The organism is Stutzerimonas sp. Brlt_14, from assembly GCF_051948915.1.
In the GTDB taxonomy this organism is placed as follows: domain Bacteria; phylum Pseudomonadota; class Gammaproteobacteria; order Pseudomonadales; family Pseudomonadaceae; genus Stutzerimonas; species Stutzerimonas stutzeri.
This window is the reverse complement of record NZ_JAYJLM010000003.1, coordinates 682127-725514: the sequence shown is the minus strand read 5'-3', so window position 1 is coordinate 725514 and position 43388 is coordinate 682127. Positions and strand designations below refer to the sequence as shown.

The 43388-nt window shown below is 62.6% G+C and carries 36 protein-coding genes and 3 pseudogenes (1 of these 39 cut by a window edge); 10 read left to right on the top strand and 29 right to left on the bottom strand.

Going from position 1 to position 43388, the window contains the following annotated elements; translation table 11 throughout:
* Positions 1 to 374: 374 nt before the first annotated feature.
* The 6 genes from VF716_RS10430 to VF716_RS10405 all read right to left on the bottom strand — a co-directional run bounded on the left by VF716_RS10430 (position 375) and on the right by VF716_RS10405 (position 11821).
* Positions 375 to 3476: a type III restriction-modification system endonuclease gene (locus VF716_RS10430; protein ID WP_020306877.1), complete on the bottom strand. Its 3102-nt coding sequence runs from the start codon at positions 3474 to 3476 to the stop codon at positions 375 to 377.
* A 103-nt stretch (positions 3477 to 3579) separates the two neighbouring features.
* Complete coding sequence (locus VF716_RS10425; RefSeq protein WP_020306878.1) at positions 3580 to 5262, bottom strand: RNA-binding domain-containing protein; 1683 nt, start codon at positions 5260 to 5262, stop codon at positions 3580 to 3582.
* A gap of 11 nt (positions 5263 to 5273) precedes the next feature.
* Positions 5274 to 7172, bottom strand: a complete 1899-nt coding sequence (locus tag VF716_RS10420) for a site-specific DNA-methyltransferase (protein WP_440552664.1) — start codon at positions 7170 to 7172, stop codon at positions 5274 to 5276.
* Between the two features lie 10 nt (positions 7173 to 7182).
* On the bottom strand, positions 7183 to 7950 hold the full coding sequence (locus tag VF716_RS10415; RefSeq protein WP_111482092.1) for a DUF4391 domain-containing protein: 768 nt from the start codon (positions 7948 to 7950) through the stop codon (positions 7183 to 7185).
* Between the two features lie 23 nt (positions 7951 to 7973).
* The gene (locus tag VF716_RS10410) at positions 7974 to 8507 is read right to left on the bottom strand and encodes a hypothetical protein (protein WP_111482093.1); all 534 of its coding nucleotides are present in this window, start codon (positions 8505 to 8507) and stop codon (positions 7974 to 7976) included.
* A 32-nt stretch (positions 8508 to 8539) separates the two neighbouring features.
* A complete protein-coding gene (locus VF716_RS10405) occupies positions 8540 to 11821 on the bottom strand; it encodes a helicase-related protein (RefSeq protein WP_440552663.1) in 3282 nt (1093 codons plus the stop codon).
* Positions 11822 to 11993: 172 nt separating this feature from the next.
* Here VF716_RS10405 and VF716_RS10400 point away from each other — a divergent pair.
* The 3 genes and pseudogenes from VF716_RS10400 to VF716_RS10390 form a co-directional block, all read left to right on the top strand.
* Positions 11994 to 12515, top strand: a pseudogene (locus VF716_RS10400) (IS5-like element ISPre1 family transposase); the annotation flags it as partial.
* 604 nt (positions 12516 to 13119) lie between these two features.
* Positions 13120 to 14625, top strand: coding sequence for a group II intron reverse transcriptase/maturase (gene ltrA / locus VF716_RS10395; protein ID WP_011911882.1), 1506 nt, complete (start codon positions 13120 to 13122; stop codon positions 14623 to 14625).
* Between the two features lie 72 nt (positions 14626 to 14697).
* A pseudogene (locus VF716_RS10390) lies at positions 14698 to 15156 on the top strand (IS5-like element ISPst7 family transposase); the annotation flags it as partial.
* Positions 15157 to 15303: 147 nt separating this feature from the next.
* Here VF716_RS10390 and VF716_RS10385 read toward each other — a convergent pair.
* A complete protein-coding gene (locus VF716_RS10385; RefSeq protein ID WP_197861476.1) occupies positions 15304 to 15642 on the bottom strand; it encodes a hypothetical protein in 339 nt (112 codons plus the stop codon).
* Positions 15643 to 15882: 240 nt separating this feature from the next.
* Between VF716_RS10385 and VF716_RS10380 the strand changes: the two genes are divergently transcribed.
* Positions 15883 to 17085 (top strand): ISL3 family transposase, encoded by a 1203-nt coding sequence (locus VF716_RS10380; protein WP_079761896.1) that lies wholly within the window; start codon positions 15883 to 15885, stop codon positions 17083 to 17085.
* Positions 17086 to 17234: 149 nt separating this feature from the next.
* On the opposite strand, the gene VF716_RS10375 is transcribed toward VF716_RS10380, so the two are convergent.
* The 17 genes and pseudogenes from VF716_RS10375 to VF716_RS10295 form a co-directional block, all read right to left on the bottom strand.
* Positions 17235 to 18248, bottom strand: coding sequence for a hypothetical protein (locus tag VF716_RS10375; RefSeq protein ID WP_125912557.1), 1014 nt, complete (start codon positions 18246 to 18248; stop codon positions 17235 to 17237).
* Positions 18249 to 18735: 487 nt separating this feature from the next.
* Positions 18736 to 19974 carry a Zn-dependent hydrolase gene (locus VF716_RS10370; RefSeq protein WP_042921303.1) on the bottom strand — a complete coding sequence of 413 codons (1239 nt, stop codon included), beginning with the start codon at positions 19972 to 19974 and terminating at the stop codon, positions 18736 to 18738.
* Between the two features lie 41 nt (positions 19975 to 20015).
* Positions 20016 to 21188, bottom strand: a complete 1173-nt coding sequence (locus VF716_RS10365) for an amidase (RefSeq protein ID WP_042921304.1) — start codon at positions 21186 to 21188, stop codon at positions 20016 to 20018.
* A 63-nt stretch (positions 21189 to 21251) separates the two neighbouring features.
* Complete coding sequence (locus VF716_RS10360; RefSeq protein ID WP_235989075.1) at positions 21252 to 22289, bottom strand: ABC transporter ATP-binding protein; 1038 nt, start codon at positions 22287 to 22289, stop codon at positions 21252 to 21254.
* Entirely contained in the window at positions 22282 to 23352 is a 1071-nt protein-coding gene (locus VF716_RS10355) for an ABC transporter ATP-binding protein (RefSeq protein ID WP_042921306.1), read from the bottom strand. Before VF716_RS10355 ends, VF716_RS10360 begins: the two co-directional genes overlap by 8 nt.
* Entirely contained in the window at positions 23349 to 24239 is an 891-nt protein-coding gene (locus VF716_RS10350) for an ABC transporter permease (protein ID WP_042921309.1), read from the bottom strand. The genes VF716_RS10355 and VF716_RS10350 overlap by 4 nt, the downstream gene beginning before the upstream one ends.
* A 2-nt stretch (positions 24240 to 24241) precedes the next feature.
* Positions 24242 to 25195, bottom strand: coding sequence for an ABC transporter permease (locus tag VF716_RS10345; protein ID WP_042921310.1), 954 nt, complete (start codon positions 25193 to 25195; stop codon positions 24242 to 24244).
* Between the two features lie 75 nt (positions 25196 to 25270).
* On the bottom strand, positions 25271 to 26944 hold the full coding sequence (locus tag VF716_RS10340; protein ID WP_260465663.1) for an ABC transporter substrate-binding protein: 1674 nt from the start codon (positions 26942 to 26944) through the stop codon (positions 25271 to 25273).
* Between the two features lie 197 nt (positions 26945 to 27141).
* Positions 27142 to 27954, bottom strand: coding sequence for an IclR family transcriptional regulator (locus tag VF716_RS10335; protein WP_042921313.1), 813 nt, complete (start codon positions 27952 to 27954; stop codon positions 27142 to 27144).
* 285 nt (positions 27955 to 28239) lie between these two features.
* Complete coding sequence (locus tag VF716_RS10330; RefSeq protein WP_042921314.1) at positions 28240 to 28455, bottom strand: TOBE domain-containing protein; 216 nt, start codon at positions 28453 to 28455, stop codon at positions 28240 to 28242.
* Positions 28456 to 28561: 106 nt separating this feature from the next.
* Positions 28562 to 29361, bottom strand: a pseudogene (gene ssuB / locus VF716_RS10325) (aliphatic sulfonates ABC transporter ATP-binding protein).
* The gene (gene ssuC, locus VF716_RS10320; protein WP_042921319.1) at positions 29358 to 30152 is read right to left on the bottom strand and encodes an aliphatic sulfonate ABC transporter permease SsuC; all 795 of its coding nucleotides are present in this window, start codon (positions 30150 to 30152) and stop codon (positions 29358 to 29360) included. Before ssuC ends, ssuB begins: the two are co-directional and overlap by 4 nt.
* Before the next feature lie 383 nt (positions 30153 to 30535).
* Positions 30536 to 31684: an FMNH2-dependent alkanesulfonate monooxygenase gene (gene ssuD, locus VF716_RS10315; RefSeq protein WP_440552658.1), complete on the bottom strand. Its 1149-nt coding sequence runs from the start codon at positions 31682 to 31684 to the stop codon at positions 30536 to 30538.
* Between the two features lie 47 nt (positions 31685 to 31731).
* On the bottom strand, positions 31732 to 32697 hold the full coding sequence (locus VF716_RS10310) for a sulfonate ABC transporter substrate-binding protein (protein ID WP_049341250.1): 966 nt from the start codon (positions 32695 to 32697) through the stop codon (positions 31732 to 31734).
* 97 nt (positions 32698 to 32794) lie between these two features.
* Positions 32795 to 33388 (bottom strand): NADPH-dependent FMN reductase, encoded by a 594-nt coding sequence (gene ssuE / locus VF716_RS10305; protein ID WP_440552656.1) that lies wholly within the window; start codon positions 33386 to 33388, stop codon positions 32795 to 32797.
* A gap of 16 nt (positions 33389 to 33404) precedes the next feature.
* Complete coding sequence (locus tag VF716_RS10300) at positions 33405 to 34043, bottom strand: peroxiredoxin (protein ID WP_003284022.1); 639 nt, start codon at positions 34041 to 34043, stop codon at positions 33405 to 33407.
* 47 nt (positions 34044 to 34090) lie between these two features.
* Complete coding sequence (locus VF716_RS10295) at positions 34091 to 34666, bottom strand: RBBP9/YdeN family alpha/beta hydrolase (RefSeq protein WP_011911458.1); 576 nt, start codon at positions 34664 to 34666, stop codon at positions 34091 to 34093.
* 257 nt (positions 34667 to 34923) lie between these two features.
* Here VF716_RS10295 and oscA point away from each other — a divergent pair, with 257 nt between their 5' ends.
* The 6 genes from oscA to VF716_RS10265 all read left to right on the top strand — a co-directional run bounded on the left by oscA (position 34924) and on the right by VF716_RS10265 (position 40280).
* Positions 34924 to 35103 carry a sulfur starvation response protein OscA gene (gene oscA, locus VF716_RS10290; protein WP_011911457.1) on the top strand — a complete coding sequence of 60 codons (180 nt, stop codon included), beginning with the start codon at positions 34924 to 34926 and terminating at the stop codon, positions 35101 to 35103.
* Between the two features lie 270 nt (positions 35104 to 35373).
* Positions 35374 to 36372 carry a sulfate ABC transporter substrate-binding protein gene (locus VF716_RS10285; protein ID WP_221292853.1) on the top strand — a complete coding sequence of 333 codons (999 nt, stop codon included), beginning with the start codon at positions 35374 to 35376 and terminating at the stop codon, positions 36370 to 36372.
* A 137-nt stretch (positions 36373 to 36509) separates the two neighbouring features.
* Positions 36510 to 37325, top strand: a complete 816-nt coding sequence (gene cysT, locus VF716_RS10280) for a sulfate ABC transporter permease subunit CysT (protein ID WP_440552652.1) — start codon at positions 36510 to 36512, stop codon at positions 37323 to 37325.
* A gap of 10 nt (positions 37326 to 37335) precedes the next feature.
* Entirely contained in the window at positions 37336 to 38211 is an 876-nt protein-coding gene (gene cysW / locus VF716_RS10275; protein WP_440552651.1) for a sulfate ABC transporter permease subunit CysW, read from the top strand.
* Positions 38208 to 39194, top strand: coding sequence for a sulfate/molybdate ABC transporter ATP-binding protein (locus VF716_RS10270; RefSeq protein ID WP_125853056.1), 987 nt, complete (start codon positions 38208 to 38210; stop codon positions 39192 to 39194). Before cysW ends, VF716_RS10270 begins: the two co-directional genes overlap by 4 nt.
* Positions 39195 to 39290: 96 nt before the next feature.
* The gene (locus VF716_RS10265; RefSeq protein ID WP_045158082.1) at positions 39291 to 40280 is read left to right on the top strand and encodes a 2-hydroxyacid dehydrogenase; all 990 of its coding nucleotides are present in this window, start codon (positions 39291 to 39293) and stop codon (positions 40278 to 40280) included.
* Here the strand turns inward: VF716_RS10265 and VF716_RS10260 are convergent.
* The 5 genes from VF716_RS10260 to purE all read right to left on the bottom strand — a co-directional run.
* Positions 40270 to 40950, bottom strand: coding sequence for a uracil-DNA glycosylase family protein (locus VF716_RS10260; protein ID WP_440552649.1), 681 nt, complete (start codon positions 40948 to 40950; stop codon positions 40270 to 40272). The genes VF716_RS10265 and VF716_RS10260 overlap by 11 nt on opposite strands.
* Entirely contained in the window at positions 40947 to 41483 is a 537-nt protein-coding gene (locus VF716_RS10255) for a DUF3299 domain-containing protein (RefSeq protein ID WP_045633783.1), read from the bottom strand. Before VF716_RS10255 ends, VF716_RS10260 begins: the two co-directional genes overlap by 4 nt.
* A gap of 53 nt (positions 41484 to 41536) precedes the next feature.
* The gene (locus tag VF716_RS10250; RefSeq protein WP_013981402.1) at positions 41537 to 41788 is read right to left on the bottom strand and encodes a GlsB/YeaQ/YmgE family stress response membrane protein; all 252 of its coding nucleotides are present in this window, start codon (positions 41786 to 41788) and stop codon (positions 41537 to 41539) included.
* Positions 41789 to 41872: 84 nt separating this feature from the next.
* Positions 41873 to 42958 (bottom strand): 5-(carboxyamino)imidazole ribonucleotide synthase, encoded by a 1086-nt coding sequence (locus VF716_RS10245; RefSeq protein ID WP_125853053.1) that lies wholly within the window; start codon positions 42956 to 42958, stop codon positions 41873 to 41875.
* 73 nt (positions 42959 to 43031) lie between these two features.
* On the bottom strand, positions 43032 to 43388 hold the 3' portion of the coding sequence (purE, locus tag VF716_RS10240) for a 5-(carboxyamino)imidazole ribonucleotide mutase (RefSeq protein WP_013981400.1). The gene runs 132 nt beyond the window's last position; the window shows 357 of its 489 coding nt (coding positions 133-489); its start codon lies off the right edge, out of view; it ends in the stop codon at positions 43032 to 43034.

Sequence of the window (43388 nt, the reverse complement as noted above, 5' to 3'; positions counted from 1 at the left end):
ATTACTCAGCTTTCCGCGACATTCCGAACTTCCAGGATCCGCTGGCCAGACTACGGGCGCGTTGCGGTTATTACAGACAGTGCAGGGAACGGAACTCGGCTTGAAAGGCACTTACCGGAGTAATGCTCCGGCTAATCAGGCTCGATAAAGAAGCCAAGTGATGAAGATGCGTGAACATATGCCGAGTGGAGGGGGAGTCGGCAGGAAATTTCCCTTGTGCCGAGTCGCCCCCATGCGGCAACTAGATAATATAGTGCCGAGTGGGGGTAGCAGAGACGGGGAGAATTGCAAAGCAACACCCCCTACCTTTGCCATCTTGGGGCTTAATTGGGGCGCGCGAACCCAAACTGGCCCAAGTCGGGCGGCTCGGACTATCAGCAAACTACAGGCGCCACGATGTCCATCAGCTGTGCGTAATCGGTCACCACGTCGTACCTGACGCGGTCCTGCGTGACACGCTGGCTAATCTCATCGAAGAACCTGCGCGCGCATTCGATCTTGGTCTTTTCGATCTCTCGCAGCTTCAGCGAGGACATGGACCCCTTGGTTTCAGCCACGAAATAAATATGCCGCACGCTACCCTCGCGGAACGAAATTGCCCAGTCCGGGTTGTAATCGCCCACCGGGGTCGGAATCAGGAAGCCGCGCGGGAGTTTGGCGTACACCACCACCTCGCTGCTGGTATCCAGCTCCTGCACAAAACGGCGCTCGATATCGGAGTCAACGATGGCGTAGTCGTAAATATGTTTGCTCAGCTTTGCCGAGGCACGGGAGAAGTCCTGGCCTACCTGGTTGGCAGTGAAGATCGACACGTCGTGCTGCTGATCCAGCTCGTCATACACCAGCCGCTCAATGACCATCGCGGCTTTCTGCTCGATGATCAGTCGCGACGCTTCGGCAATGAAATGCTCCGGGTTCTGGCTGAACTGCTTGAACACCGCAGGCTGAATACCTTGCAGAATCTCAGCTGTGGTCTGGCGGGTCAGCTGTGAAGCCGCGGAAACCTTGCCTAGCAGGTCATAGCGAACCGTCGAATGAATGGAGTCGGCGTACTCGGTCGCCGTTTCTTCCACCTTGAAGCCATCGCCAGCACGCAGTTGCTCATCCGTCAGGCCGCTGTGCTGGATGCCCTTGTGCACCGAGTATTGCAGTGGGGTAACACGCAGCTTGCTGTCGAGCGCAGCGATGCACTTGCGCACCAGCTCGGGCGAGTCGAACTCGACGCGGTACACCGCCCTGCGGTTGATCCGGTTCCAGAGCTCCTGGAACTCCTTCTTGTCGAAATTCGCGTTGCGCGGATTGGTCTTGGGCTTGCGGCCGTCGTCCACCCTGGGCAACTGCCCATCGCTGAACACGCTGTCGATCAGCTCGAAAATATGATCGGCATACGGCTGCAGCTCTGCCGGCAAGGATGCCAGCGTGCCAGCGGCTTTATCCTGGTGGTATGCCTCTGCGATCTGGTCCGTATCGTCGGTGTAGTCATTTTTCGCCAGGTACCGATAGATCTGCTTAGCCATGGCCGGCGTCACTTCGACCGGCCCTTGCTCGGTGCTCAACACCTTGCCGGTGAAGTAGCTTTCGGTAGCCTGGCGAGGCCGTGCCGTGAGGGTTTCGGCGATCTCCTGCTGCAGCCCGGCCACGAAGCTCTGATAGCTTTCGCTGGCAATCACCGTGAGCACGTTAACGTCGTGTACCACGGCCGGATGGTCTACACGGTCGCCATGCTGGTCTACACATAGCCGCAAGCCGCGCCCCACTTCCTGACGGCGGGAGATGCTGTTGTCGCTGTGCTTGAGCATGCACATGACGAAAACGTTCGGATTGTCCCAACCTTCGCGCAACGCGGAATGAGAGAAAATGAAGCGGGTAGGCTCGGCAAACGACAGCAGCCGCTCCTTGTCCTTGAGTATCAGGTCATAGGCGTCTACATCATCCGAATCGACCGCCCTGGCCCCTACGGCCGGGTCTTTCAGGCGGTTGGTTTTCTTGTCGATGGAGAAATAGCCATTGTGGGTGGCCTGCGCGTCGATTCCTGAGAGGTACTGGCGATAAGCATGATTGTCCAGGTCCAGCTCCGACAGGTACTCGTCTTTCAGCTGCTGGTATTCCTCTTCAAAGGTCCGAGCATAATCGCCCTTCTCATCGGCTTGGCTGTAGTCACGGTACTTCACCACCTCATCGATAAAGAACAGGGACAGCACCTTGATGCCCTGGGCGAACAGCTGTTTCTCCCGGTCCAGGTGGGCCTTGATGGTTTCGCGAATCTGAATGCGGCGGATGTCGCGCTCGGACACATCACCATTGGCCTCACCGGCCTTCAGCACCAGGCCGTTGGTGAACTCCACGGTATCGCTATTGGCGTCGATCTGGCTGATGACAAAACCGTCGCGGTACTGGTCCAGCTCGCCGGATAGCACAAACAAATCATCGCGAAATGCCAGGCGGCGCAGCTGGCGTTTGATCTCTCCAGACTTCAGTTTCACCTCAAGCTCGATGCGCGCCACTGGCGCCTTGCTGGAGATGTCGATGCCCTCCAGGTACAGATAACTATTGGTGCCGGCCTGCCCGCGCGTCTGGATACCACGCACGGCGATCTTCTTTACGAGCTTCTGGTTGTAGGCATCCAGTGCGTCGAGGCGGTGAATACGGTTGTGCAGCGTACGGTGGGTGGCCGAGTAGCGCAGAATCATTAGCGGCTTGAACTTGGGCAAAGCCTCCATGGTGGCGGCACCTTCCATCTTCTGCGGCTCATCCAGAATCAGGATCGGACGGTTGGCGGCGATCACGTCGATGGGCTTGCGCGACTGGAAGTCATCCAGCTCGTCGTAGATGCGGCGATTGTCAGCACCACGGGCATTGAATGCCTGGATGTTCATCACCATCACGTTGATGCCGGCATCTGAGGAGTAGCTCTCCAGCTCATGCAGCCGCTTAGAGTTGTAGGTAAAAAACCGAGCCTTCTTGCCGTAGCCTTCAGTGAAATGGTCGGCGGTGATCTGCAGCGACTTCTGCACACCTTCGCGGATGGCAATCGACGGCACCATGATGATGAACTTCGACCAACCGTAGCGCTTGTTCAGTTCGAAAATCGTCTTGATGTAGCAGTAAGTTTTTCCGGTGCCGGTCTCCATTTCTACATCGAGGTGGATCCGCGAAGCCGCCAGTGCCTCCTTCTTGTAGGTCGCCTTGACCGGCACGCGGGCACCCTTGGCATCGAACGTGGTGAACTCGACTAGAGTCTGGGATACCGGCAGGTTCTGCCGACGCTGAACCTTCTGGATGTTCTCCAGCAACTGCATGTCGCTCAAGACAAGGTCGACGTTCTTGAAGCCATCCTCGAAAGCGTTCGCCTGGCTTTGCTGGCCAGGATCAATGCGATAGGTCAAGCCATTGCTCAGTGGCTGGCCGGCAAAGCAGTCCACCACGGACTCGACAGCATGGGTCTGGTAGGGCTGTACTTTGAATTTGAGTTTCATCTCACCACTGACCTTCTCTGCAAGCTCTCTGCAGGCTGCAGCCTACAAATAACTGTAACCTATTGATTTTTAATGGCTTTACCAAGATCTCTTTGCAGGCTCTCTATTTTTCTCTTTTGAAGCTCTCTGCAATTTTCCAGCAAGATGCGGTATCTGAACCCGTGTTCACAATGACCCCGCGGCGCCTCAGCTTCGTCAGCAACGTGCTGATCTTGTTGTATTTTTGCTGCGGGTCCAGCGCATCACTAAGCTTGTCGAGCAGGAGCTGGTTGATCTCTGCACGGCTGGCTTGCTCGAAGCGCTCCAGATAATCTGTAAGCAGCTTGGCGTAGAACTCGTCGTCTTGGGCGCGGGTACGGATGTAGTCCGCCTTACTGGCAGTGACTTTGGCAACGCTTGCGGAGACATGGAAGTTAGGCTTGCGGCCTTCAATCAGCCCGGCGCGCTTGAGGCGCGAAACCGCATCGTCCGGAATCGCCAGCTTCTTCTGGACTCGATCGAGGGCGAGCACGTCCTCCAGCGGCAGGTCTGTTTTTTGGATCAACAGACGGCTATAAGCCGGGTCCACCACCTGACCATGGATGGTCAGCCGCACCATCTGCGGTTCACTCAGGTCGTAATCCGGCATGGGAAAGAAGCGCCGGGCCTGGCGGGCGTGCATGTCATGGATGCCGTAGCCCATGGTGTCGATCATGTTCAGCTCAGCCATCGCCTGGGCCAGGAAAGGATTACGGTAGCGCCGTGGCGTGCGGGTGCCAGCAATGTAGTCGGCAGGCTGTCCCTCGAAAAAGCCACCTTCATTCTCCAACACCAAACGATCAGGAAACTCCGTCACCACGATTCGGCCATTGCGGCTGTAATCCTGGTGGGCAATGCAGTTGTGCAGAGCTTCGAGGACAATCTTCTGGTCGTACTTGGCCAGTTCCACCGCCAGCAATTGGTCATCCGGCAATAGGCGCACCTGAATGTTGCGAATCCTGCGATACAAGTCGCTGCTGGCGAGCAGGAACGGCGGGTCAAAATGCTCGTAGGCCCGCTCCGGCCCCTCCAGCCTCCAGGTCATTTGCGCGGGGTGGGGCGACAAAAGATGGGCGGCCTCCAGCTTGCCAAGCAACAGCAAGGTCGTCCGCGTGATCTGCCCGTCACGCGTCAACTTGGCGCGGTCGAGGAAAGTAGTAACCGGCCAGCCCATCACCTCGTCCAGGTCGAACCGGTTGGCGTATTTCTTGGCAAAGGATTCGCGAGCCGTATTCAGGGCAACGCTGTCCAGGTGGGATAACTTCGCGCCCGGCACCAACTGGGCCGACCAATCGGCGGCGCCCACCTGAGCGCGGATCTCGTCGAGCTTATCGAGCCCCAGGTGGGTCAGGCTCTCCCCGGAGCGGGCGTAATAATGCCCCTTCCAGGCAATCGGCAAGCCAAGCGGTGCTGCGGGGATCTCGAAAAGCAGTACCCGACCCTCGTCCAGCTTCAACTCATGGATTTCACGCAGGGTGACGCTCGGCTCCGTAGAGTCGGAAACTTCCATCTTCAGGTTGTGCAAACGCTCGGGCTGCGGGCGGTAGTCAGTACCTCCATCCGCCACCCAACGGGTGCGGTTGTCCACACCGAACACCAGCCAGGCACGGTCCTGATTACGCAGGTTCGCCTCGTTGGCCAGGGCAGAGAAGTAGCGGCCGATCTTGTCGCTGGAATAGTCATTACCAGCGCGCTTGAACTCCACCACCTCACCTTCCCAGCGCTCGACCAGTGACTCCAGCAACGCCTGCAAAGCCTGATGATCCATTACGGCCTCCGTCAAAGCGTCCTGACTTCAGTGCTCGGCGACAGCTGGCGGAAGATCTGTTCGACGTTGATCTTCAGCGCATCGGAAGCAAAGCCGTTGTCACGGAATACCACGCGCAGCGGTTCGGCCTTGGCCAGTTCCTTGACCAGCTCCTCGCTGATGCCTTGGTCGAAGCAGGCGACCAGCGCATTGTCGTCGACGAAGAACACCGTCTTGCCGTGCAGGGTTTCGCGGCGGATCGGCAGGGTCAGGTCCACGCCCCAGTCCACCAGCACCTGGAACAGCAGGTCTTCTGCGGTACGGTCAGGCTTGACGTTGTCCACCGACTCGAACAGGTCGGCCTGCGACAGCTGATCCGGGCGGTAGTAGACGTCCTTCATATTGGAGGTATCGACCTTGAGGACGCGGAAGCCAACGTCGCGGTTCCAACTGGGATGACTGTCACCACCCAGGACTTTTTGCCCTGCACGACGAATACGCTCCCTGCACACGTCTGCAATGCTCTGAAATCCTTCTCGATATGCATCAGAATTTTCATCCAGCGCTTCTGGCAGCTGGATCACTACATAGCGTCTTTTAGCACCGTCCTCTGCGTTTGCTTCCATGACAGCATGCGCCGTTGTGCCCGACCCAGCGAAGAAATCCATCACAATGAAATCATCTTCGGGAGGGCAGAGTTTCACTATTGTTTTAAGCAAACGAACGGGCTTGGGGCTATCAAAGAAGGCCTTATCTTCAAAAAGCTTCTTGAGCTCTTGTCGGCCTTCTTGATTGTGACCTACGTCGCTATGCAACCAGATAGTGTTTGGGCGCAGTCCATCTTGCACTTCGCTCAAAAATGTTTTTAAACGAGGAGTACCATCGCCGCTCTTCCCAAACCAGATTCTATTGTCAGCTGCGAGTTGAGCAAACTTATCTTCGCTAACCCCCCAGTAACGCCCGTCCGGTGGCAAGCATTTCCTCCCGCTAGGCGTAATAATTTCATATTTCAATTTTTCCGTGCCTGACTTTGCGGAAAGAACTACGGACGTCCAATGCCCTCGTGTGTCATTGTCTGGATTCCCATATCCTGCAGGCAGATCCTCACCTCTTGGCAGCAGCTGCAGCTCCCAAGACTTCATGCCGTTGCCATTTCGTTTTGAGTTTTTTGCATAACACAGTATGTGATCATGCATGGTCGAGAAGTAGGCGGCATCATTTGCACGAGAGAACTTCTTTTGCCAGATCAAATTGGCTATAAAGTTGTTTTCACCAAAGACTTCGTCGCATACTTGCTTCAGGCCATGAACTTCCCCATCGTCAATTGTAATAAATATGACCCCGTCATCACGCAAGAGATTACGTGCGAGCCTAAGGCGCGGGTACATCATCGACAGCCAATCCGAATGGAAGCGGCCATTTGTATCCGGGTTAGCCAATAGACGACTTCCTGTCGCGTCGCGTTGATTGGATCTTATGAGGTAATCATCGTAGCTTTCTACGAAATCATCGTCGTAAACGAAGTCGTTGCCTGTATTGTAGGGAGGGTCGATAAAAATCATTCCTACCTTCCCCAGATAGGACTCTTGAACAAGCTTCAGCGCCTCAAGATTGTCCCCCTCTATGAATAAGTTTTGGGTCGTTTCAAAGTCAGAGCTTTTACTTATGCACGGTCTCAACGCTTTCGCAATCGGTGCATTGGCAGTAGCTAGCGCCTCACGCTTACCTGGCCAATCCAATCGATACCTCTCCTGTGGGCCTTCCACGATCTGACCACTCAGCTCCTGTCTGAGCTGATCGAAGTCCACCGCCAGACGCAGCTTGCCGGTCTTTTCGTCGCGCGCCTCGGTCACGCAGCCGGGAAACAGCTCGCGAATCTTCGCGATGTTCTCCTGGCTCAGGTCGGGGCTGTGCATCTTCAGTTTGTCCATCGGGTCTCTCTCAATGTTGTGCGGCAGCGGCCTGCTGGCGGGTCAGCCGCTCCAATTCCTGTCTGGCATCGCGCAGCTCGGCATTGATGGCTACGCGCTTGTTGAACTGTTTTTCGCGGCCAAGGCGCGCCTTGATCCGCTCGATCTCCTTGCTCTGGGCGGCGATGCGCTCGGCCAGAGCAATACGCTGCTCCAGGCTGAGGCTGACCGAGCCAGCAGCGACCTGCACTGTGGTTGAGTACGGGGCAGGCGCTTCTCCGGTGGAGACAGACACGGACTCCGGTTGGCTCTGGCCTGCCACCAATGGGCTCAGTAGTTGCTCGTAGAGAGCGGCCATGTCCAGCACAATGGGCAGTGGCTGGCGGGGCGAGTCTTCCGGCAGCCACTTGCTCTCGAAGTAGTTGCCCACCCCCCAGTGGCTGCTATTGGCTTCGCTCGGTCGCTTCCAGGCCGCGGCCAGCTTGACCCGGCCACCGTAGGTCAGCTCGAAGAGCAACGGAAACGGAATGGCCTTGTCGATGGCACGCAGCACGGCATGATCCAGCCCTGCGCTGCGCAGCTCGATGTGGAACACCTGAATCTCGCTGACCGTGCGGGTCGCCGGCAGATTGAGGGTCTCGGGAGCCAGCTTGTAGGCCCAGCGGATCTGCTCGACCTGGCTGACGAAGGTGTCACGCAGGGCGCTGTCCGGCTTGGCGCGCTCGTAGATCTTCGACTTGGGTATCACCCGGTCGAACCTGGCCTTTTCCGGGAATTTGAACAGTTGTCCGCAGCTCATGAGGCTCATGCCGACGAACAGGCCTAGAGGGCCTTCTTGTTGAACAGCTTCCAATGCCCTTCCTCATTGCGCTTGAGGGTGTAGCGCACCTTCAGGCTTGGACAGCAGCGGCCATCGTTCTCGGCATAGTCCCGACCATCGATGACGATCACATCCCCGGTGTTGGCCACGACGGCATCGTAACCCGTGCTGGAGTAGAACTCGAACTCGGTAACCGGCGAAGACTTGTGTGGGTCTACATAGAAGGTGTTGCCTGCGCCGACCTTGACGATCGACAGGTGGACGCCGGTCGTGCCGCTGCCTCCGGCACAGCCAATGTCACCGTTCCAGATGACGGCATACTCGGCCAGCTCCCTGTCGTACAAGTCCGCCCAGGGTACCAGGGTCATGAATTCCTGATTCACGTACTCGGGGTCCGTGCAGCCAATACTCTCGGCATGCTTGTAGGCAACCGCGAGGGCCTGGCGCTTGATGTCCGCTTCGGACGGCACGGTGCTGGCGGTCGCCGCCGTGGCGAACAGGCCGGAAAGAATGGCTGCGGCGAGTGTTTTTTTCATTTGGATTCATCCATGAAGGCAAGGAGCGGGGTTCAGATGACCACGACGAAAGCGATGAGCTCGAAGTCGTCAAGGCCGGTAATGCTGTCACACAGCGCGGTGGTCCGGCCGCCACTGAACAGGCTGTCGATGTCCTTCTCTTCCTGCACCTCGATCATGGCGCGAATGGCCTGATCGAGCAGGTTGGAGTAGGCCTGCATCTGGCGGCCATCATCGGTGGCCTGGTTGAAGCGTTGGTAGGCTTCGGCAATCGGCTGGTTGTAACCCTTGCAGGCGCTACGGGCCAGGTCCAGCAGGCGCTTGGCTTCGGTGTGGTCGCTGATGACCCGGCCATCGGTGCCGATGTAGATCAGGTAGTAGGGGTAGAGGCGGTTCTGCTGGTTGATGTCCACCCCATGGTTGCGGTTGCGCAGGGTGAAGATCACGCCGGGCAGCAGGCCCATCTCGGGGCGCGCCGGCACTACGGCATGCAGACCATTGGGCAGGTGGTCCAGCTCGCCGTGCTGCTTGATGTAATTGAGCAGGTCCATGCGGAAGTCGTTGAGGCCGAGATCGGTGATGGAGACGCCGGTCTTGAGGTCTTCCATCTCGATCACTTCGTCCTGCAGGCGGCGCAGCTGCTCCTTGCGGTAGGCCACATCGTTGGCCTGGGCGTTGAGCACGTTGTCGTCGCCGGTCGCAGTGACGTCGGCGATCATCATGCGGTTTTCCACCCGCTCCTTGAGGTTGATGTACTCGTCGAGACTGATGTCCGGCCAGTAGTTGACCAGCTGGATGCTGGCGTTCTGCGAACCGATCCGGTCGACCCGGCCGAAGCGCTGGATGATGCGCACCGGGTTCCAGTGGATGTCGTAGTTGATCAGGTAGTCGCAGTCCTGCAGGTTCTGGCCTTCGGAGATGCAGTCGGTGCCGATCAGGATGTCGATCTCCCGCGGCTCTTCCGGGTAGATCGCGGCCTTTTCCTTGGAGCGCGGCGAGAACAGGGTCAGCAGGCCCTGGAAGTCATAGCTCTGCCGGCTGCCGGGCATGTTGCCGAGGGTCGACTTGGGCGCATCGCTGCCGGTGACCTTGCCGGTATGCACCTGGTGGTGGCGCTGCAGGTCGCTGGCCAGGTTGTCGTAGAGGTAATTGGCGGTGTCGGCGAAGGCGGTGAAGATCAGCACCTTGCGGTTGCCGGGGTTGATCGGTGAGGCGAGCTTGCTGGCGATCTGGGTTTTCAGGTGCTGCAGCTTGGCATCATCGGCCGGGGTGACCTTGTGCATCTCGCCGAGCAGTTCGTCGATGTACAAGAGGTCGGTCTGCAGGTCCTGCTCCCAGGAGGGCAGATCCATGTCGGCCAGGTTGATGGTGATCTTCTTGCCGATGCTGAAGTCGCCCGGCACCGGCAGGCTGTCAGCGTCGAAATCGACATCCTCGAAGGCCGCCGAGACGTCGGCAAAGCCGCTCTCCAGGCCGGTCTTGCGGAAGTTGGCGATCTTCTCCAGCGCGTTGCGGTGGCTGGCCTGCAGGCTTTCCAGGGTCAGGCGGAAGGCTTCCACCGAGCTTTCCAGGCGCTTGAGCAGGTTGGTGGTCATCAGCGCCTGCAGGCTCTTCTCGCGGTCGGCCTGTTTGAGCTTGCCGCGCCCGCCTTCGGTCTGGGTGTCGTACAGCTCTTCGTATTTCCTCAGCCGGCTGGGCAGGATGTAGCTGACCGGCGCATACACGGCGAGCTTGAGCAGCGAGAGCTGGTCGAAGATCTCGTTGAAGCCGATCACGTCACTGCGCTGGGTCAGCGGGCAGTGGAAGGACAGCGGCTTGCGGCGCTCGGGGAAGCGACCGATGTCAGCGGTGTTGTAGAACGTCTCGATATGCCGGCGCGAGCGGGCGATGGTCACGCTGTCGAGCAGCTCGAAGAAGTCGAAATCTAGGCTGTTGAGGATCGCCGTGGCGGTGCGCTTCTCCGCTGGCAGGTTGGACCAGGCGTTGAAGGCGGCTTGGGCGCGACGGAAGATCTGCTCGATGTCCTGGTCGCCGCGCAGGCGTTTGCTCAGCGCCTCGCTGTCGCCTTCGTAGGCCAGGGCCAGCTGGTTCTTCAGGTCGTTGAAGCGGTTGTTGACCGGGGTGGCCGAGAGCATCAGTACCTTGGTCTTCACCCCCTGGCGGATGACCTGGTTCATCAGCCGCTGGTAGCGGGTTTCCTTGTCCTTGTAGGCGTCGTTGTTGCGGAAGTTGTGCGACTCGTCGATCACCACCAGGTCGTAATTGCCCCAGTTGACCCGGTCCAGCGGGATGCCCAGCGAGGTTCCGCGGGTACGGCTGAGGTCGGTGTGACACAGCACGTCGTAGTTGAAGCGGTCCTTGGCGAAGATGTTGGTCTTGAGGTTCTGGTTGTAGTTCAGCCAGTTGTCGGCCAGCTTCTTCGGGCAGAGCACCAGGACGGATTTGTTGCGCAGCTCGTAGTACTTGATCACAGCCAGCGCGGTGAAGGTTTTGCCCAGGCCCACGCTGTCGGCCAGGATGCAGCCGTTGTAGGTTTCCAGCTTGTTGATCAGCCCGGTCGCCGCATCACGCTGGAAGTTGAACAGCTTCTGCCAGATCAGGGTGTCCTGGTAGCCGGTGAGCTCATTGGGCAGCACGTCCTCGCTGACGTCGTCCAAGAACTCGCGGAAGATGTTGTAGAGCATCAGGAAGTAAATTCGCTCGGGCGCGTTCTCCTGATAGACCGAGGCGATGTGCTCGCAGAGGCGCGCGGTGACATCTTCCAGCTTGTCCGGGTCGTTCCAGATCTGCTCGAACAGGTTGAGGAACATGCCCGTGTGGGATGGCTCGTCGAAACGGGTGACGATGTTGGAGAGCGCGTTGCCTCTCTGGTAGCCCAGGTCCACGGCGGTGAAGCCCTGCACCGGCATGTAGACGGCATCTTCCGCCTGCCCTTTCACTCCGATGAAAGGCTGCATCGGCGCCTGGCCTCGGTTGGAGCGAAAGGTCGCCTTGCGCCGAATCCAGTCTGCGCACTCGCGAGCAATGGCCTTCTGGGTGAGCTTGTTCTTCAGCTGGATCTCGAACTCACTGCCGGTGATGCTGCGTTCGCGTTCGGCCTTGGGGATGTGGAACTCGCGCTGCTCCTTCTTCAGCTTGTCACTGGCTTCGCCGGGCACGAAGGTTGGCGAGGTGAAGACGAACTCCAGGGAGTCGATGCACTCCAGCTCCTTCTTCAATGCCACATAGGCGTATATGGAAAAGCAGGAGGCGGCGATCTTCAGCTTGGCACCGGGCTTGAGCTGGCCCTTGAGATCCTCGCCGAGCAGCGCGTTGATGTTGTCGATCAGTTCCATGAGACGTAACCATCCAAGCAGAGCAGGCTCGGATTATCACTAAGAACAAGAGGAACTTCACGTTCTTACTGTCGGCTTCGGACTGTGTCTTCACAGACTACTGCTCAGGACAGTCTGAAAAAGACTTTCTGATTTTGGCAAAATAGCCGAACGCCACCCACCGAGTTTTCTGATGAAGCAGATGACCTTCGCCGATGCCGAGTACGCCGGCAAGCGCAAGCAGACCCGCAAAGAGCTGTTCCTGATCGAGATGGATCGGGTGGTGCCGTGGAAGGGGTTGATTGCCCTGATCGAGCCGCATTACCCCAAGGGTGAAGGTGGCCGTCCGGCGTACCCGTTGATGGCAATGCTGCGGGTTCATCTAATGCAAAACTGGTTCGGTTATAGCGATCCAGCGATGGAGGAGGCACTGTACGAGACCACCATCCTGCGGCAGTTCGCGGGGCTGAGCCTGGAGCGTATCCCCGACGAAACCACCATCCTCAACTTCCGTCGCCTGCTGGAGAAACACGAACTGGCTGCTGGCATCCTGGCCGTGATCAATGGCTACCTGGGTGACCGTGGCCTGTCGCTGCGCCAAGGCACCATCGTCGATGCCACGCTGATCAATGCGCCGAGTTCGACCAAGAACAAAGACGGCAAGCGCGACCCAGAGATGCACCAGACCAAGAAGGGCAACCAGTATTACTTTGGCAGTGCGACCTGAAAGTCGCATGGGTTTCTGTTCCGCAGGTTAACGCCCGACGGAACCGACTGTTCCACCACTCGTTCCCTACCCAGACAGGCGTGGCCGGCAACAGCCGGGTCTGAAGCTCTGGGGACAATGTAACCGCCGATATTTCGGTAGGTCGAACCGCGAGGCCAGACTGAATCTGCCAGCATCAAGGCGGAGAGGTGCTAGGGATGAACGGGTACGGCTAACACAAGTGAATCTCATATAAACGTCGTCATAGTAGCCAAGCCAAAGATGCTGACAGGCTTGAACCAAAAGGTGCGCGGCCAGGCAGGGGCTCTTACCGATAGCCCCTCGTGGATGTGGTGCCGCCGGCGAAATCGAGGAGCCCGACCCGTTCGGAAATCCATGCGGAACAGGGTAAGCCCGTAGCGTTGCCGATTTCGGCAGGTGAGCTGTAAAGCAAGCTGTTGATGCTGCGGGTAAAGGAATGTGGAAAAAGCGAAGGTCACCCTGTAATGGGGTGAATACAGATTGAAACATCATCTGGCGCGAAAGCGAGCAGACTTCCACACGGTCTTCCATGGCGAGAAAACCTGATCAATCGTTGTACGGAGGAAAGCAGATGGCAGTGTTCGCACCCAATGCGCAAGCAACGGCGAGCATTGGTGCGCCTTCGAACTTCATATCGGCCTGGCCCCAACACTGGAACCAGATCGAGTCGCAAGTGAAACGACTCCAGGTACGTATCGCCAAGGCAACACGAGAAGGCAGGTGGGGCAAGGTGCAAGCCTTGCAACGACTGCTGACTCGCTCGTTCAGCGGCAAACTGTTGGCCGTGAAACGAGTGACGGAAAACAGAGGCAAGAGAACACCGGGCGTTGATGGCAAGATCTGGTCGACTCCGGTGGCTAAATCGACGGGAGCACAAGCGTTACAGCATCGGGGCTATCGGCCTCAACCGCTGAGACGCATCTACATACCCAAAAGCAATGGCAAGAAGCGTCCGCTGGGAATTCCAACGATGCGGGATCGTGCGATGCAGGCGCTGTGGAAACTGGCACTTGAGCCGGTTGCCGAAACGCGTGCAGACCCCAACTCCTATGGATTTCGGCCGCAGCGATCCACTGCCGATGCAATCGCACATTGCTTCAATGCACTGGCGAAACGTGGTTCGGCGCATTGGGTACTGGAAGCTGACATTCGAGGCTGTTTCGACAATATCAGTCACGATTGGCTGCTCACCAACGTGCCCATGGATAAGGTGGTTCTGCGCAAATGGCTTCGAGCGGGGTATGTCGATCAGGGAGCCTTGTTCGCAACGGAGGCAGGAACCCCGCAAGGGGGAATCATCTCTCCGGTACTTGCGAATTGGACGCTGGATGGCCTGGAAGATGTCGTCCATGCAAGCGTGGCTTCGACAGCGCGCAAGCGTAAGCCATTCAAGATACACGTCGTACGATATGCCGATGACTTCATCATCACAGGGGCCACGAAAGCTGTTTTGCAACATCAGGTTCGTCCTGCAATTGAGGCGTTCCTGAAAGAGCGAGGCTTGGAACTCTCTGATGAAAAGACTCAGATAACGCATATCTCGCAAGGCTTCGATTTTCTGGGCCAGAACGTACGCAAGTACGCCGGCAAGCTACTCATCACTCCGGCTCGCAAGAGTGTGAAGGCATTGCTGGATAAGGTGCGGGAAATCGCGAACGCAAACAAGACGGCGACTCAAGCTAACTTGATCTTGACCCTGAACCCGGTGATCCGAGGATGGGCCATGTATCATCGCCATGTTGTCGCCGCCAAGCGTTTCGCATGGATCGACCATCAGATTTGGCAAGTGTTATGGCGCTGGGCAGTTCGCCGGCACGCCATGAAAAGTGCCCATTGGGTAAAACAACGCTACTTTCGTGTCGTGGGTCAACGGCACTGGGTTTTCGCCACCCAGGAGAAAGCGCGCGGCATGAGTCAACCCGCTTGGCTGTATGCCGCCGCCAGTGTTTCGATCGTGCGGCATATCAAAATATGCAGTGCAGCGAACCCGTTCGATCCGGCATGGACGTTTTACCTTGAGCGCCGAAGAGCGCATCGTCAGGTTACCCAGTCTCACTCAGGCTGCTGGAAGGCTTGAGCCGTATGAGGGGTGACTCTCAAGTACGGTTCTTAGGGGAGGCAGGAGTGGTAACACTCCTGCTTTACCCGACTGAAGGCCCACATCGGCGTCGATGACGAATCGGGCCTGGTGCATAGCGTGGTAGGTACGGCGGCTAACGTGGCGGACGTCACCCAGGTCGACAAGTTGCTGCATGGCGAGGAAAACGTGGTCTGCGCCGATGCGGGTTATACCGGCGTCGAGAAGCGTGCCGAGCATGATGGCCGCGAAGTGATTTGGCAGGTGGCAGCACGGCGCAGCACTTACAAAAAGCTGGGCAAGAGCAGCGCGCTGTACAAAGCCAGACGCAAGATCGAGAAAGCCAAGGCTCAGGTACGGGCCAAGGTTGAGCACCCGTTTAGGGTGATCAAGCGGCAGTTCGGTTATGTGAAGACGCGCTTCCGTGGCTTGGCCAAGAATACTGCGCAACTGGTGACGCTGTTCGCGTTGTCGAACCTGTGGATGGCACGCCGACATTTGCTGACCAATGCAGGAGAGGTGCGCCTGTAATGCAGGAAATGGCCGCCGCGAGGTGTTCTCGGCGGCTAGAAACACCGAAATGAGCTGGTTATCTGATCGTTTTTGATCGGTTTGCCGCTTTCAAAATCGGCGGAGGCTGAAGTCAGCCGGAAATGCATGGCTACTTCAGACCATCCCTCAATCATCCCCGAAGCCGAACGCGTTCCCTCCAGCATCGAAGCAATCGCTGACCATTGGGAGGCCTGTCGCCGGGTTGAACTCAAACATTGGTTTGAGTACTTCAAGCTCTTCAAGCTCTTCAAGCTCTTCAAGCTCTTCAAGCTCTTCAAGCTCTTCAAGCTCTTCAAGCTCTTCAAGCTCTTCAGCGTAGGCGATGCCGGACCCGCTGTACGTTGCCCCCTTGGTAAGCGTGTCATGGATGACCACGCCTCGACCTCGCTGAGGGTAAATGATTGTTATATATCCTTCACCGATACTTTTAGGCCGTAGCCATGCTCTTAATAGCTGCTTAATCATGCCAGCTCCTAGAACCAGCTATTGGTAGACGGCGAAGCCAAGCAAGCTTGATGTGGCACTTCCAAGCTATCAGCGTCAGAGACCAGGCGCAGAAAATAACTCTCGTTCCCCTCGTGCAGCCTGATGCAAAAGCTTATTTCCGGTTCTTCGCGGATTCTGGGGGAAGAGCGAGTTGACAGTCAGGGAAGCAGGTAAATTGGCAGTCGCCAAACACACCCTTCACCTGTCCCTGCTGTCGCCGTGCATCCTATTGATCTTGCTGCTTTCTGGCCAGGCTATGAAGCCGTTGCCTGTCGCTCATCCGCCAACAACTCCCTTCTGATTGAGCTTGAGCCTCAAGCCGGCTCGGTTCCCAAATGCGGGCGTTGTGGCCAGCTCAGCCCTTTGATTCATGAGCGCCGGATTCGTCTGGTGCGCGATCGTGATTTGTTCGATCAGCGCGTCCTGCTTCAACTACCAGTGCGCCGAGTCGATTGCCTGAACTGTGGTCGGGTGACCGAGCGGGTCGACTGGCTGGAGCCTGCATCTCGCCTGACCCAGCGGTTACGGATCTGGCTCGAAAGCTTGCTGCGACTGCTGCCGATTAGCCACGTCAGCCGCCTCAGCGGCCTGCACTGGCACACCCTCAAAACGCTCGACAAACGCCGCTTGGAAGCTGAGGTAGGCACCTTCAATTCGAGCGACGTCCGCCGCTTGGTGATGGACGAATTCGCCTTGCACAAGGGGCATCGCTACGCCACGGTAATCATGGATGCCGAGCGAACACGGGTGCTGTGGGTCGGCCACGGCAACAGCCGCGAGGCGATCCGCCCGTTCTTTGAATTGCTCGGCGAGCACTGCCAACGGATCGAAGCGGTGGCCATGGACATGAACACGGCTTTCGACCTGGAGGTGAAGCAACATTGCCCTCAAGCCGAAGTGGTGTACGACTTGTTTCATGTGGTGGCGCGCTACGGGCGAGATGTGATCGACCGAATCCGGGTCGACCAGGCCAACCTCCTGCGCGAAGACAAGCCGGCACGAAAGGCGGTCAAACAGAGTCGTTGGCTGCTGCTGCGCAATCGCGACAACCTGAAGGACGGACAGGCCGTGCAGTTACAGGAACTGCTCGCGGCCAACCAGCCGCTGGCTACGGTCTATGTACTCAAGGATGCCCTGAAGGATGTCTGGTACGCCCCCAGCGTACGAGAGGGTTGGCGACGCTGGCGAACCTGGCTGCGACATGCTCGCGAGAGCGGCCTCGCACCGCTGCAACGCTTTGCTCGCAACCTGCGCAAATACGCCCGAGGCATCCTTGCCAGTGCTCGCTTCCACATGCATACCAGCGTCCTTGAGGGTGTTAACAACCGCATCAAGGTGATCAAGCGCATGGCCTATGGATTCCGGGACTCGGAATACTTCTTCCTGAAAATCAAGGCCGCCTTCCCCGGGAAAGCGCGATGAACCTTATTTCCACCTCGAAGAAGCCTGGGGTCCGCTCGGCCATCTCCAAAATCTCATTGAGCCGCAATGAAAAATCCCGCATGTATCCTCTCCCGACAAGCGATTCAAGCGGATGGTGGCCTATCAAGATGAACTAGCAAGTCGTGAGACTATCGCTTCGTATCAAGTGCGGGCCCGGTGACTGGGAGGAGTGGCACTGAGAGGCGCTTGTTAACGAACTCAGGGCGCCCATTAGATATGAAGCCGTACGCGTGGCCGTTGTAGAAGATCCGGTTCGGAAGCCCACGCTGCGCGCCCCATATCAAATGAGGAGAGGCGTAAAGCGTCGCTATAATTTGCGTGCCAATCGTCGTATGGTCCATGGATCGCCAACCTACTGGACTAACAAACCCATTACTGTCCCTAGCGATTTCGAGAGCCCCCCTGGTCAGCAAGGCCGGTTTGTCGAACATCCGAACAGAAGCACTGTTTCCCTGCTGGGTCTTCCACTTCACAGGGAAGCCGACCAATGCGCTGATAGGGTCGGTCGACGTAACAGCTTCAACTTCTCCGATATTCACCGCCACAAGAAATTGCTCTGGCAGGTACGGATAACGGCTCGCCAACACTTGCCCACCGAGGACCATGCGGTAAATCCGGCTTGATGATTCACACCCGTAGAAGCAAGCGAGCTTAGCGTTCAGCGCTCCAGCAACCGACTGCAGGCGGCGATCCATCATTGTCATCAGCGCGCCCCGTACCTCTTCAGAGGTACGTAACGGCTTGCCATCGAATTCATCAGGCATAAATGCCTGGCTGATATACTTCAGGCTTCCGTCTCCGCTCAGCATTCCGAGCACTAGAACAGAGGCGCCCAACGCATCACCTGCTGCCGAGCCAAACTGCCCCACAGCCAAATCTGCCGACATGGATGTGAATGTTGAATGATCAACTGCATCCCATTGCCGCACATACTCCGTTTCTAAGACACGGCTCTCTAAGCGGGCCCGCGCATCCGCGTCCGCCAGATACCGTGCTAGGTAGCCAATGCGAATTTGCTCGTCTTGGTTATCAAACGAAGTCGCCGGCAACCTCACCGAAACGTCTTTCATCCAAGGGTCGGAGACACATCCTGAAAGCAGCATGGCCGCTGCGAGTGCACATAGGATGGTGAAACATTTCATCGGATCGCCTCCTTGGCATATTTGTCAGTACGTAGGCCTTAGGCCACTTCGATTGACAGTTCCGCGCCCTTATATACAAATGCTAATAGCGGCACAATGACACCACTCAAGTCCCTTTATCTAATCCGGACGCCGGATCCTTCGAGTACTGATGTGCGTCAACCGATGGGTATACGTTTGGGTATACATGAACGACATAAACAGTCTTTATCGCCGTATCTACGCGGTCTTAAGCCCTACTGTTCGACTCCTGGTGCCGCACCATAGAAATCAACGACTTAGGCTCACCGCAAGGTGGGCCTTTTTCATTTGTGGGCTTTTTGGTCACCGCTTCTCTTGCGCTGATCGGCGCCTTCGAGCTCCGATGGCCGAGCACCTCATCATGGGCTAGATTCAGCCCCAGCGGCGTCCCGCGCCTGCGGAACGCCGTCCGACCTGGCGCCATTTGGCGCTGCAACGCAGTTCGCGATGAAACGGGGAACAACCCCTAGCGCGCGTGCCTGAGCACTGCGTTGAGCAGCACGTCGGCACCCGCGGCGATGTGCGCCTGCTCGGCATGCTCGATCTCGTTGTGGCTGATACCGTCCCGGCACGGTACGAAGATCATCGCGGTGGGCGTCACGTCGGCCAGGTAGACCGCGTCGTGGCCGGCGCCGCTGACCACTTCCATGTTGTCCAGCCCCAGCGCCTCGGCCGCTTCGCGCACGCTGGCGATGCACGCCGGGTCGAAATGGCAGGGCGGGAAGTACACCACCTGCTCGACCTGGATCGTCAGGCGCTCATCGCTGGCTTCCAGGGTCGTGCAGGCATCGCGCAATTCGGCATCCATGGCGGAAAGGGCGTCGTCGTCGAGCGCCCGGAAATCGACCGAAAAGGTCACGCTACCGGGGATGGTGTTACGCGAGTTGGGCGATACCTGCATGAAACCAACCGTGGCCCGGCCATGCGGGGCGTGCTCCAGGGCAATCCGGTTGATGCGTTGGATCAGGTGGGCACTGGCCAGCAGGGCGTCGTGACGCTGCTGCATCGGGGTCGGGCCGGCATGCGCCTCCATGCCGGTCACGGTAACGTCGTACCAGCGCTGGCCCAGCGCGCCGGGGACCACGCCGATGGGCAGGCCGTGCGCCTCCAGCACCGGGCCCTGTTCGATGTGTGCCTCGAAATAGGCGGCGAACATGCCGCCCGGTACCTCGCCGGGCATCTGCGTGCCGGCGTAGCCGATGCGCGTCAGTGCGTCGGCTACGCTCACGCCGTCGATGTCCTTCTGCACCAGCGCGTGCTCGAGACCGAAGGCGCCGGTGAATACGCCCGAGCCCATCATCACCGGCACGAAGCGCGAACCTTCCTCGTTGGTCCAGACCACCACCTCAAGCGGCGCCGCGGTCTGGATACAGTGATCGTTGAGTGTGCGCAGCACCTCGAGGCCGGCGAGCACACCGAAATTGCCGTCGAACTTGCCGCCGGTCGGCTGGGTGTCGATGTGGCTGCCCATGGCGATGGCGCGCCGTGTCGGGTCGGTGCCTTCACGCCGGGCGAAGATGTTTCCGATGGCGTCTACCCGGACAGAGAGGCCGGCCTCGCGGCACCAGCCGACGAACAGTTCGCGGCCCTGGCGGTCGAGCTCGGTCAGCGCCAGGCGACAGACACCGCCTTTGTCGGTGGCGCCGATTTTCGCCAGGTCCATGAGGGATTGCCAGAGACGGTTGGAATCGATGTGCGGGGTCATGGGAGTCTTCCAGGTGATAGGGCAAATGAAAAGCGCGCCGCTCAGGCCGTGAAGCGGCGGGCCAGAGCGATCAGGGATTGGTCCGAGCCGCGCGGGCCGATCAGCGACAGCCCCAGCGGTGCACCGGACAGCTGCATCAGCGGCAGGGATATCTGCGGGCAGCCGGCGAGTCCCGCCAGGCAGAGCATGCGGATGGATTGGTTGCGATAGTCCTCCAGCGTGGCCTCGTCGCTGCTCAGCAGCGGGGCCACGTCGGGCATGGTCGGCATCACCAGTACGCCATCGTGGCCAAGCAGCTCATCGAAGCGGCGGCTGAATTCGGCGCGGATAGTTCGATACGGCGCCACTTGTTCCTCGTCGAGCGTGCTGGACCAGGCGAAGCGCTCCTTCACTCCCGGGCCGAGCTGCACGTCGTGCCGACAGAGGAACTCGCCCTGGCTCTGCCAGGCCTCGATGCCCTGGATATGGCGGAACGCCCAGTACAGCTCGTTGGCCGGCAACAAGGCGCTCGCGACCGGCTCGAGCCCGGTATCGAAGGCCGCCGCCAGCTGACCCAGCAGTTCGGCGGTGGTCGCCCGCGCGCTGACCGTGACCTGCTCCATGACGTCGGCGGCGAGCAGCAGGCGCGGTGACGCGGGCAGCGGCATGCTGTCCTCGCCGAGCAGCACCTCGCCGACACGGGCGAACAAGTCGATCTCGCGGGCGAACCAGCCGCAGGTGTCGAAGCTGGGCGCCAGCGGCATGCAGCCTTCGAGACTGATGCGGGCATGGGTCGGACGCAGGCCGATCAGGCCGCAGTGGCTGGCCGGCGCCCGCACCGAGCCGCCGGTATCGGTGCCGATCGCGAAGTCGCAGAGACGGTTGGAGACCGCCGAGGCCGAGCCCGAGCTGGAGCCGCCAGGAATACGGGTCGGCGCCGCGCCATTGCGCGGGGTGCCGAAATGGGCGTTCTTGCCGTTCATCGAGAACGCCAGCTCATCGGTCAGCGTCTTGCCGGTGAAGCGCGCGCCGCTGTCGAGCAGCCTTTGCACGGTCGGTGCGGTGGTGGTCTTGATCCCGGAGCGCGCCAGCGCGTGCGGGTTGCCGCAGCCGGTAGGGTAGCCGGCCAGGTCGAAGATGTCCTTGACGGAAAATTCCAGGTCCGCCAGGGGACCGTCACCGGAGGCGACCGGCGCGTCGGGGTAAGGCAGGTAGCAGTGTGCAGGGGTCGTCATGGCAGTCGCACCGTCAGGCTGTCAGGGAAAGGGGCAGCGGCCGTTGCCGGCCGCCGGAAGGGATCATCCGTTCACCGGTTCGGCCCGCTGGACGGGACCGCCCTGCGCGGGCAGCTCGTCCAGCCGCCAGCACCGCACGCTGTGTTCGGGGCCGACGCGGGTCTCCTCGGGCTGTCCCCCCAGACAGGTCTCGGCGGCAAAGGCGCAGCGTTCGGCGAAGGCGCAGCCGGCCGGCAGCCGGGACAGGTCCGGCGGCGCGCCCTGGATGGTGTCCAGCCGGCGACCTTTCTGCATGGCGCCCTCGCTGCGGCTCTTCAGCAGTGCGCGGGTATAGGGGTGGCGCGGCCGGGTCAGGAGTTCGGCGGCCGGCCCCTGCTCGATGATGCGCCCGGCATACATCACCGCCATGCGATCGGCGATCTCCGCCGCAGCACCGATGTCATGGGTGACGAAGACGATGGACAACCCCAGCTCCCGCTGCAGTTCGCGCAGCAGCAGCAGGATCTGGATCTGCACCGTGGCATCCAGCGCGGTGGTGGGTTCGTCCGCCAGCAGCACCTGCGGTTCGCAGGCCAGGGCCAGGGCGATCATCGCCCGCTGGCGCATGCCGCCGGACATCTCGTGGGGGTAGGCATCGAGGCGCCGCTCGGGACTCGGAATGCGGACCTTCTCGAACAGCCGCAGGGCGCGTGCCCGGGCTTCGGCCCTGCTTACCGGCGCATGCTGGCGGATCGCCTCGGTGATCTGCTGACCCAGGGTGTACACCGGGTCCAGGGCGAGCAACGGCTCCTGGAAAATCATCGCGACGCTGCTGCCGCGCAGTTGCGCCAGCTCGCGCTTGCCCATTTTCAGCACGTCGCGGCCGGCGACTTCCAGGGTGCCGGCGTAATGGGTGGTGCGCTCGGGATGCAGACGCATCAGGGCGCGCAGGGTCACGCTCTTGCCGGAACCGGATTCGCCGATCAGGGCAACCACCTCGCCCGGGCCGACTTCGAGGTTCACCCCATTGACCGCCTGGACGCGTTTGCCAGGCACGCGAAACTCCACCTGCAGATCGTGCAAGCGGATCATCGGGCTGTGTGCCGTCTGCATGTCAGGCATGGGTCACCTCCTTCAGCGCAATGGTCGAGGCTGCGTAACCGGAGCCGGGTTCGTATTTCAGGCAGGCGACACTGCGCCCCGGCATGGCCTCGCCGAACACCGGCGTGCGCGTACGGCAGATCGCCTGGGCGTCCGGGCAGCGGGTATGGAAGCGGCAACCGGACGGCGGGTCGATGGGGTTCGGCGGATCGCCGGACAGCGGTGCCTGTTCGGTACGCCGCAGCGGGTCGGTAGTGGGCATCGAACGCAACAGTGCAGCGGTGTAGGGGTGCAGCGGCTGTTCGAACAGCGCGTCGGCACTCGCCACTTCCACCACCTCGCCGAGGTACATCACCAGCACCCGGTCGGACATATAGCGCACCACGTTCAGATCGTGGCTGATGAACACGTAGGTCAACCCGAAGGCCTGCTTGAGGTCCTGCAGCAGGTTGAGCACCTGGGCTTCGACCGACTTGTCCAGCGCCGACACCGATTCGTCGAGAATGATCAGGCGCGGCTCCAGCGCCAGGGCGCGGGCGATGTTCACCCGCTGGCGCTGGCCGCCAGACAGTTCGTGGGGATAGCGGCCGGCGAAGCGCGCCGGCTCCAGCCCGACCCGCGCCAGCAGGTCATGGGCGCGGGACAGGGCCTCACGCTGCGACACGCCGTGCACCGTCGGCCCGAAGGCGATGGAGTCCTCGACGGTCATGCGCGGGTTGAGCGAGGAATAGCTGTCCTGGAAGACCATCTGCGTCTGCCGCCGGTAATCGCGCAACGACAGTCCCGGCGAGCCCAGGCTGAGTCCGTCGAACACCAGCTCGCCGCTATCCTGCGGGGTCAACTGCATCAGCAGCCGGGCGGTGGTGGATTTGCCGCAGCCCGACTCGCCCACCACGCCGAGGGTCTCGCCCTTGAGGATGTCGAAGCTGATGCCATCCACCGCACGCACCGCCAGGCGCGGGCCGCGCAGGCCGAGGCCGGTCTTCTTCAGGGGGAAATGTTTCTTCAGTTCGCGCACGCTGAGCAGCGGTTGGCGTGGTCCGCCCAGGTCTCGCGGGTCCCTTGCCGAATGCGTTGGCTTCATTGCTTGACCTCCATCGCCGAGCGCAGGCCATCGGCCAGCATGTTGAAGGACACCGAGGTGATGAAGATCATCAGCCCCGGCAGCGCCGCGACCCAGGGCTGGGTGTAGATGGCGGTGCGCAGGGTGTTGAGCATCAGTCCCCATTCCGGTTGTGGCGGCTTGACTCCCAGGCCGAGGAAGGACAGGCCCGAAGCGAGGATCATCGAGACCGAGATCAGGCTGGTGGCGTAGACGAAGATCGGGCCGATTACGTTGCCGAGCACGTGCTTGCGGATGATCAGCAGCGACGATGCGCCAGAGGCGCGTGCGGCATCGACGTAGTCGCTGCGGCGCACCTGCGTGGTGACGCTTTCGGCGATCCGCGCGATCTGCGGGATGAACACGACGGTCAGCGACACCAACGCGTTGGTGATGCCGGCGCCCAGCGCACCGGACAGGGCGATGGCCAGCAGCACCGAAGGGAAGGCATAGAGCACGTCGATGCAGCGCATGATCGCCGTGTTGAGCCAGCCGCCGGCGTAACCGGCGAGGATGCCGATGCCGCCGCCGATGATGAAAGCCATGACCACCGGGGCGATGCCCATGAACAGCGACAGGCGGCCGCCGAGCATCAGCCGCGACAGCAGGTCGCGCCCCAGCTCATCGGAGCCGAGCGGCAGGCCCTCGGTGCCGATCGGCTTCAGGCGCTTGAGCATGGAAGTGGCGTAAGGGTCGGCCGGCATGAGCCAGGGCGCGAAGATCGCCATCAGCACCAGAAGCAGGATGATGGTGGCGGCGATCATCGCCACGGGGTTGCGCAGCAAGCGGCGCAGCACGTTGGCGCCGTGTCCGCGCGAGCGCACCACCGGCGTTCTGCCGCGGGTGTCGGTAAACGTGGCAGCGGTCATGGTCAGCCCCTCTCGATGCGTGGATCGAAGATGGTTTGCAGCACGTCCACCAGCAGGTTGAGCGCCACGAAGAACAGCGCCAGGACCAGGATGGTCCCCTGCAACAGCGGCAGGTCGCGCTGGAAGATCGCCTGATTGAGCAGAAAGCCGGTTCCCGGCCAGGAAAACACCGTCTCGATGAGAATCGAGCCGCCCAGCAGATAGCCGAGCTGCAGGCCCATCACCGCCAGGGCCGTGGGTGCGCAATTCTTCACCACGTGCTTGAACACGCCCCACTCGCCGAGCCCCCGGGCCCGCAGGCCGACGACGAACTCCTGCGACAGGATGTCGGCGACCAGCGCCCGGACGGTACGGGCGACGATGCCCATGGGAATGAAGGACATGGTCAGCGCCGGCAGGATCAGGTACTGGACGTGTTCCCAGTCCCACGTCCAGCTACCCGAGCCGCCCGGCCCGGCGCCGGTGGCCGGCAGCCACATCAATTGCGCGGAGAACACGATCACCAGCACCATGCCCAGCCAGTAGTTCGGCAGGCTGACACCGATCACCGAGACGAACGACGCCAGCCGATCGCCCCAGGAGTTGCGGAAATAGCCGGCAACGAAGCCGAACAGCGCGCCCAGCGTGAAGCCGATCAGAGTCGCCAGCACGGCGATCATCAGGGTATTGCCCACCGCCTTGAACACCTCGTCGACCACCGGCCGGCTGGTGGCGATCGAATGGCCCAGGTCACCCTGCAGCGCCCGCCACAACCAGCGTACGAATTGCTCGATCAGGGGCCTGTCGAAACCATAGAGCTGCATCATCTGTTTCTGCAGCTCGGCGGAAGCATCGGCCGGCAGGATGGAAACCAGCGGGTCGCCCGGTGCCAGATAGACCAGCATGAAGCACAGGAAGGACACGCCGAGCATGATGGGCAGCGCATAGCCCAGCCGGCGAAGAAGATAGCCAATCATCGTGGGGGCCTCTCGATGGGGGCGCTGCGGCTGCTCCCTGTGCCGCAGCGCGGACTGGACGTCGCCTGGCGGCGATCAGTCCAGGGTCATGGTGGCGATGTCGATGAACCAGCTCCTGGGCTGCACCACATTGCCGATCTTCGCCGAGAGCGCACGCGGCCCGACGTCATGGGCAACGAACAGGAACGGCGCCTCGTCGACGATGTTCGCGTGCAGTTCACCCAGGGCTTCGTTGCGCGCCTGCTCGTCGAAGGTGGTGCGGGCCTTCTCGACCAGGGCGTCGGTCTTCTCGTCGATGTAATACCCCCAATTGTTGGAAACCGGCGGCAGCGCCTTGCTGCTGACGAAGCGGACCATGGCGAAGAATGGATCCATGACCGCGGCGCTGACATTGGTGGCGTCGGCACCGTGGGCGGCCGGGTCCTTGGCACCCAGACGCCAGCTGGAGTACAGCGTGTTCCATTCCAGCACGTCGAATTCGACATCGAAATAACAGTCCCTGAGGTTCTGCTGGATGTACTCGTTCATCGGCAGCGGCTGCATCTGGCCGGAACCCGAGGCCGAGGTCTGCACCTTCACCTTCGCCGGTTTGGACGCCGAATAGCCGGCGGCCTGCATCAGCTTCTGGCCGGCGGCGACGTCATAGCGAACCTGGAAACTCGGGTTGCCGCGCCAGGGGTCGCCCGGTTCGACGACGCCGGTGGCCGGTTCCATCTGGCCGCTGAGCAGCGCCTTCAACTCCTCCCGGTTGACGCAGAGATTGGCGGCCTGGCGTACCTGCTTGTCATGGAAAGGCGACTCGGGCAACAGCGAGAATTGCCAGGGCCACAGGTGTGGCTGGAGATTGGAATAAAGCTTGTAGCCGCGCGCCTTGATCGCATCGATCGAATCCGGCGCGGGCGCCTCGATCCAGTCGACCTGGCCGGACATCAGTGCGGCAGTGCGGGCGCTGGCCTCGGGAAGCGGCAGCAGTACGACGCGGTCGATCTGCGGCCGACGCTTGGCGTCCCAATAATCGGTGTTGGCCACGATCTCCAGGCGTTCGCGGGGTACGAACCTGGCCTGTTTGAACGGCCCGGTGCCGGACGAGTCGGCGGCGAAGGCCGCCCAGGCCTGCTGACTGCGTGCGGCCGGGTCGGCGACCGAGGCCGGCAGTGCGTCTGCCTTGGCCTGCCAGTGGCTCGGCGAGGCCATGAACAGGTTGGTCAGGTTGTAGGGCAGGAAGGAGTCCGGCTCGGAGGTGGTGAGCTCGACGGTGAGTTCATCGACCTTGCGCGCCGAGCGTAGCGTCGGCATGCGCGAGGCGGTGACACCGATCTGCGAAGGGTCGTATTGCGGCGCATCCTTGTTCAGCACCTTGTCCACGTTCCACACCACCGCGTCGGCGTTGAACGGCGAGCCGTCATGGAAGGTCACGTCGGGACGCAGCTTGAAGATCCACTTGGTCTGGTCTGCCGGGTCGACCGACCAGGACTCGGCCAGCCCCGGGATCAGCACGCTCGCCTTGTCGCCGGAGCTCAGGTCCCATTGGGTCAGCGAATCGTACAGGGTGATGCCGGTGAAGCGGTTACCTTCGTAGCCTTGGTCCGGCTGGCCCAGGGTGCGGGGGATGTCGCCGGCCGTCATGCCGATGCGAAGGACCTTTTCCGCGGCCTCGGCAGCGGTGGTGCAACCAATCGCCAGGGATAGTGCCAGTGCGAATCGGGAAAGCGCGGTCGCCGGGGTTTGTTTCGGCAGCTTCATGCTCATCGGAAGACCTCATCAAAAGGGAACCTAACCGACATCTGCCGAAGCAACCTATATGCCAATCGATTTTGAGTTATCGATTATCGATCCAAAAACGAGGGAATCCGGCCCTTCCGAGCCGAATCGACGTGGACAGCCCCGCCGTACCCAAGGGGTGATCGCGCAAGTGGCGCTTCGTCAGGCCCCGCCCATGCCCCTCATCAGTGCGCGAGCGACTCGGAAATGCCCCGGGCACACTCGATTACCAATGGAGCGAGGCGCGAGGTCACCTCCTCCAGGCTCCAGCGGCTGGTCGGCGGCGCCAGGTGCACGGCGCCGACTGCCTCGCCGTAGCGATCGATGATCGGCGCCGCGATGCCCATGTCGCCCAGGAACAGCTCTTCGCAATTGAGCGCATAACCCACCTGCCGGCAGGTGCGAATGGTCTGCAGAATGTCGTCCACGTCCGTGAGCGTCGCCGGGGTTCGTGCCTCGCGGATCGACGCCTCGAGCAGTTCGCGGGCCTGCTGGTCCGTGTGGCGACTGAGATAGGCGCGCCCCGAACTGGTGCAATACATGGGGATCCGCATGCCGACCGGCGTCAGTACCGGGATGGACTGGGTCGTCATGATCTGCGACATGTAGACCATGTATTGATCCACCGGCTCGGTCAGGCTGGCGGTTTCCCCGCTGGTTCTGGCCAGTTGGGCGAGATACGGATGAGCCAGGCGTACCAGGGGGTGGGATGCCAGGTAGTTGAAGCCGAGTTCGATCACCTTCGGCAGCAGGCGCAAGCGCCGGCTGTACGGGTCGCGGCCGATGTAGCCCAGCACCGTCAGGGTGTGCACGGCACGCTGCGCGGACGCCTTGCTCATGTCGGCGATGCGCGCGATGTCCGCCAGGGTCAGGGTTCGATGCGCGGGATCGAACGCCCGCAGCACGGCAAGCCCCTTTTCCAGGGATTGATTGAACAGGGGGTCGGTCGCCTCGGGGCGTTCCTTGCCGATTGTGCCGGTCGTTCCGGATTTTGCCATAGCGACTGCTCGATAAAAGCTCGGTAAGCGTGACGCGCATGTTACCGACAAACGCGTCGAGAAACGCCCCGACCTCAAGACAGCATGTCGCCAGGATGCGTCTGCGGCCTCACTGCTAGTGCATGAACAGAATCACGTCGCCGAACGCCTGTGCAGCAGCCACCGCTGAACGACAAGGCGGTCGCCCGCTCGCCGAAGCAGGCATGCGCGTCATGGCTCGCATCCACCGGCAGGTACCGCGGGTCTCAGCTGCGACCGGCGGTGCGAACCCATCGGACAAAAATGCTACAGCTTGGCGATCGAGACCTCGGTGGATTTGACGAAGGCGATCACTTCGCTGCCGACACCGAGTTCCAGCTCTTTCACCGAGCGCGTGGTGATCACCGACGTGACGATGCCGGCAGCGGTCTGCACGTCGATTTCCGACAGCACGTCGCCGAGGATGATGGCCTCGATGGTGCCCTTGAACTGGTTGCGTACGTTGATGGCCTTGATGGTCATGGTATTTCTCCTGGGGTCGCAATTAGCGGCAAGCCTCGAGCTGCAAGCTCTAAGTAGAAGCGCGCTGCTCTTGCTTGAAGCTTGTGGCTTGCCGCTTGCCGCTGCTCTAAAGCGCCCAGCGCAATTGCATGGGCAAGGGGATACGGGATCGGGTTGTTCCGGCAATGCCGGGCGCTGCAGGACGCGGTCGAGCACTTCGGCTTCCAGCGCGGCCAGGCGCGCCGAGCCGCGGTGCCGCGGGCGCGCCAGGTCGACCGGCAGGTCGAGGCCGATGCGGCCGTCCTCGATGAGGATCACCCGGTCGGCCACGGCCACCGCCTCGGCCACATCATGGGTCACCAGCAGCACGGTGAAGCCGTGCTGCTGCCAGAGCCGCTCGATCAGTTGCTGCATCTCGATGCGGGTCAGCGCATCCAGGGCGCCGAGCGGTTCGTCGAGCAGCAGCAGGCGCGGCTGGTGGATCAGCGCGCGGGCCAGGGCTACGCGCTGCTTCTGCCCACCGGACAGGGCCGCCGGCCATTCGCCGGCGCGATCGGCCAGGCCGACCGCGGCCAGTGCCTCGCGCGCCCTGGGCCGCCAGTCGCCGGAAAGGCCCAGGCCGACGTTGTCGATCACCCGCTTCCAGGGCAGCAGACGGGCGTCCTGGAACATCAGCCGGGTATCGTCATGGGCGGCGGACAGCGGACCGTTGCCGGCCAGCAACGCGCCCCGGCTCGGCTGGTCGAGGCCGGCCAGCAGGCGCAGCAGGGTGCTCTTGCCGCAGCCGCTGCGGCCGACCACGGCGACGAACTGGCCGGCCGGGATGTTCAGATCGATGCCCCGGATTACTTCGCGCGCGCCGAAGGCCTTGCCGATGCCTTCGATCGCCAGCGGGATGCCCTGACGGATGCTGTGCAGCGCGGTCATTGCGCACCTCCCCTGGCCTGGTAGGCCGGATGCCAGCGCAACCAGACGCGCTCCAGCCCACGGGCGGCGACGTCGGCCAGCTTGCCGAGCACGGCGTACAGCAGGATCGCCAGCACCACCACGTCGGTCTGCAGGAATTCGCGGGCGTTCATCGCCAGGTAGCCAATGCCGGCGCTGGCGGAGATGGTTTCGGCGACGATCAGCGTCAGCCACATGAAGCCGAGGGCGAAACGCACGCCGACGAGGATCGACGGCAACGCGCCGGGCAGGATCACTTGGCGGAACAGCGCGAAGCCGGACAATCCGTAGCTGCGCGCCATTTCCACCAGCGCCGGGTCGACGTTGCGGATGCCGTGGTAGGTGTTCAGGTAGATCGGGAACAGCGTGCCGAGGGCGACCAGGAAGATCTTCGCGCTCTCGTCGATGCCGAACCAGAGGATCACCAGCGGGATCAGCGCCAGGTGCGGCACGTTGCGGATCATCTGTACCGAGCTGTCGAGGAAGCGTTCGCCCCATTTCGACAGGCCGGTGATGAAGCCCAGCAGCAGGCCGAGGCCGCCGCCGATGGCGAAGCCGACGCCGGCGCGCCAGCCGCTGATGGCCAGGTGCGTCCAGATCTCGCCGCTGGCCAGCAATTCCCAGCCGGCCGAGAGCACGGCGCTGGGTGCCGGCAGAATGCGCGTGGACAGCAGCCCGAAGACCACCGCCCCCTGCCAAGCCACCAGCAGCGCGACGGGCAGTGCCCAGGGCGCCAGGCGCAAGGCGAGTTGTCGTGTGGATATGAAGCTCATTTGCCCTCCGGTTGGATTGTCATGCATGAGTGCCTTTCCGTAGGGTGGGCAACGGCGAAGCCTTGCCCACGCGTCTGCCGGATATGAACGCGGATTATCCTTTTGCCCCACCGCTAGGCGCCCGCTTGCGGGCGATCGGCCGCAACGCCGATGACCGCCGGCAAGCCGGCTCCTACGCATGCGCCTTTCTCGGGGCTGCACCCTGTTTGCTGCCCGACAGCGCTGCATCGAAGACGCGCAGGCTGGCTCCTACAGGACACTTGTCGTCCTCAACTGCTCGCAGTGCGCAGGGTGGAAAACGCGCAGCACTTCCCACGCAGGCGCGCCAGACCCGGCTCCGCACCCGCGTGGATGGCTTCGGCCATCCACCCTACGGTTTGCGCTCAACTCGCCGACGCCGCCTTGGGCAGGATGTCGCTGGAGATCATTTCACCGAACGGGCTGACATAACCGCGGCTTTCCGGGCGTTGCGGCTGGGCGACGTCCAGGTGCGGGAACAGCAGTTCGGCGACGCGGTAGCTCTCTTCCAGGTGCGGATAGCCGGAGAAGACGAAGGTATCGATGCCGAGATCGGCGTATTCCCTGACCCGCGCGGCCACGGTCGGACCGTCGCCGACCAGGGCGGTACCCGCGCCGCCACGCACCAGGCCGACCCCGGCCCAGAGATTGGGGCTGACTTCGAGGTTGTCCTTCTTGCCGCCGTGCAGTGCAGCCATGCGTTGCTGGCCGACCGAATCGAAGCGCGCCAGGGAGGCCTGGGCGCGGTCGATGGTGTCCTGGTCGAGGTGGCTGATCAGGCGCTCGGCGGCGGCCCAGGCTTCGGCATTGGTCTCGCGCACGATCACGTGCAGGCGAATGCCGAAACGCACCGTGCGTCCGAGCCTGGCGGCCTTCTCGCGTACCTGGGCGATCTTCTCGGCCACCGCGGCCGGCGGCTCGCCCCAGGTCAGGTACAGCTCGACCTGCTCGGCAGCCAGGTCCTGCGCCGCTTCGGACGAGCCGCCGAAGTACAGCGGCGGGCGTGGCTGCTGGATCGGCGGGTAGAGCAGCTTGGCGCCTTTGACCTGCAGGTGCTTGCCGTTGTAATCGACGGTTTCGCCTTCCAGCACGCGACGCCAGATGCGGGTGAACTCGACCGAAGCCTCGTAGCGTTCGGCGTGGGACAGGTGCAGGCCGTCGGCGGCCAGCTCGTCCGGGTCGCCGCCGGTGACCAGGTTGAACAGCGCGCGACCGCCCGAGAGCCGATCCAGCGTTGCCGCCTGGCGCGCCGCCACGGTGGGCGAAATGATCCCCGGGCGCAACGCGACGAGGAATTTCAGGCGCTGGGTGAGCGGGATCAGCGAGGCGGCCACCAGCCAGGAATCCTCGCAGGAGCGGCCGGTGGGAATCAGCACGCCGCCAAAACCGAGGCGGTCGGCGGCCTGGGCGATCTGGCCGAGGTAGCCGTGGTCGACGGCGCGGGCGCCTTCGCTGGTGCCGAGGTACTTGCCGTCGCCATGGGTGGGCAGGAACCAGAAGATGTTGATGCTCATGGGTAGAACTCCGTTTTGTTCGTCGGGCGAACCGAGGGCAAGGAGGGTTATTCCGGGTACTGGGCGATGCTCTTCGGCGCCGCCCAGACCGCGTCCTGGATGACCAGCTTTCGTGGAATCAACCTGAGTTCGGCGAAGGTGTCGGCGATGCGCTGCTGGGCACGAACCACCTCTGGCGTGATCGGCCGGGCGCCGTATCCCTGGCGGATCACCGCCTTGCGGGTGATTTCGCGGGACAGGCCGAGCAGCGGCGCCACCTGCTCGGTGGCCTGGTCCGGATTGGCCTCGACCCAGCGGCCGATATCACGGATTTCACCGATCAGGGTGCTGATGACCGCGGGATTGCGCTCGGCGAACGGGCGCGCCGCGAGGTAGAACTGATGGTTGCTGACCAGCCCCTGGCCGTCGCGCAGGGTGCGCGCCTGCAGCTGCGCCTCGGCGGCGGCCTGGAACGGATCCCAGATCACCCAGGCATCGACGCTGCCGCGCTCGAAGGCGGCGCGGGCATCGGCTGGCGGCAGGTACACCGGCTGGATGTCGCGGTACTGCAGCCCCGCCGATTCCAGCGCGCGGACCAGCAGGTAGTGCACATTGGAGCCCTTGTTCAGCGCGATCTTCTTGTCCTTGAGCTCGGCCACCGAGCGGATCGGCGAGTCCTTCGGCACCAGGATCGCCTCGCCACTGGGCGCCGGCGGCTCATGGGCGACGTAGAGCAGATCGGCACCGGCGGCCTGGGCGAACACCGGAGGGGTTTCACCGGTCACGCCGAAGTCGATGGAGCCGACGTTGAGCCCTTCCAGCAGCTGCGGACCACCAGGGAACTCCGTCCACTGAACGTCGAAGCCCTGCCCGGCAAGCCGCTGCTCCAGCGTGCCACGGGCCTTGAGCAGCACCAGCGTGCCGTATTTCTGGTAGCCGATCCGTAGGGTTTCGGCCTGGACATGGAAAGCGCCGATGGACAGGGTCGCGGCAAGCAGGGCGACCAGTCCTCGACGCAGGTTGCGAGTGCTCATGGGCACGCTCCTCTGCGATCGGATTGGGAAGCGACCTGCTCACCCGTTGGCGGGGGAGTAAGGCGGGGTGAAGCGTCAGGGGCCGGAGCCCGGGTTTTCAGATACTCCAGCGGGCGTTGGCCAGCCGGTCGTTAAGCAGGTGCGGATCGAGTGGCCGCGGACATCGCGCCAGCGCCGCGAGCAGCTGCGACGCGGCGGCGTCGAGGCGCTCACGCAGCTCGTCATCCAGTCGCGCCGGCTGGTTGCCCTCGGCATAGGCGATCTGCCAGTCCACGGCGTACACGCCGTGCAGGATCTCCTGTGCCTTGAGCGCCGCCAGCACCGGCTTGAGCGCGTAGTCCAGCGCCAGCATGTGCGCCGCGCTGCCACCGCTGGCCAGCGGCAGCACCGCCTTGTTCGCCAGCGCCCGCTCCGGCAGCAGGTCCAGCAGCGTCTTGAGCGCACCGGCGAACGACGCCTTGTACACCGGCGTGGCCACCAGCAGACCATCGGCTTGCTCGACGTGCTCGGCAAAACGCTGCACCACCGGGCTGTCGAAGCGGGCGTGGATCAGGTCGGCCGGCTCGAAATCGCGTACGGCGTAGCGCACCACCTCCACGCCGTGGCGCTGCAGCCAGCCACCCGCCGCATCCAGCAGCACGCCGGAGCGCGAGCGCTGGCTGGGGCTGCCGGCCAGGGAAACGACCATCATCGGTGATCGTCCTCGCTCAGCGGTTAGGTTGCGGCGTCAGGCGCAGGTACGGCTTGACCGCGCGATAGCCCTTGGGAAAGCGCTGCTTGATCTCCTCCTCGTCCTTGAGCGAGGGCACGATCACCACCTCGTCGCCGTCCTGCCAGTTGGCCGGGGTCGCGACCTTGTGGTTGTCGGTGAGCTGCAGCGAATCGATCACCCGCAGGATCTCGTGGAAGTTGCGCCCGGTGCTCGCCGGGTAGGTGATGGTCAGACGCACCTTCTTGTTCGGGTCGATGACGAACAATGAGCGCACCGTCAGGGTGTCGTTGGCATTGGGATGAATCAGGTCGTACAGCTCGGAGACCTTGCGATCGGCGTCAGCCAGGATCGGGAAGTTGACGCGGGTGTTCTGCGTCTCGTTGATATCGTCGATCCACTTGATGTGCGAATCCACCGGGTCCACGGACAGGGCTATGGCCTTGACGTTGCGCTTGGCGAACTCGTCCTTCAGCTTGGCGGTGAAGCCCAGCTCGGTGGTGCACACCGGGGTGAAGTCGGCCGGGTGCGAGAACAGCACACCCCAGCTGTCACCCAGCCACTCGTGGAAGCGGATGCGGCCTTCGCTGGAATCCTGTTCGAAATCGGGGGCGATGTCGCCGAGGCGGATGCTCATCTTCGTTCTCCTTTCTTGCGTGGGTTGCGGCATTGGTTGATAGCGATTCAGGCGCGCCGTTGCGCCTGTCGCTCGATCCGGCTCTGCAAGCGGTACAGGCTGGCGAAGCCCTGCTCCCAGCGCCGATGTCCGGAGGCCACATTGATATGCCCGGCGCCGGCCAGGATCGTGGTCTCGCTGCCCCAGGCGTGGCCCATCTCGACGGCACGCGCGGCACTGGCGGCAGTGTCGTTGTCCGAGCCGATCAGCAGGCTGGCGAATGGCAAAGGCTGGCGAGGGATCGGGGCGAAGTTGCGCAAGGGTTCCGGGCAGCCGCTGCGTTCGACATCCGCGGGGGCCACCAGCAGGGCGCCGCGCACCCGTTGCAGCAGCTGCGCAGGCGCCTGAGCCGCCCAGTGCGCAACCGTGATGCAACCCAGGCTGTGCGCCACCAGAATGACCGGTTCGGCATGGGCGGCAATGCTGCGCTGCAGCTCGGCGACCCAGTCTTCACGACGCGGAAGGAGCCAGTCCTGCTGCTCTACTCGGGCGCTGCCCGGCAGGGTGCGTTGCCAATGGCTCTGCCAATGCTCATCGGGCGAGCCGTGCCAGCCCGGCACGATCAGATATCGGATGCTGCGCATATCGGCGCCTCCTGTGATTCATGGCGGCCAGTCTAGACAGCAGATCGATTCACTTAAAAAGAATAAAGAATTCTTTATTTATATTTTTTTCATCTATAAGACCACCTGATAACGAGCCGCTTCCTTATTCCATAAGAATCTATAAATGTTCTTAAACAATATTTTTAAGAATATTTCGGCCGAACTTATCATCCGCTCCACGCCTTGCTGGCTACGGCCGTTCCGGTCGTCACGAAAGGCTTTCACGGAGAACAGCAATGACCGCGACCATTCGCAACCTCGAGGGGCAGGACGAAGCCAGCATCCTGCGCGAGATCCACAGTGCCCTGAGCGGCCTCAAGTTCGGCTCGGTTGAAATCACCGTGCACAACGGCCAGGTCGTGCAGATCGAGCGCAAGGAGAAGTTCCGCCTGCAGCCGACCGGCAAGAACGCCTGACCCCGACTACCCCATCCATCAGCCCGACTGGACCACCGGAGGGCGTGACCATGAAACGAGCCGAGACCATGAACACGCACCGGTACTGCAGCTGTCGCCCGCGAATGCGGAGCTAATTAATCGAGTCACTGAAAACCACCTGACACCGCTAGACCAGGTTGCAACCCGCCAGGCTGCTTCTGCCTCGCCCTGCCTGTCTTCCAGCGTGATTTCAGCGACCGCCCCTGAAGCGCCAACACATACCAAATTAGTTTTTTCAGGAGCTGCACCATGTCCATTCGTCGCTTCGCCCTCGCCGCCCTGGCGAGCGCGCTGATCGCCGGCCCCGCACTGGCCGCCGATACCCTGCTCAACGTGTCCTACGATCCGACGCGCGAGCTCTATGTGGAATTCAACGACGCCTTCAACAAGCACTGGCAGGCCCAGGGCCATGAGCCGATCAAGATCCAGCAATCCCATGGCGGCTCGGGCAAGCAGGCCCGCGCGGTGATCGACGGCCTGCGCGCCGATGTGGTGACCCTGGCACTGGCGGGCGATATCGACGAGCTGCATCGCCTCGGCAAGCTGATCCCCGAGGATTGGCAGACCCGCCTGCCGGACGCCAGCACGCCCTATACCTCGACCATCGTGTTCCTCGTTCGCAAGGGCAATCCGAAGGGCATCAAGGACTGGGACGACCTGGTCAAGCCGGGCGTAGAGGTGATCACGCCGAACCCGAAGACCTCCGGCGGTGCGCGCTGGAATTTCCTCGCCGCCTGGGCCTACGCCCAGCAGAAATTCGGCGACGAGCAGCAGGCCCAGGCCTTTGTCGAGAAGCTCTACAAGAATGTGCCGGTGCTCGATACCGGCGCCCGCGGCTCGACTGTCACCTTCGTCAACAACGGCATCGGCGACGTGCTGCTGGCCTGGGAGAACGAGGCCTTCCTGGCCCTGAAGGAACAGGGCGGTGAAGATTTCGAGATCATCGCGCCTTCGCTGTCGATCCTTGCCGAGCCACCGGTGGCAGTGGTGGACAAGAACGTCGAGCGCAAGGGCACGCGGGCGCTAGCCGAGGGCTATCTGAACTACCTGTACAGCGAGGAAGGCCAGCGCATCGCGGCGAAGAACTTCTACCGGCCACGCAACGAGGCCGTGGCGGCCGAATTCAAGGATCAGTTCCCGGCGCTGAAGCTGGTCACCATCGACGGGGACTTTGGTGGCTGGAAGGCCGCACAACCGAAGTTCTTCAATGATGGCGGCGTTTTCGACCAGATCTATCAGGCGCAGTAGCCCTTGGCTTCGCAGGGTGGACCAGGCTTCACCGGTCCACCGCTGCCTTCCGTGAGTAAAGCGGTGGTGGGCGTCCTCCCTGCACGCTGCGCTCGTGACACTTCAGCCGCCAGACGCTCGAATAAAAGGCAACGTCCATGTCCCGATCTACCCCCGTCATACCCGGCTTCGGGCTGACGCTGGGCTACACCCTGGTGTACCTCAGCCTGTTGGTGCTGCTTCCCCTGGGTGCGCTGTTTCTCAAGACCACCGAACTCTCCTGGGCGCAGTTCATCGGCATCGTCAGCGCGCCGCGCGTGCTGGCGGCGCTCAAGCTGAGCTTTGGCACCGCCTTCGCGGCCGCCATGCTCAATGGCGTGATCGGCACGCTGCTGGCCTGGGTGCTGGTGCGCTATCGCTTCCCCGGCCGCAAGATCATCGAGGCGATGATCGACCTGCCCTTCGCCCTGCCGACCGCGGTGGCAGGCATTGCCCTCACCGCGCTGTACGCGCCGAACGGACCGATCGGCCAGTTCGCTACCGAGCTGGGCTTCAAGATCGCCTACAGTCCGCTGGGCATCACCCTGGCACTGACCTTCGTCACCCTGCCCTTCGTGGTGCGCACCCTCCAGCCGGTGCTCGCCGATATCCCGCGTGAAGTGGAAGAAGCCGCGGCCTGCCTCGGCGCGCGTCCGCTGCAGGTGGTTCGCCATGTGCTGCTGCCAGCGCTGCTGCCCGCCTGGCTGACCGGCTTCGCCCTGGCCTTTGCCCGCGGCGTCGGCGAGTACGGCTCGGTCATCTTCATCGCCGGCAACATGCCGATGAAGACCGAGATCCTGCCGCTGCTGATCATGGTCAAGCTGGACCAGTACGACTACGCCGGCGCCACGGCCATCGGCGTGCTGATGCTGGTGGTGTCTTTCATCCTGCTGCTGGCGATCAACCTGCTGCAGCGCCGCATTGCCCACGGCTGAGGAGGCCAGCATGACTACCGCTTCCCTGCCCGTGTCGGCGAATGCCCGCGCCGCCACTACCCGTCGCGGCAAGCAAACGGCCCGCCGCCTGTTGATCGGCGCGGCCTGGTTGACCTTCGCGCTGTTCCTTCTGCTGCCGCTGTTGATCGTCCTCGGCGAAGCCTTCAAGCAAGGGGTCGGCACCTTCTTCACGGCGATCCTTGAGCCCGATGCCCTGGCCGCGCTCAAGCTCACCCTGCTTGCCGTGGGCATCTCGGTGCCGCTCAATCTGGTGTTCGGCATCGCCGCCGCCTGGTGCGTGAGCAAGTACGAGTTCCGCGGCAAGAGCCTGCTGGTGACCCTGATAGACCTGCCGTTCTCGGTCTCCCCGGTCATTGCCGGCCTGATCTACGTGCTCTTGTTCGGCGCCCAAGGCTATTTCGGCGAGTGGCTGAGTGATCGCGATATCCAGATCGTCTTCGCCGTGCCGGGCATCGTCCTGGCGACGCTGTTCGTCACCGTGCCCTTCGTCGCCCGCGAGCTGATCCCGCTGATGCAGGAACAGGGCAGCACCGAGGAAGAAGCCGCGCGGCTACTCGGCGCCAGCGGCTGGCAGATGTTCTGGCACATCACCCTGCCGAACATCAAATGGGGCCTGATCTACGGCGTGGTCCTCTGCACCGCGCGGGCGATGGGCGAGTTCGGCGCGGTGTCGGTGGTCTCCGGGCATATCCGCGGGCTGACCAACACCCTGCCGCTGCACGTCGAGATTCTCTACAACGAATACAACCACGTCGCCGCGTTCAGCGTGGCCAGCCTGCTGCTGGCCCTGGCGCTGGTGATCCTGCTGCTCAAGCAGTGGAGCGAATCGCGTATCGCGCGCCTGAAAACCGGAGCACAGCCATGAGTATCGAAGTCCGTGACGTCAACAAGCGCTTCGGCCAGTTCCAGGCGCTGCAGGCGATCGGCCTGCACATCCAGAGCGGCGAACTGGTCGCCCTGCTCGGCCCGTCCGGCTGCGGCAAGACCAGCCTGCTGCGCATCATCGCCGGGCTGGAAACGCCGGACAGCGGCAGCATCGTGTTCCATGGCGAGGATGTCTCCAGCCGCGATGTGCGCGACCGCAACGTCGGCTTTGTCTTCCAGCATTACGCACTGTTCCGCCACATGACGGTGTTCGACAACGTGGCCTTCGGCCTGCGCATGAAGCCGAAGAAGCTGCGCCCGAGCGAAGCGGTGATCGCCGCCAAGGTGCACGAGTTACTGAATCTGGTGCAGTTGGACTGGCTCGCGGACCGTTACCCCGAACAGCTCTCCGGTGGCCAGCGCCAGCGCATCGCCCTGGCCCGCGCGCTGGCAGTGGAGCCCAAGGTGTTGCTGCTCGATGAGCCGTTCGGCGCGCTGGACGCCAAGGTGCGCAAGGAACTGCGCCGCTGGCTGGCGCGGCTGCACGAGGACGTGCACCTGACCTCCGTATTCGTTACCCACGACCAGGAGGAGGCGATGGAGGTCGCCGATCGCATCGTGGTGATGAACAAGGGTGTGATCGAGCAGATCGGCACGCCGGCGGAGGTGTACGCCAACCCCGCCAGCGAGTTCGTCTACCACTTCCTCGGCGACGCCAATCGGCTGCAGCTGGACGAACAGCGCAGCGTGCTGTTCCGCCCGCATGAGGTTTCTCTGAGCCGTGAAGCGCTGGCCGAGCACCTGGCCGGCGAGGTGCGCGACATCCGCCCGCTCGGCGCGCTGACCCGCGTCACGCTGAAAGTCGCAGGGCAAGCCGAGCCGATCGAAGCGGAGGTCGGCAACGACCACGCCAGCCTGGTGGGCGTGCAACGCGGCAGCACGCTGTACTTCCAGCCCAAGGGGCAGGCACTGCGCGCAGGCTGATGCGTGCCGCCGGTCATATCGGGCGACAGAAGCGACTTGGCCGCGGCGGGCAACTGTCGCACCCTGTCGGCAGTCGCCCCTTATCGCGAGGCCCCCATGCGCATCACCCTGTTCAGCAGCAAGCCCTATGACCGTGACAGCTTCCAGGCCGCCAACCGCTCCCACGGCTTCGAGCTGCACTTTCTCGAGACCCGCCTGGACCCTGACACCGCGGCCCTGGCGACGGGCGCCGAAGTGGTCTGCCCGTTCGTCAACGACGTGCTCTCCGCCCCCGTGCTGGAGCAGCTCGCGGCCGGCGGCACGCAGCTGATCGCACTGCGCTCGGCCGGCTACAACCATGTCGATCTGCCCTGCGCCAGGCGTCTCGGTCTGCCGGTGGTGCGGGTGCCGGCCTACTCGCCGCATGCCGTGGCCGAGCACACCGTGGCACTGATCCTGGCGCTCAACCGCCGTCTGCCGCGTGCCTACAACCGCACCCGCGAAGGCAACTTCTCGCTGCAGGGGCTGACCGGCTTCGATCTGGTCGGCAAGCGCGTCGGTGTGGTCGGCAGTGGGCAGATCGGCGCGGTGTTCGCGCGGATCATGCAGGGCTTCGGCTGCGAGGTGCAGCTCTATGACCCCTACCCCAACCCGGAGCTGGAGCGCCTCGGCATGCGTTACGTGGCGATCGACGAGCTACTGGCCGGCAGCGATATCGTCAGCCTGCACTGCCCGCTCACCGAAGAGACCCGTCACCTGATCAACCAGCAGAGCCTGGCAACCATGAAACCGCACGCCATGCTGATCAACACCGGCCGCGGCGCGCTGATCGACACGCCGGCGCTGATCGGCGCGCTGAAGAGCGGCCAGCTTGGCTATCTGGGGCTGGATGTCTACGAGGAAGAAGCCGGGCTGTTCTTCGAGGATCACTCCGGCCTGCCGCTGCAGGACGATGTGCTGGCGCGGCTGCTGTCGTTCCCCAACGTGATCGTCACCGCCCACCAGGCCTTCCTCACCGAGGAGGCGCTGGCAGCCATCGCCGGCACCACCCTGGGCAACGTCGCTGCCTGGCAGGCCGGGCAGCTCGCCAATCAGGTCAGCGACTAGCGTCGAGCTGGCGCAGGCGCGCTTCCAGCAACGCGGGGAAGCGTTTGAACCAGGTCTGGTTCAGCGGTGAGGGGTGCGGCAGCGGGTGCAGGGTGAAGGTTCGTGCATGGCCTTGCGCGTCCTGCAGGTCGATATCGAGGTTGGCCGTAAAGCGATCCTCACGCTGCCAGAACGCCTCCAGGCGCTGGCGCGCCTCGCGCGGCTGGTCGATGGCGAACCAGAGAAAGGCCTCGCGACCGAGAGTGACGATATGCCGGCCATGCCAGCTGTCGATCAGCAACTGGCGCATCAGCGGCTGGAAGCGGCGCTTCACCGCCATGGACCAGGCCTTGTTGCCGATGGGCTTGTACGGCACGGTGTTGATCCAGAAGTAGTGCCGGCCCAGCGCCCGGCCCGCCTCGAAGTCCGGCATCTCTGCGCCGTTCAGGTGGCGATAGAGCACGCGCCGGACGATTTGCCCGCCGGCGCCGATGAAGGGCTCGCCGTGACGCACTTCCTCGCGGCCCGGGTCGCGGCCAAAGAAGCAGAGCGGCGCATCGGCATCACCGAGGCCGATGATCGGCTCCAGCGGATCACGGTCGTAGGTTGCATAGATCGCCGTATCGATGCCGTCGGTGTCGGCAGCGAGGTCACGCAGCGCCTGGCGCAGCGATGCAGGCACGCCGTTCAATAGTCGTCTTCTTCGACCAGTTCGACCGCCGCGGCGTCCAGGGCATAGGCGGCATCGGCCATATCGTTGCTGACCGGCTCGATCTGCAGGCGGCCGTCGACCCACAGCGGCGCGTAGATGTCCTCCAGGGCGATGCCCTTGGGGTAACGCACCAGCACGATCTGGTTCGGCGGTGGCGGCGGCACGTGGATGCAGGCACCGGGATAAGGGACAAGGAAAAACTCGGTGCTGCGCCCGCGGGCATCGCTTTCCAGCGGCACCGGGTAGCCACCGAGACGGATCTCGCGGCCGTTCAGCTCGGCGACCGTCTTGGCCGAATACATCACCGCCGGCAGTCCGGCCTCCTGCCTGAGCCCGCCCTGATCGCTGAAGCCCAGGTCCTCGGGCGTCGCATGGTCGATCTCCGGCATCTCCTCCAGCGCCTGGCGATCCTCGGGCGGCATCAGTTCCAGCCAGTCGAGTTCCGATGGCGCGGCATGAACGGTGGCAACGAGGGCGAAACAGCAGAACAACGAGGCGAGAAATGAACGCATGAGGTTACTACGTGAGAAGGGAACGGGGCCGCAGGGCGCGGCCCCGCGGCGGGTCAGTGCTTGCGGCTGGTGACCATGCCGTAGATCACCAGCAGGATGATCGCACCGACCACGGCGCCGATAAAGCCTGCGCCCTCGCCCGCCTGGTACAGGCCGAGCGCCTGGCCGCCGTAGGTCGCCAGCAGCGAGCCGCCGATACCCAGCAGGATGGTCATGATCCAGCCCATGCTGTCGTCGCCCGGCTTCAGGAAACGCGCAACGAGGCCGACGATCAGGCCGATGATGATGGTGCCGATGATGCCCATGGTTGTGCTCCTCAGGTCCGAAAGGTGGGTAACCAATGGACCGGAGGGCGCCGTCGCCGTTCGCCGGCGCCGGACGGTCGGCCGTCAGGAATGCGGGATCAGGCTTTCCACGGCGGTGATCTGCCGGTCGAGGGTGGCGCGATCCGGGCAGCGCAGCGTGGCGTGGCCGACCTTGCGCCCGGCCTTGAAGGCCTTGCCGTAGTGGTGCAGGTGGCAATCCTCGATGGCGATCACCTTGTCCACCGGCGGCACTTCGCCGATGAAGTTGAGCATGGCGCTCTCGCCCAGCTTGGCGGTCGAGCCCAGCGGCAGGCCGGCGACGGCACGCAGGTGGTTCTCGAACTGGCTGCACTCGGCACCTTCGATGGTCCAGTGGCCGGAGTTGTGCACGCGCGGAGCGATTTCGTTGGCCTTCAGGCCGCCGTCCACCTCGAAGAATTCGAAGGCCAGCACGCCGACGTAGTCGAGCTTCGCGAGCACGCGACCGACATAGTCCTCGGCCAGCGCCTGCAGCGGATGGTTGCTGCTGGCCACCGACAACCGCAGGATGCCGCTCTCGTGGCTGTTGTGCACCAGCGGATAGAAACAGGTTTCACCATCGCGGCCACGCACGGCGATCAGCGAGACTTCACCGGTGAACGGTACGAAGCCCTCGAGGATGCACGGCACGCTGCCCAGTTCGGCGAAGGCATTGCCGACGTCGGCTGGCTTGCGCAGCAGTTTCTGGCCCTTGCCGTCATAGCCCAAGGTGCGGGTCTTGAGCACCGCAGGCAGGCCGATGCTGGCCACCGCGGCGTCGAGATCGGCCTGGGACTGGATATCGGCGAAATCCGGGGTGGGAATGCCGAGGTCCTTGAACATGGATTTTTCGAACCAGCGATCGCGGGCGATGCGCAGCGATTCGGCGCTCGGGTAGACCGGCACGAACTGCGAGAGGAAGGCCACCGTCTCGGCCGGCACGCTCTCGAACTCGAAGGTGACCAGGTCCACCTCGTCGGCCAGCCGGCGCAGGTGGTCCTTGTCGTCGTAGTCGGCGCGGATGTGCTCGCCGAGGGCCTGGGCGCAGGCATCCGGCGCCGGGTCGAGGAAGGCGAAGCTCATGCCCAGCGGAGTGCCCGCCAGGGCCAGCATGCGGCCCAGCTGGCCGCCACCGATCACACCAATTTTCATATCAACGGCCCTTCTAGGCGGCAGATTCAGCGCGCGACGGGCGCGTCGCTGGGAAGCAGAGTTTAGTCCCGGCTCAACCGCGCGGGTCCGGATTGTCGAGCACGGTCTGGGTCTGCTCGTCACGGAATTTCTTCAGCGCCTGGTGATACTCGGGGAATTCGTGGCCGAGGATGCTCGCCGAGAGCAGCGCGGCGTTGATCGCGCCGGCCTTGCCGATGGCCAGGGTGGCGACCGGCACGCCGGCCGGCATCTGCACGATGGACAGCAGCGAATCGACCCCGGAGAGCATCGACGACTGCACCGGCACGCCGAGCACCGGCAGATGGGTCTTGGCGGCGCACATGCCCGGCAGGTGGGCGGCACCGCCGGCACCGGCGATGATCACGCGCAGGCCGCGCGCTTCGGCCTGTTCGGCGTACTGGAAGAGCAG

Bases quoted from the DNA above. Each gene is read 5' to 3' on its own strand.
- VF716_RS10365 (WP_042921304.1), bottom strand. From the start codon at position 21,188: ATGACGACCCCTGCACACTGCTACCTGCCTTACCCCGACGCGCCGGTC.
- VF716_RS10335 (WP_042921313.1), bottom strand. From the start codon at position 27,954: ATGGCAAAATCCGGAACGACCGGCACAATCGGCAAGGAACGCCCCGAG.
- VF716_RS10425 (WP_020306878.1), bottom strand. From the start codon at position 5,262: ATGGATCATCAGGCTTTGCAGGCGTTGCTGGAGTCACTGGTCGAGCGC.
- VF716_RS10250 (WP_013981402.1), bottom strand. From the start codon at position 41,788: ATGGGCATCATCGGCACCATCATCATCGGCCTGATCGTCGGCCTCGTT.
- VF716_RS10375 (WP_125912557.1), bottom strand. From the start codon at position 18,248: ATGAAATGTTTCACCATCCTATGTGCACTCGCAGCGGCCATGCTGCTT.
- ltrA (WP_011911882.1), top strand. From the start codon at position 13,120: ATGGCAGTGTTCGCACCCAATGCGCAAGCAACGGCGAGCATTGGTGCG.
- VF716_RS10420 (WP_440552664.1), bottom strand. From the start codon at position 7,172: ATGGACAAACTGAAGATGCACAGCCCCGACCTGAGCCAGGAGAACATC.
- VF716_RS10405 (WP_440552663.1), bottom strand. From the start codon at position 11,821: ATGGAACTGATCGACAACATCAACGCGCTGCTCGGCGAGGATCTCAAG.
- ssuE (WP_440552656.1), bottom strand. From the start codon at position 33,388: ATGATGGTCGTTTCCCTGGCCGGCAGCCCCAGCCAGCGCTCGCGCTCC.
- VF716_RS10385 (WP_197861476.1), bottom strand. From the start codon at position 15,642: ATGATTAAGCAGCTATTAAGAGCATGGCTACGGCCTAAAAGTATCGGT.
- VF716_RS10370 (WP_042921303.1), bottom strand. From the start codon at position 19,974: ATGACCCCGCACATCGATTCCAACCGTCTCTGGCAATCCCTCATGGAC.
- VF716_RS10310 (WP_049341250.1), bottom strand. From the start codon at position 32,697: ATGAGCACTCGCAACCTGCGTCGAGGACTGGTCGCCCTGCTTGCCGCG.
- VF716_RS10410 (WP_111482093.1), bottom strand. From the start codon at position 8,507: ATGAAAAAAACACTCGCCGCAGCCATTCTTTCCGGCCTGTTCGCCACG.
- VF716_RS10300 (WP_003284022.1), bottom strand. From the start codon at position 34,043: ATGAGCATCCGCCTCGGCGACATCGCCCCCGATTTCGAACAGGATTCC.
- VF716_RS10245 (WP_125853053.1), bottom strand. From the start codon at position 42,958: ATGAAAATTGGTGTGATCGGTGGCGGCCAGCTGGGCCGCATGCTGGCC.
- VF716_RS10255 (WP_045633783.1), bottom strand. From the start codon at position 41,483: ATGCGTTCATTTCTCGCCTCGTTGTTCTGCTGTTTCGCCCTCGTTGCC.
- VF716_RS10430 (WP_020306877.1), bottom strand. From the start codon at position 3,476: ATGAAACTCAAATTCAAAGTACAGCCCTACCAGACCCATGCTGTCGAG.
- ssuC (WP_042921319.1), bottom strand. From the start codon at position 30,152: ATGAGCTTCATATCCACACGACAACTCGCCTTGCGCCTGGCGCCCTGG.
- cysW (WP_440552651.1), top strand. From the start codon at position 37,336: ATGACTACCGCTTCCCTGCCCGTGTCGGCGAATGCCCGCGCCGCCACT.
- VF716_RS10270 (WP_125853056.1), top strand. From the start codon at position 38,208: ATGAGTATCGAAGTCCGTGACGTCAACAAGCGCTTCGGCCAGTTCCAG.
- VF716_RS10330 (WP_042921314.1), bottom strand. From the start codon at position 28,455: ATGACCATCAAGGCCATCAACGTACGCAACCAGTTCAAGGGCACCATC.
- VF716_RS10265 (WP_045158082.1), top strand. From the start codon at position 39,291: ATGCGCATCACCCTGTTCAGCAGCAAGCCCTATGACCGTGACAGCTTC.
- VF716_RS10355 (WP_042921306.1), bottom strand. From the start codon at position 23,352: ATGAAGCCAACGCATTCGGCAAGGGACCCGCGAGACCTGGGCGGACCA.
- VF716_RS10350 (WP_042921309.1), bottom strand. From the start codon at position 24,239: ATGACCGCTGCCACGTTTACCGACACCCGCGGCAGAACGCCGGTGGTG.
- VF716_RS10285 (WP_221292853.1), top strand. From the start codon at position 35,374: ATGTCCATTCGTCGCTTCGCCCTCGCCGCCCTGGCGAGCGCGCTGATC.
- VF716_RS10415 (WP_111482092.1), bottom strand. From the start codon at position 7,950: ATGAGCTGCGGACAACTGTTCAAATTCCCGGAAAAGGCCAGGTTCGAC.
- VF716_RS10340 (WP_260465663.1), bottom strand. From the start codon at position 26,944: ATGAGCATGAAGCTGCCGAAACAAACCCCGGCGACCGCGCTTTCCCGA.
- cysT (WP_440552652.1), top strand. From the start codon at position 36,510: ATGTCCCGATCTACCCCCGTCATACCCGGCTTCGGGCTGACGCTGGGC.
- ssuD (WP_440552658.1), bottom strand. From the start codon at position 31,684: ATGAGCATCAACATCTTCTGGTTCCTGCCCACCCATGGCGACGGCAAG.
- oscA (WP_011911457.1), top strand. From the start codon at position 34,924: ATGACCGCGACCATTCGCAACCTCGAGGGGCAGGACGAAGCCAGCATC.
- VF716_RS10360 (WP_235989075.1), bottom strand. From the start codon at position 22,289: ATGCCTGACATGCAGACGGCACACAGCCCGATGATCCGCTTGCACGAT.
- VF716_RS10345 (WP_042921310.1), bottom strand. From the start codon at position 25,195: ATGATTGGCTATCTTCTTCGCCGGCTGGGCTATGCGCTGCCCATCATG.
- VF716_RS10295 (WP_011911458.1), bottom strand. From the start codon at position 34,666: ATGCGCAGCATCCGATATCTGATCGTGCCGGGCTGGCACGGCTCGCCC.